Annotated in this window: 51 protein-coding genes and 3 pseudogenes (1 of these 54 only partly in view); 20 read left to right on the forward strand and 34 right to left on the reverse strand. The window is 61.1% G+C overall.

Going from position 1 to position 57,534, the window contains the following annotated elements; translation table 11 throughout:
- Positions 1-276 precede the first annotated feature (276 nt).
- The 8 genes from EOA19_RS21030 to EOA19_RS21065 all read right to left on the reverse strand — a co-directional run bounded on the left by EOA19_RS21030 (position 277) and on the right by EOA19_RS21065 (position 8,838).
- Positions 277-1,695, reverse strand: a complete 1,419-nt coding sequence (locus tag EOA19_RS21030) for an FAD-binding oxidoreductase (RefSeq protein ID WP_128304702.1) — start codon at positions 1,693-1,695, stop codon at positions 277-279.
- Positions 1,692-2,558: a PfkB family carbohydrate kinase gene (locus EOA19_RS21035; RefSeq protein WP_128304703.1), complete on the reverse strand. Its 867-nt coding sequence runs from the start codon at positions 2,556-2,558 to the stop codon at positions 1,692-1,694. The genes EOA19_RS21030 and EOA19_RS21035 overlap by 4 nt, the downstream gene beginning before the upstream one ends.
- On the reverse strand, positions 2,555-3,409 hold the full coding sequence (locus EOA19_RS21040) for a sugar phosphate isomerase/epimerase family protein (RefSeq protein WP_127297609.1): 855 nt from the start codon (positions 3,407-3,409) through the stop codon (positions 2,555-2,557). The genes EOA19_RS21035 and EOA19_RS21040 overlap by 4 nt, the downstream gene beginning before the upstream one ends.
- Before the next feature lie 21 nt (positions 3,410-3,430).
- Complete coding sequence (locus tag EOA19_RS21045; RefSeq protein ID WP_245486240.1) at positions 3,431-4,249, reverse strand: carbohydrate ABC transporter permease; 819 nt, start codon at positions 4,247-4,249, stop codon at positions 3,431-3,433.
- A 38-nt stretch (positions 4,250-4,287) separates the two neighbouring features.
- Complete coding sequence (locus EOA19_RS21050; protein WP_128304704.1) at positions 4,288-5,250, reverse strand: sugar ABC transporter permease; 963 nt, start codon at positions 5,248-5,250, stop codon at positions 4,288-4,290.
- Positions 5,251-5,258: 8 nt separating this feature from the next.
- Entirely contained in the window at positions 5,259-6,581 is a 1,323-nt protein-coding gene (locus tag EOA19_RS21055) for an extracellular solute-binding protein (protein ID WP_127297606.1), read from the reverse strand.
- Between the two features lie 28 nt (positions 6,582-6,609).
- On the reverse strand, positions 6,610-7,623 hold the full coding sequence (locus EOA19_RS21060; RefSeq protein WP_128304705.1) for an SIS domain-containing protein: 1,014 nt from the start codon (positions 7,621-7,623) through the stop codon (positions 6,610-6,612).
- 192 nt (positions 7,624-7,815) lie between these two features.
- Positions 7,816-8,838, reverse strand: a complete 1,023-nt coding sequence (locus tag EOA19_RS21065) for a LacI family DNA-binding transcriptional regulator (RefSeq protein WP_127297618.1) — start codon at positions 8,836-8,838, stop codon at positions 7,816-7,818.
- Positions 8,839-9,247: 409 nt separating this feature from the next.
- On the opposite strand from EOA19_RS21065, the gene EOA19_RS21070 reads away from it, so the two are divergent.
- Complete coding sequence (locus EOA19_RS21070; protein ID WP_206638070.1) at positions 9,248-9,715, forward strand: MucR family transcriptional regulator; 468 nt, start codon at positions 9,248-9,250, stop codon at positions 9,713-9,715.
- A 102-nt stretch (positions 9,716-9,817) separates the two neighbouring features.
- On the opposite strand, the gene EOA19_RS36535 is transcribed toward EOA19_RS21070, so the two are convergent.
- The 8 genes and pseudogenes from EOA19_RS36535 to EOA19_RS21110 all read right to left on the reverse strand — a co-directional run bounded on the left by EOA19_RS36535 (position 9,818) and on the right by EOA19_RS21110 (position 17,606).
- Complete coding sequence (locus tag EOA19_RS36535) at positions 9,818-10,150, reverse strand: hypothetical protein (RefSeq protein ID WP_348629848.1); 333 nt, start codon at positions 10,148-10,150, stop codon at positions 9,818-9,820.
- Positions 10,047-10,334 (reverse strand): DUF309 domain-containing protein, encoded by a 288-nt coding sequence (locus EOA19_RS35920; RefSeq protein ID WP_348629847.1) that lies wholly within the window; start codon positions 10,332-10,334, stop codon positions 10,047-10,049. The genes EOA19_RS36535 and EOA19_RS35920 overlap by 104 nt, the downstream gene beginning before the upstream one ends.
- Positions 10,250-10,510, reverse strand: a pseudogene (locus tag EOA19_RS21080) (nucleotidyl transferase AbiEii/AbiGii toxin family protein); the annotation flags it as partial. The pseudogene EOA19_RS21080 and the gene EOA19_RS35920, both read right to left, overlap by 85 nt.
- Complete coding sequence (locus EOA19_RS21085; RefSeq protein ID WP_245486244.1) at positions 10,483-11,301, reverse strand: DUF6088 family protein; 819 nt, start codon at positions 11,299-11,301, stop codon at positions 10,483-10,485. The pseudogene EOA19_RS21080 and the gene EOA19_RS21085, both read right to left, overlap by 28 nt.
- A 39-nt stretch (positions 11,302-11,340) precedes the next feature.
- Positions 11,341-14,811 (reverse strand): AAA family ATPase, encoded by a 3,471-nt coding sequence (locus EOA19_RS21090; protein WP_128304707.1) that lies wholly within the window; start codon positions 14,809-14,811, stop codon positions 11,341-11,343.
- A complete protein-coding gene (locus EOA19_RS21095; RefSeq protein WP_128304708.1) occupies positions 14,808-16,067 on the reverse strand; it encodes a DNA repair exonuclease in 1,260 nt (419 codons plus the stop codon). Before EOA19_RS21095 ends, EOA19_RS21090 begins: the two co-directional genes overlap by 4 nt.
- A 235-nt stretch (positions 16,068-16,302) precedes the next feature.
- On the reverse strand, positions 16,303-16,680 hold the full coding sequence (locus tag EOA19_RS21105) for an extracellular solute-binding protein (RefSeq protein WP_164892984.1): 378 nt from the start codon (positions 16,678-16,680) through the stop codon (positions 16,303-16,305).
- Positions 16,681-17,024: 344 nt separating this feature from the next.
- A complete protein-coding gene (locus EOA19_RS21110) occupies positions 17,025-17,606 on the reverse strand; it encodes an amino acid synthesis family protein (protein WP_127297124.1) in 582 nt (193 codons plus the stop codon).
- A 164-nt stretch (positions 17,607-17,770) separates the two neighbouring features.
- Here EOA19_RS21110 and EOA19_RS21115 point away from each other — a divergent pair, with 164 nt between their 5' ends.
- From EOA19_RS21115 to EOA19_RS21150, 8 genes are all read left to right on the forward strand, one after another.
- Positions 17,771-19,570 carry a helix-turn-helix domain-containing protein gene (locus tag EOA19_RS21115; protein ID WP_128304710.1) on the forward strand — a complete coding sequence of 600 codons (1,800 nt, stop codon included), beginning with the start codon at positions 17,771-17,773 and terminating at the stop codon, positions 19,568-19,570.
- Between the two features lie 175 nt (positions 19,571-19,745).
- A complete protein-coding gene (locus EOA19_RS21120; RefSeq protein ID WP_128304711.1) occupies positions 19,746-20,729 on the forward strand; it encodes a flavin reductase family protein in 984 nt (327 codons plus the stop codon).
- Positions 20,730-20,751: 22 nt separating this feature from the next.
- Positions 20,752-22,263 carry an aldehyde dehydrogenase gene (locus tag EOA19_RS21125; protein WP_128304712.1) on the forward strand — a complete coding sequence of 504 codons (1,512 nt, stop codon included), beginning with the start codon at positions 20,752-20,754 and terminating at the stop codon, positions 22,261-22,263.
- 27 nt (positions 22,264-22,290) lie between these two features.
- Positions 22,291-23,367 carry an LLM class flavin-dependent oxidoreductase gene (locus EOA19_RS21130; RefSeq protein ID WP_128304713.1) on the forward strand — a complete coding sequence of 359 codons (1,077 nt, stop codon included), beginning with the start codon at positions 22,291-22,293 and terminating at the stop codon, positions 23,365-23,367.
- 2 nt (positions 23,368-23,369) lie between these two features.
- Positions 23,370-24,197 (forward strand): alpha/beta hydrolase, encoded by an 828-nt coding sequence (locus tag EOA19_RS21135; protein WP_128304760.1) that lies wholly within the window; start codon positions 23,370-23,372, stop codon positions 24,195-24,197.
- 266 nt (positions 24,198-24,463) lie between these two features.
- Positions 24,464-25,297, forward strand: a complete 834-nt coding sequence (locus tag EOA19_RS21140) for a transporter substrate-binding domain-containing protein (RefSeq protein ID WP_127297129.1) — start codon at positions 24,464-24,466, stop codon at positions 25,295-25,297.
- A gap of 54 nt (positions 25,298-25,351) precedes the next feature.
- Entirely contained in the window at positions 25,352-26,326 is a 975-nt protein-coding gene (locus EOA19_RS21145) for an amino acid ABC transporter permease (RefSeq protein WP_127297130.1), read from the forward strand.
- Positions 26,323-27,066: an amino acid ABC transporter ATP-binding protein gene (locus EOA19_RS21150; protein WP_128304714.1), complete on the forward strand. Its 744-nt coding sequence runs from the start codon at positions 26,323-26,325 to the stop codon at positions 27,064-27,066. Before EOA19_RS21145 ends, EOA19_RS21150 begins: the two co-directional genes overlap by 4 nt.
- A gap of 210 nt (positions 27,067-27,276) precedes the next feature.
- Here the strand turns inward: EOA19_RS21150 and EOA19_RS21155 are convergent, their stop codons facing one another.
- Positions 27,277-27,600, reverse strand: coding sequence for a DUF1127 domain-containing protein (locus EOA19_RS21155; protein WP_128304715.1), 324 nt, complete (start codon positions 27,598-27,600; stop codon positions 27,277-27,279).
- 152 nt (positions 27,601-27,752) lie between these two features.
- Between EOA19_RS21155 and EOA19_RS21160 the strand changes: the two genes are divergently transcribed.
- Complete coding sequence (locus EOA19_RS21160; protein ID WP_128304716.1) at positions 27,753-28,001, forward strand: helix-turn-helix domain-containing protein; 249 nt, start codon at positions 27,753-27,755, stop codon at positions 27,999-28,001.
- A 307-nt stretch (positions 28,002-28,308) separates the two neighbouring features.
- Here EOA19_RS21160 and EOA19_RS35925 read toward each other — a convergent pair whose 3' ends face one another.
- The 4 genes from EOA19_RS35925 to EOA19_RS21185 all read right to left on the reverse strand — a co-directional run bounded on the left by EOA19_RS35925 (position 28,309) and on the right by EOA19_RS21185 (position 31,189).
- Entirely contained in the window at positions 28,309-28,926 is a 618-nt protein-coding gene (locus EOA19_RS35925; protein ID WP_128304761.1) for an XRE family transcriptional regulator, read from the reverse strand.
- Between the two features lie 162 nt (positions 28,927-29,088).
- On the reverse strand, positions 29,089-30,234 hold the full coding sequence (locus tag EOA19_RS21175) for an RHE_PE00001 family protein (protein WP_164892986.1): 1,146 nt from the start codon (positions 30,232-30,234) through the stop codon (positions 29,089-29,091).
- A gap of 214 nt (positions 30,235-30,448) precedes the next feature.
- The gene (locus tag EOA19_RS21180) at positions 30,449-30,880 is read right to left on the reverse strand and encodes a plasmid maintenance toxin (PemK-like) (protein WP_128304717.1); all 432 of its coding nucleotides are present in this window, start codon (positions 30,878-30,880) and stop codon (positions 30,449-30,451) included.
- A gap of 9 nt (positions 30,881-30,889) precedes the next feature.
- Positions 30,890-31,189 (reverse strand): type II toxin-antitoxin system Phd/YefM family antitoxin, encoded by a 300-nt coding sequence (locus EOA19_RS21185; protein WP_128304718.1) that lies wholly within the window; start codon positions 31,187-31,189, stop codon positions 30,890-30,892.
- A gap of 83 nt (positions 31,190-31,272) precedes the next feature.
- Between EOA19_RS21185 and EOA19_RS21190 the strand changes: the two genes are divergently transcribed.
- Entirely contained in the window at positions 31,273-32,445 is a 1,173-nt protein-coding gene (locus EOA19_RS21190) for a tyrosine-type recombinase/integrase (RefSeq protein ID WP_128304719.1), read from the forward strand.
- 151 nt (positions 32,446-32,596) lie between these two features.
- On the opposite strand, the pseudogene EOA19_RS21195 reads toward EOA19_RS21190, so the two are convergent.
- The 7 genes and pseudogenes from EOA19_RS21195 to EOA19_RS21230 form a co-directional block, all read right to left on the reverse strand.
- Positions 32,597-33,059, reverse strand: a pseudogene (locus tag EOA19_RS21195) (RES family NAD+ phosphorylase); the annotation flags it as partial.
- A pseudogene (locus EOA19_RS21200) lies at positions 33,056-33,486 on the reverse strand (DUF2384 domain-containing protein). The pseudogenes EOA19_RS21200 and EOA19_RS21195, both read right to left, overlap by 4 nt.
- An 88-nt stretch (positions 33,487-33,574) precedes the next feature.
- Positions 33,575-34,780, reverse strand: a complete 1,206-nt coding sequence (gene repC / locus EOA19_RS21205) for a plasmid replication protein RepC (protein WP_128304720.1) — start codon at positions 34,778-34,780, stop codon at positions 33,575-33,577.
- 155 nt (positions 34,781-34,935) lie between these two features.
- Complete coding sequence (gene repB / locus EOA19_RS21210; RefSeq protein ID WP_127296707.1) at positions 34,936-35,901, reverse strand: plasmid partitioning protein RepB; 966 nt, start codon at positions 35,899-35,901, stop codon at positions 34,936-34,938.
- Positions 35,902-35,978: 77 nt separating this feature from the next.
- Entirely contained in the window at positions 35,979-37,181 is a 1,203-nt protein-coding gene (gene repA / locus EOA19_RS21215; protein ID WP_128304721.1) for a plasmid partitioning protein RepA, read from the reverse strand.
- Between the two features lie 1,217 nt (positions 37,182-38,398).
- Positions 38,399-38,578: a hypothetical protein gene (locus tag EOA19_RS21225; RefSeq protein ID WP_245486246.1), complete on the reverse strand. Its 180-nt coding sequence runs from the start codon at positions 38,576-38,578 to the stop codon at positions 38,399-38,401.
- Positions 38,579-38,687: 109 nt separating this feature from the next.
- The gene (locus EOA19_RS21230; RefSeq protein ID WP_128304722.1) at positions 38,688-39,896 is read right to left on the reverse strand and encodes a site-specific integrase; all 1,209 of its coding nucleotides are present in this window, start codon (positions 39,894-39,896) and stop codon (positions 38,688-38,690) included.
- 124 nt (positions 39,897-40,020) lie between these two features.
- On the opposite strand from EOA19_RS21230, the gene EOA19_RS21235 reads away from it, so the two are divergent.
- The 8 genes from EOA19_RS21235 to EOA19_RS21270 all read left to right on the forward strand — a co-directional run bounded on the left by EOA19_RS21235 (position 40,021) and on the right by EOA19_RS21270 (position 46,765).
- On the forward strand, positions 40,021-40,974 hold the full coding sequence (locus tag EOA19_RS21235) for a DUF1403 family protein (protein ID WP_128304723.1): 954 nt from the start codon (positions 40,021-40,023) through the stop codon (positions 40,972-40,974).
- 2 nt (positions 40,975-40,976) lie between these two features.
- Positions 40,977-41,672, forward strand: a complete 696-nt coding sequence (locus EOA19_RS21240; RefSeq protein ID WP_128304724.1) for an SMC-Scp complex subunit ScpB — start codon at positions 40,977-40,979, stop codon at positions 41,670-41,672.
- Complete coding sequence (locus EOA19_RS21245) at positions 41,669-42,589, forward strand: hypothetical protein (protein WP_128304725.1); 921 nt, start codon at positions 41,669-41,671, stop codon at positions 42,587-42,589. The genes EOA19_RS21240 and EOA19_RS21245 overlap by 4 nt, the downstream gene beginning before the upstream one ends.
- Positions 42,573-43,484 carry a toll/interleukin-1 receptor domain-containing protein gene (locus EOA19_RS21250; RefSeq protein WP_128304726.1) on the forward strand — a complete coding sequence of 304 codons (912 nt, stop codon included), beginning with the start codon at positions 42,573-42,575 and terminating at the stop codon, positions 43,482-43,484. The genes EOA19_RS21245 and EOA19_RS21250 overlap by 17 nt, the downstream gene beginning before the upstream one ends.
- A gap of 64 nt (positions 43,485-43,548) precedes the next feature.
- Positions 43,549-43,902, forward strand: a complete 354-nt coding sequence (locus tag EOA19_RS21255; protein ID WP_164892987.1) for an antibiotic biosynthesis monooxygenase — start codon at positions 43,549-43,551, stop codon at positions 43,900-43,902.
- Positions 43,902-44,726, forward strand: coding sequence for a hypothetical protein (locus EOA19_RS21260; RefSeq protein WP_128304728.1), 825 nt, complete (start codon positions 43,902-43,904; stop codon positions 44,724-44,726). The genes EOA19_RS21255 and EOA19_RS21260 overlap by 1 nt, the downstream gene beginning before the upstream one ends.
- Positions 44,727-45,002: 276 nt before the next feature.
- On the forward strand, positions 45,003-45,506 hold the full coding sequence (locus EOA19_RS21265; RefSeq protein ID WP_128304729.1) for a hypothetical protein: 504 nt from the start codon (positions 45,003-45,005) through the stop codon (positions 45,504-45,506).
- Positions 45,507-45,535: 29 nt separating this feature from the next.
- Positions 45,536-46,765: a DGQHR domain-containing protein gene (locus EOA19_RS21270; RefSeq protein ID WP_281040486.1), complete on the forward strand. Its 1,230-nt coding sequence runs from the start codon at positions 45,536-45,538 to the stop codon at positions 46,763-46,765.
- Between the two features lie 280 nt (positions 46,766-47,045).
- On the opposite strand, the gene EOA19_RS21275 is transcribed toward EOA19_RS21270, so the two are convergent.
- The 5 genes from EOA19_RS21275 to EOA19_RS21295 all read right to left on the reverse strand — a co-directional run bounded on the left by EOA19_RS21275 (position 47,046) and on the right by EOA19_RS21295 (position 54,951).
- Positions 47,046-48,524, reverse strand: a complete 1,479-nt coding sequence (locus tag EOA19_RS21275) for a hypothetical protein (RefSeq protein ID WP_128304731.1) — start codon at positions 48,522-48,524, stop codon at positions 47,046-47,048.
- Between the two features lie 134 nt (positions 48,525-48,658).
- A complete protein-coding gene (locus tag EOA19_RS21280; RefSeq protein WP_206638072.1) occupies positions 48,659-49,507 on the reverse strand; it encodes a phosphoadenosine phosphosulfate reductase family protein in 849 nt (282 codons plus the stop codon).
- On the reverse strand, positions 49,504-52,845 hold the full coding sequence (locus EOA19_RS21285; RefSeq protein WP_128304732.1) for an ATP-binding protein: 3,342 nt from the start codon (positions 52,843-52,845) through the stop codon (positions 49,504-49,506). Before EOA19_RS21285 ends, EOA19_RS21280 begins: the two co-directional genes overlap by 4 nt.
- Complete coding sequence (locus EOA19_RS21290) at positions 52,842-53,777, reverse strand: DUF4007 family protein (RefSeq protein WP_128304733.1); 936 nt, start codon at positions 53,775-53,777, stop codon at positions 52,842-52,844. The genes EOA19_RS21285 and EOA19_RS21290 overlap by 4 nt, the downstream gene beginning before the upstream one ends.
- Before the next feature lie 40 nt (positions 53,778-53,817).
- Positions 53,818-54,951: a cysteine desulfurase family protein gene (locus EOA19_RS21295; RefSeq protein ID WP_128304734.1), complete on the reverse strand. Its 1,134-nt coding sequence runs from the start codon at positions 54,949-54,951 to the stop codon at positions 53,818-53,820.
- A 131-nt stretch (positions 54,952-55,082) separates the two neighbouring features.
- Here EOA19_RS21295 and EOA19_RS21300 point away from each other — a divergent pair, with 131 nt between their 5' ends.
- The gene (locus tag EOA19_RS21300; RefSeq protein WP_128304735.1) at positions 55,083-55,547 is read left to right on the forward strand and encodes a hypothetical protein; all 465 of its coding nucleotides are present in this window, start codon (positions 55,083-55,085) and stop codon (positions 55,545-55,547) included.
- Here EOA19_RS21300 and EOA19_RS21305 read toward each other — a convergent pair.
- Positions 55,535-57,534: the end of an FtsK/SpoIIIE domain-containing protein gene (locus tag EOA19_RS21305; RefSeq protein ID WP_128304736.1), read on the reverse strand. 3,331 nt of this gene lie beyond the right edge of the window; the window shows 2,000 of its 5,331 coding nt (coding positions 3,332-5,331); the start codon falls outside the window, past its right edge; its stop codon occupies positions 55,535-55,537. The two genes, EOA19_RS21300 and EOA19_RS21305, sit on opposite strands and share 13 nt — an antisense overlap.

Below are 57,534 nucleotides of genomic sequence, written 5' to 3' on the forward strand. Positions count from 1 at the left end.
CTTCAGACATATGCTCCCCAAAAGCGCCTCCCCCGTAGAGAAAGGATAATTTGAGAGCGCGACATGAGATCGATCTCATATCAGATTAGGCACACATATCGACAAGGGCATCAAGCCTTTTTTCAGCGATTGGACAGAAAACCCGGCCGGCTTTTATTTTGCCGGCAACGCGCCGACAATCGGCGACTACAGCGACGCATCGGCGGCACTGTCGTGAAGTTTTCGTGACGTCGTATCCACCTTGTGGCGTGACGGACAAGATGCTCTGCACGTTGCTTATGTCTTGCGGCGGCCCGGCTTGAGCCCAGCCAGCAGAGTGGTGATCCTGTCCGCCTTCCGGTTGCGGATCTCGGCCTCATTCTTGCGGCGCACCGCGCCGCGGACGAGCTTGGCGCCGAGATAGCGGAACGGCTCGGGCGGCAGCGACATCCGACGCTCGATGCCGACCAGCCCGCTGGCGCTCCAGCGATCGCTGCGCTCCAGCACCAAGCTGGCCAGTATCCGCCCGCCAATCGGCGTTTGCGCGATGCCGGTTCCATTGAAGCCCATGCCGTAGAAAATATTGGGATGGCCGCGCAGGTGATCGAAGACCGGAACGTGTTCGGGTACACAGTCGATGGGACCTGACCAGTCATACTCGACCCGCACGCCACGCAGCGCCGGATAGACTCTGTGCAGTTCCCGCACATTGTCACGGCCATGCTCGGAGCTGCGGTTGAAGCTGGCGCCGAAGTTTCCGGCGAACGCCAAATTGCCGCTGCCGCGGCCGAAGATCACCCTGCCCATGCTGGTGCGCTGGTAGTAGAGGACCTGTGCCTGTGAATCGCAGATCGAGGCACCATCGCGCCAACCAATGCTGTCGAGCAGTTCGGGCACGGCGGCGGTCGCGACCACTTCGCTGTCGACGACGTAGAGATGGCGGCGCAGTTCCGGCAGCGCTGAGAGCCATGCGTTGGCGGCAAGCACAACTTTCTCTGCCCGCACCCGGCCTTCCGCCGTGCGCACCGTGCATGTCCTGCCGGTTTCGATGTCGAGGACCGGGCTGCGCTCGTGGATGATGACGCCGCAGGCCAATGCCAGCTTGCGCAATCCGATGGCAAGCTTGGCGGGATGGACCGTGCCGGCATTGGTCTCGGCGACTCCGACATAGGATGCCGATGAACCGGTGCGGCGTTGAATGTCGTCGGCCGTCAGCGGCTTGAAACGGTTTTCTCCAACAGCCGCAGTCGTGGCAACCGCGTTCTCCCAGGCGCCTTCCTGCGCAATTGAGCTCGCGGTCCACAGCCATCCGTCCAGCCTCAGATCCATGTCTATGGTGCCGTTTTGCTGCAGCGCCTTCAGCCCCGCGATCGATGCCACCGTGTCGGCGCAGAGCTGTCGCGCTTCTTCGAGGCCGACGACGGCACCGATCTGGTCGATTTCGGCGAACCAGGAATGAACTTGGCCGCCATTGCGCCCCGAAGCTCCTGAACCGCATAGATCGGCCTCAAGCACGATGACCCGTGTTTCCGGCGCCAATTCACGGATGCGCAGCGCCGTCCACAGGCCGGTATAGCCCCCACCGACGATCACCACGTCGGCGCGCACGTCGCCTCTCAACGGTTCGGTCGCGGTGTCGGCGCCGATGTCCTGCAGCCAGAAGGAGCGGTCGGATGGAAGCGCCACCTTCGGCTGTCGCAAACGCAGTGTCGTCACGGCCGGGCTCCCTGGGCGTCGGCAATGAAGCTGGCATATTTGGCCGGCAGCCAATCTGGTATGGGACGCGGTCTCTGGGGAAACCCGCCGAGATGTGTGCAGGTCTGCGCCGCGGCGATTGAAGCCTCGCGCAATGCCTCCGAGGCGCTAAGGCCGCCGAAACGGAAGCCGGTGAGGAAGGTGGCGATAAAGCTGTCGCCGGCGCCACACGTATCCACGACATCGACAAGCGTCGCCGGTGCATGCACCACGTCATTCATGCCATCGTCAAAGTAGGATCCGCGACGGCCGCAGGTCAAAGCCACCTGGCTCGCGCCGGCGGCCCTGAGCGCGGACAGCAATGGCTCGATGGGGACATCGACATCGTCCGGGCCGGAGGCAAACAGCATCGGCACGCCGCCGAGCGGCAGTGCCAGATGCGCCGTCGATACATCAATGCTGAACGGCACACGATTTGCGACCATCCGGCGGACAAGGTCTCTGTTGGCATTGGTGCCGAGATGCACCCACTCGGCTGTGGCGATGATCGCATAGTGCTCCGGCGACGGCATGTAATTCTCGCCAACCCCGAAGGATTCGTGCAGGAACCTGCGCTCCCCGGATTCGTCGCGAAGCAAGGTGACCGCGGTGTCGCCGGGGCGACGTTCGACGTCATCCGGCGAAAGGCCGACGCCTGCCAATTCGGAAAGTACCATGTCACCCTCAGCATCCTCGCCGACAGCGCCAAAATACCGTGCCGTCCAGCCGTTGCGCCGCCATTGCGCGGCAACGTTCAGCGCATTGCCACCGACGGTAAGCAGACCGTTGGTCAGGTAAGCGTCGAGGCAATTGTCCCCGACAGCGACAAGCTTCTTTGAGGTCATGCCAGCACCGTTGCGCGATTCAGGTACGGCTCGATAGCGTTGAGGCAGCGCGTCCAGGCCCCTATCGGATCCAGCGCGTAGGATCCATTGCCGAACGGCTCGAAAGTGAACTTTCCGGCATAGCCGAGGCGCGCGAGTTCGCTGACATAATGGCCGAGCGGCAGCGTGCCCTCCCCCCACACCAGATGCCCGCCTGGTGTGCCATCGACCAGATGAACATGCGCCAGCCGCGAGCCGAACAGGTCAACATAGCCGGCCACGGTGTCGCCGGCCGTGGCCATGGCGACAGTGTCGAGCACGACATCGACGTTGCCGGCGCCCACCTCGTCCAGCATTTGGCGCAGACCTGCCGCATCATTGACGATGTTGCTCTCGAACCGCTGCAACGGCTCGAGCAGGCAGCGCACCCCGTTTGCGGCGGCATGCCGGGTGATCTCGCCGATCGCGTCGACGGCGCGGTCCCATGCCGGTTGACGGGGTTGGCTCTCGTAGCCCCGGCCAGGCGTCAGGAAGAGGTAGCGGGCGCCAAGCGCCGCGCAGATGTCGGCTGCACGGCAAAACCGCTCGATGCTGTCTTGACGCAGTGCCGCTTCGCCGGAGGCGATGTTGATTGGGTACAACACCTGCTCTGGGGTGAAGCACCAGGCCGACAGCTCGTTGTCAGCAAGCACCCGGCGAACGGATTCGACACGCCCGTCCGTAGCATGGAACAGGTCCAGATGCTGGGCAATCCCCCACAGCTCGATCTCGCGCATGCCAAAGTCGCGGATCGTCCTGGCGACCTCATCGAAGGGGATGTGCTGAAAGCTGAAATTGGCTCCGATCAGCTGGTGGGCAGCGAGCTGCGGCATGAAGGCTCCTTTCGGGAATTGTTATTTGCCGATGCCTTCGGCCAGACCACGGATGAAGTAGCGTTGCGCAGCAAAGAACACGATCACGATAGGCAGGGCCGAGATCGTCATGGCCGCGAACACCACGGCGTAATTGGTCCCGTGGGTTGCCATGATCGACGTCAGTCCAACCGGCAGTGTCTGCACATCCGAGCCGCTCGTGAAGATCATGGCGAAGAGATATTCGTTCCAGGCGAACAGGACGTGCAGGATGACGCAGGAGATGATGATCGGCCGGCACAGCGGCAAGGTGATGCGCCAGAAGATCTGACCCTCGCTGGCGCCATCCATCGTCGCCGCCTCGTCGATGTCTTCAGGCAGATCCAGCATGTAGGCGCGGATGAGGAAGGTGGTGAACGGCACCCGGAACGACGTGTAGAGAATGATCAGCGCCCAGTAGGTGTTGTAGAGACCGAGCGCCTGCAACATCTTCACCAGTGGAATGATCGCCACCGTGGGGCTCAGCATCAGCCCGCCAAGCACGATGGCGATAACCAGCGGCTTTGCCGGCATCTTCGTGCGGGTGAGGCCGAAGGCCGTCCAGGCGCTGATCAGCACGGTGCATATGGCCGAAGCGACGGTCACCAGCACCGAGACTGTCACATACCCACGCACCCCTTGGTTCCACGCCTGCACATAATTGTTCCACGACCAATGGGTAGGCAGAGCGAAGGGATCGCCGAAGATCTGCGCATTGTCCTTGAAGCCGCTCAGCGCCATCCAGATCAGCGGATAGATCACGACGACACCGAGGCAGACCAGGAACGAATAGAGGAAAGTCCGGGCGAAGACGGACCACACGTTAACATGCCGGATCCGCCCGACCGCAACCGTCGCGCTCACAGCTGCACCCGGCGGCGCTTCGTGTACCAGAGCTGTGCCGCGCCGGTCAGCATAGTCAATACGAAGATGACGGCGGCAATCGCGGCGCCATAGCCAAAATTGTCTTCAATAAAGGCCTTCTGGTAGAGCCATGTGCCCAGCACCTGGCTGCTGTTGTTTGGCCCGCCCGCGGTCATGACCATGACCTCGTTGAACACCTGGAACGCGCCGGTGATCGTGACAATGATCATCAGCCCCGTCATTTCCCGGGTCAGCGGAAAGGTGATGCTCCACAGACGGCGCAGCGGACCGGCACCATCGATCGTTGCGGCATCGTAAAGGTCGCGCGGGATCTTCTGGATAGCGATGGCAAACAATAGCGTCGAATAGCCAAATCCCTGCCATTGGCTCATGGTGATGATGGCGTAGATGGCGGTGTGCTCGTTCCCGAGCCAGGGCATGACGAACTGGCTGAGACCAACGCGGCTGAGCGCGGCATCCAGCAAGCCGATCTGCGGCTGGTAGATGAAATAAAACAGCAGTCCGGTCACGGTGATCGAGATGGCCGACGGCACGAAATAGACGGCACGCCACAGGCGGCGCCAGCGTTCGCTCCTCAGGTCCTCGATGATGGCCGCCAGCAGGAACGCGCCGAAGACCTGGAAGATAACGGAAATGATGGCGTAGAGGCAGTTGTTCCACAACGCCAGCAGCACGACCGGGTCATGCAGCAGCCGGTCGTAATTGGCAAGGCCGACATTGGTGACCTCGCCGGTATAGATGTCCTGGTCGGTGGTGCTGACGATGAAATTGTCGACGATCGGATAGTAGACGAACCAGCCGATGAGGATCAGTGCAATCGCCGCCCATCGCAACGACAACAGATTGGCGAAGCGGGCCCGCGGCCTCTTTGGCCGTTGCGGCCTGGCGACGCCGCGAAGCAGGGCGCCGCTCTCCATTGTGTCCGAGGCCCTTGCCATGGTCTGCTTTATTTGGCTGCGGATGCGGCCTTGCGCACCTCGTCCATCACTTGTTCGGGCGTCATCGAGCCACCTGCCAGCGCCTGCAGGCTGGAGAGCCAGACGGCGGCGACGCGTGGCGGGTTGGCCGTGTCCAACCAGGGCATGAGGTAGGAGGCCGCGTTGATGTCCTTGAGACCATCAACGACAGCAGCGCTCATGTTCTTTTCCGACGCGCCGCCGATGGTGGCGCTCGGCTGGCCGTAGGGTGGCGCTGACAGGACCTGCGCGTTTTCCTTGGAGGTCGCGAACTTCATGAAATCGATCGCTAGCGGGATGTTCTTCGATGCCGCATTGATCATGTAGCCTTCCGGCGCGCCCTCAATCGACTTGGGATCACCCTTGGCGCCGGCGGGCACCGGCAGTCTGAAGAACCCGAAATCGGCGGGTTTCAGGGCCGAATCCGGCGTGGCGGCCTGATCGAACTCGATGATCTCCTGATAGTACATGGCGGACTGCGCGTTGGTGAAGGCCTGGAGAGCCGAGGCATAAGACGTGCCGTTGACGCCGGCTCCATCAGTGCAACGCTCGACAAGCTGGCTGAACTGCTTGAGCGCCGCGACATAGCCTGGATCGCCGTAATCGGCAGCGGCTGGATCGAAGTCGCGTTCCAAGGTCGCCTGCGGCACGTTGTAGGCGAGCAACTGGCCGGCGAAGTGGATTGCCGGCCAGGCCTCCTTGTTGCCGAACGAAATCGGTGTCGCGCCGGATTTGCGAATGGCGTCGCAGCTGGTCAACAGTTCATCGAAAGTGGCTGGCGCCTTGAGGCCGAGCTTGGCGAAGACCTGCTTGTTGTAGCCCATGAACTTGGCATCCTGGTAAAGCGGAATGCCATAGAACTTGCCATTGTATTCGAATGCCTTGACAGCGGCCGGAGAGAGCGTCTTGCCCCAGTCCGTGTCGGGGCCGATGACGGCGCTCAGGTCGACTGCGCGATTGCCGCGCACGAAGTTGCCGCCCCAGCTTCCTGTCCAGGAGAAGTAGATATCGGGCAGCGAATTCGAAGCCACCAAGGTCTTCGTCTTGCCTTTCACGCTGTCGTCGCTCTCCTGGATGAGTTCGACCTTCACGCCCGGATGGAGCTTTTCATAGTCCTGCGCCAGATTGACGAAATAGGGCGACAGCTGCTGCAGTCCGAACTTAGTCAGGATCGACAGCGTGCCGCTGTATTCCACCTTGGCGTTGGGATCGGCCGCAACCGGCACCGAAGCGGCGAAACTGCCGACCATCGACAGCCCCAATGATGATACCGCGGCCACTGTGACCGCCACGACTTGCAGCGAACGTTCCATTAGCAGCTCCTTCAGAGGTGAGAGTGGGTCAGTATTCAACGCGTTTGTAGTAGCGACGTGTCGTCAGCGGGTGATTGCGCAGCACCTCGAGATGCGCGCTCAGCCGCTCGAGCAAGGTGGCAAGCAGGACCGGCGAGATCATGCTCCGCACCTGGGCGGAAATGCCCGGCAATTTGACCGAGGCGGCGTCGAGCGTACGAACACGGTCCGTGTAGCGTGTGGCAAAATTCTCGACCCGGTCGGCCAACGGGCGAAGCGCATCCTCGCCCTTGAACACGAAGACGCTAACGCCGGGTTCGATCAGTTCGAGCGTGCCATGAAAGAAGTCCGCGGCGTGCACAGGGCGGGTGCGGATCCACTGCATCTCTTCGAGGATGCACATGCCGTAGTAGTTGGCTTCGGGCCAAACCGATCCCGCGCCGGTGAAGATGTGATAGGTTTCGTCCTTGATCGTCCCCGCCAGTTCGGCGGCCTTGCCCTCGAACGCGGCCTTGGCATCGGCGAGCAGGCCCGGCAACAGCTTGAGCTCGGCGACAGTCGCGTCGAAGCCGTCATATTCGCCGCGTTCGGCCAGAAGCGCCAAGACGATCAGCAACGTCTGCAGGTAGAACGATTCCGATGATGTGTCGTCTTCGGCGAAATTCGTGAAGTTGTGGTCAGCTTCCCGCGCTATCGGCGAGTCCGAATGGCCCGTGAGCGAGATCGTGCGGACGCCCCGCTTCTTTAGGAAAACCATGAGTTCGACGCCTTCCTTGGTCGTACCCGACAAAGACGGGATGACAACCACAGCCTTGCTGTCGAGACCGGCCGGCGGGTCGAGCACGACCTGTGCCGGATATGCCGCGCAGACCGGGAAGGTGGAGTAACGCTGCGCCAGTTCGATCGCCGGGAGCGTCAGGAGCTGCACGCCGCCGGTACCCATGAAAAACAGTCGCTCGACGCCCTCCGAAATCAGCGTGCGCATGAGCGAGCGCGCCTCGCCCGCGATGGCAACGGCCCCGCTCTGAATCCTTATGAAGCGATCTTTGTCGAAGTTCAGCATGTAGTTCTTCCTTGTACTCGGATGCGGTAGAGCCTCTATCCGGGCGCAAGGATCGATGCGCCCGTCTCACCAGACTTTGATCAGTCTCGATCAATGTGAGATCGATCTCACATTTGGATAATGGCCATGCAATTCCGCGATTGGCAAGCCCTTGCCGACAAAGTTATTGAAAACGGAGGAATCCGGCCGTTGTCAGCGCCTGCTGAACCGCGCAACCGAACCGCGCACGATCAGGCGCGTCGGGAACCGGATATGGCGAGGCGCGATCTTCTTGCCGGACAACCGTTCGAGCAGAAGCTTGGCAGCCAGCGGGCCGATCTCCGAGATCGGCTGGGCTACCACGGTGATCTGGGGGTCGGTGAAGGTGGCGAGATTGAAGTCGTCGAAGCCCACCAACGACACGTCGTGGGGGATCGACAGGCCCATCGAGCGCAGACCGAGAAGCGCGCCCTGGGTCATCAGGCTATCCACGGTGAACAGCGCCGTCGGGCGGTTGCGGCGGCTGAACAGGCGGATGGTCGCGTCGACGGCATGTTCGACGGTCGAGCGCGACACGCTGATCAGCGATTCGTCGAGCGCAATGCCATGGGACTGCAATGAATTCTGGTATCCGGCAAGACGTTCCTGCGCGGTGAAGATGCGCGACTCGTCGCGCAGCAGTCCGATCCGTTGATGGCCATTGGCGACGAGGTAGTCCACGGCCTCGCCCGCCCCGCCCTCATTGTCGACGACGACGCTGTCGCAATGCACCTCTTTGACGACGCGGTCGATCAGCACGACCGGCGCGCCTTCACGCACCAGCTGGACGATATGCTCGCTGTCGGTTGCGGAGGTCGGCGCCAGGATGAAGCCGCGGATGCTCAGCGACCGCAGGCTTTCCAACAGCTCCTTTTCCTGTTCGACATTTTCCTCGCTGCTGGCGATCAGCAGGTTGTGGCGATGCTTGCGCAGCTCAACCTCGATGTCGTGAGCGATGCGTGCGAAGAACGGATTCTGGATGTCGCCGGGCACGAAGCCGACGATCGGCAACTGACCGCTGCGCAGGGCCTGCGCCACGAGATTGGCCCGGTAGCCCAGTTTTTCGGCGGCTTCCAGAACCCGCAGCGCGGTCTCGTCGCCGACGTAGCCGTAGCTGTTGAGCGCACGCGCCGCCGTGGCGCGCGACACATTGGCCGCGGCGGCAACGTCCTTCAAGGTGATCCCTTTCTGCGTCACGGTTACTTTTCCTCCTGCGATCCTGACCTGGTCGCATCGTGCTTCCGGCTCTGCGTTGCATTTATCTTGTGCGGCATATCCTCGAATTCTCAAACTTCCAACGCCGCTTGTGCACGCTCTTTCCTCAAGCGTCCTATCATCGATTTTGGAAGAAGTGCCGGAAGCATCTCTGCCCGATGCCGAATAGGTCGGCATGGAGCCAACAGAAAACGATTGGTAATCTGGACCGGCTTGCTCAGACGAACAGGGGGACGGACCAACCCGCGCACGACGCGGGCTGCATTGCCATGACCGCTGTGCAGAAACAGCCATCGCAATAATGCCCAATGCGCTCGTTGCGTTTGGCGCCAACCGCCACTATGAAACGGACAATTTCGCCGACCGTCTTTCAAGCCGCCAGGAGAGTTTCGTGACAGAAGAAGCTGAAAGCAATGCCGGTAACCTGATCGAACTCACTGCCGACGTCGTCTCGGCCTATGTCTCGAACAATCCGGTTCCGGTCGGTGACTTGCCGGCCCTCATCAGTCAAATCCACGCCGCATTGAAGGGCACCGCCGGCGGCGGTGCTGCGCCGGATAAGTCCGGGGCTCTCAAGCCTGCCGTGCCGATCAAGAAATCGGTCACTCCGGACTACATTGTCAGTCTTGAGGACGGGAAGAAGTTCAAGTCGTTGAAACGCCATCTCGCGACCCACCACAACCTGACGCCCGACGAATATCGCACCAGATGGGGCCTGCCAGCGGACTATCCGATGGTCGCGCCGAACTATGCCGCAGCGCGCTCGGCATTGGCCAAGACGATGGGGCTCGGCCGAAAGCCGAAAGAACCGGAAAAGCCGGCGCCGGTGAAGCGGACGCGCACGAAGACCGCGGCCTGATTGCTGCAGATCCATCGGCCTATGTAGCCCGGACACAAAATAGGCGGGAGTAACCAGCCTTCCACAGGCGGAGCTGGGTTGAACGCTACCAAGGGTTGCCGATCAGACACTCTCAAGTCTTGGTGCGAGAATAAAATCGAAAACGGGCTCGGGCTGGTCAGGCTTTGGTTCTGGCAAAATCCGGGAAGGTACGGCTGCTTCGGCACATTCTGCAAGCGCGGCAGGTGTCATCCCGAGTGCGGTCTCAAAGAGCCGGCTGGGCATCATCACCACCTGACGAAAAAGCCGGGCAGCTTTTGTCGCATGGCGCACGGCAGCGACCCGCTTTCCCTCACGGATTTTCACCCCGGCTGCCGCCAGCAGGATCAGCCTTTGAAGAACAGGCGGTGCTGCGTGCTTCGTTCGCAGCGTGCCAAAGAGGCTCCCAAGCCTCATGGGCTTCCCAGTAGTAATAGCCGTGGTTGAAAAGGTCGATTCCCCATCGAAAGACATCCGAGCCCAGTGCTTCCGCAAGGGCTATGGTCACGGGCTGGCATCGCGGAACACAGTCACGTCGATGTCTTCCGAAAACCGGCCGATCAGGCCGAACCCCTCGGAAAGGAAGGTGCCGCCTTTGAATAGCAGCCGTGGACTGTCGTCGGGCATGCCGTTGAACAGCGCGTCCAAGGTCCAGCACACCCAGAAGTCCTTTTCGATATTCTGCGGCGTGGAGCTATGACGCTGAGCTGTTGTCGTAAACAGGCCCGCCCTTGTCTCGGCGTCGGCGCTCAAAACTTGGTCATAGGCAGAATTGATTGGCTCGGCATTCTCGGTGGCGTAGTCCCGTTCGGCTGGAGCTGGGCTTGGGATATCTCGGCCGCGTCCTTCAGCAGGGACTTCAAAAGAACTTGCATCCAAGCGGGAAGGGTTGGCAGGCCTTCGGCCAGATCGGCCCGGAGGCGCTCACCTTGGTCGGAATCGTTCAGCAGTCGGCGCAGACGCCGCAACAGTTTCTGGTTTCCGTCATCCTGGCCCAGCATATCGCGCATCCAATGCAGCGCCTGGACGACGCGCATTGCCGGACGCCCTGCCCAATAGAGTTTGCTGGCCGACGTGGGCCGGAAGGTGATGTCGAGGTTGCCAAGGCGAATCGGCCGCAACCGCGCGTCGGCGTGAACGACGATGCGAGCCGGCACCGCGTTAGTCAGACCGAGGTCATTTGCTGCGGTCATGCCGTCGACGAGGACCCGGATCTGATCGCGCCGTGCTACGGCATCAATGACGCGACGGGGGTCTGGTGGGCTTTTCTGCTGGGTCAGGGTGTTGAATGTCGGTCGATCGTACAGTCCGCGATCAATCCGCCGCAGCTCAGCGGCCTTGACCGTCCGCTGCAGCACCTTGTCCACCGCATCGCGATTGCCAAGGTCAAGAAAATCCGCAGGCGTCCAGGCCGTGCGTGGTGGACTTGCCACCATGCGATCTTCGATGAGAGCCTTCAGGTCGGATCGAATCTCGCTCTTGTCCGAAAAATGTCCACATATTTCGGACTGGCAACCTGGCTTACTTGCTACTAGCTCGACGTCCTCATCAAATGATTGGTAGCGCAAAACGCCCTCATCGAGCGGTTACGACACAATCACCCATTACTATCCAAGTTCGTGAATCGCTACGCTCGGCACAACAGCCTTGGCAATCTCACATAGGTGCTGGTGATGCGTAAGATAGATCACCTGACCGGCACTTGCCATTTCGCCAAACAACCTGAAGACCTCCTCGGAACGGACATGGTCGAAGGTTTCCATGATGTCGTCTGCGATGAAGGGTACGGAGGGCCGAAACTGCGCAAACTCGTAGTACCCCGCAAGCCTCAGGGCCAGATAGAGCTGAAAGCGCGCGCCCTTTGACAACGCATCGGCGACCTTGGATTGCCCATCGCGCTGCAACGCGATGAGCACTTCCCCACCCTTCACAGGTTGAGTTGTCAGGCCAGAGTACTGGCCGCGCGTCATAAGGGCGAACGCGTCTGATGCGCGCTCCATCATCCCGGAGCGGTGACGCTCGCGATAGAGACGCAGAGCATTTCCAGCCGACATTATTCCCAATTTGAGCTCGATATAGCGGACGGCCTTTTCCTCGATTTCCAGAAGGACCGTACGCCGTTCGGCATCTATGCGAGCAACAGCGCTGTCGCCGCCAATGGCGTCCAGCTTGTCGGTCGCGCGCGTCTGCCGAATGAGCTGTTGCTGCAACACCTCGTCAAGGTCGCGAAGCCGTTGCTCCGCTTCGGCCTTCTCGATTGCGAGACTGTCGAGATTGACGGCCTCCAATATCGAACGCGCCTGCTCGAACCCTTCTACCCCGAGCTCGGACGACACCTGCTCCTCGAGTTCGGCCACGGCTGTGCGCAGGCGATCCCTGTCGCGCAGCAGTTCGTCGCGTTGCACGACTTCGGATAGCGTGGCCACGCCAAAGACGCTCAGGACCTCGTTCTTGCGCCGCTCATGTGCCGAAATCTCGGCATCGAGGATCTCACGCCCATCCTCCAAGCGCTGCAGGTCAATGACGAGGCTTGCCTTGGCCTCGCGCGTGCGCTCGGCGCGCTCCAGGCGCTCGGCAAGTCGAATCGCGAGCTGTTCCGGTTCGTCGTCGTCGGCCGCCTCGTCCGCTTCGGCTGCAATGGCGGTAACGTCGACCAGGAAATTGTTCCTGTCGGCCTCCATCTTCTCGATACGGAGTTGCATGGCGCCGCGGTCTTGAAGACATTTGGACAGTTCAGCCAATTGATCGAGGACGCCGCCGACGCCGGGCGCCGAGATGCCGCTCTCGAGCCATGTCCCCTTGAGCGCTTCGGCAACGCCGGTTAGCCATTCCTCCTCTCGCCGCTCAGCGACTTCGATGGCTCGACGTCTGGCGGCCAAGTCATCTTGCCTTGCGCTAACGGTCTTGAGCGCCTCGGTGCGCTCAGCGTCCACTTTGAATTGCCTTTCAAGGAACAGCTCTGCCACCGCCATGACCGTCTCCAGGCTGTCACCAAGATCTGAACCGACGCCGACACTCGCCAGCGCACCGCTCAGCTCCAGGCGTATTCGCCCTTCCTCATCAACCGAGCGCTCGGTCTTCTTGCGGGAAAGCTCGATCTCCTCCCAAGCCGCGAGCGCATCGATCCGGGCAGCAATGCGATCCCCGATCATTTCGATCAGCTGCTCGGGGGATGTTTCCTCGCACGGGCCGAGCAAGTCTCTTGCCGCTGCGCGAATTTCCAAGAACACTGCCTCCAGATCCGAGCCAATGCGTGCAAGTTGGTCGCGCGCATGCGCGATGTTGGCCGCGGCTTCAGCGAGGTTGCGGTTTGTGCTGCGAATCTCAACGAGCTCCCGGGCGTTAGCCAGACGGCCTGCCGCGACGCTGTCGTCTCGGGCCAGTGCTGCCGCGAAATCATCCGCAGTTTCGCCGGTCAGGTCATCGCGATGCCTTGCCCAAGCCTCGTCCCGGGCGCGCCGAATGGCGCCTGCCACATCATCGTTGGTGACATCGACCGAGGCACGAAGGGCATCCAGCCGCGCCGAAAGCAAATCGTGATTGCCCTGGTGCTCGGCAAGACGTTCGGAAAGTACGCCCCTGCTCTTACCGAGCTCTGAGGCCAGCGCCTTCCATGCGCCAAGCCGCCCAGCATTCGGAATAGCGATCCTGGCCAATGCCTGCGCATCTCCCGACCAGGGATGCAAGCGCCCGCTCGCGGCCTGCCATCGAATTGCACCTGCATCTGCGGCCTCACGTGCCGCCTTGGTCTCCTTCATGTGCCCGCTGGCCCTTGCCGTAGACAAAGCCGAAACCAGCCTCGCCCTGGCAGGCTCGGGCACGGCCCGTTCTTCGCTGACCCGCTCGCGTGCCCCCTGGAGCGCATCAGCGGCGGCCGCAGCCTCCTCGCGCGCGACGCGCACGCTGGTAACGATCCCGGATCGCTGCTCGACCATGGTGCGCACCGCGCCAATGGTTGCAGCAGGCAAGAGCAGGTTGGCAGGGTGTGGCTCGGAGGACCTGCCAAGAGCGGCAAGGCAGGTCGCCACGGCATTGTCGAGGATTTGCAGCTCCGTCCTGCGACTTGGCAGGTCGAGGCCGGCCGAGACGTGCCGCACCTTGCGGTCGGCCAGGCCGCGAACCCGTTCGGAGATCGCAAGGATCACCGCGTCCACATCGACCGAGGCGATTTTCGTCGTTACCCGCTCAAGCTCGTCCGCACTCGCGGATAGCCGCGTTCTCAGACTGGCGTCGCTCTCGATCATGTCGGCGACACTGCCCGTCCAGGTCCGTGGCGGTGATGCGATCTCAGGCACGTCGGCCAGTTGGGCTTCCTTACGCCAAATATCGGCAAGGATCGGGATCGCGCGAAGATACTTCGCGATCGTATCGAGCCGAGCCGACAGCACCGACCGTTCGGCGATGCTGCGGTCGTATTTTTCTGTCGCGTCGAGACGCTCGGCTTCAAGGCTCTCATAAGTCGACGCCAAGGTGTCGATCGCGTCCCTGCCGGACTTCAGTTCCGCAAGCCGCTTCTTGAGCAGCGCAAGCTCGGTTCCGTGTGCCTGCTTGCGATAGAGCCTGTCCGCTTCGGTCTCGAGTACGCTCAATGTATCACTTGCGTGCCCGAGGCCGGCGCTCGCCGTAAACAGCAACTTGCCCAGGTCGCCGCGCGATTCCAGGATTGATTTTCCACCTGCTTCCAGCGTTTCGTCGTCCAACGAAAACATGGTCTCGTATGCGTCGCGAGACAGCCCCGCGAGATGTGCGGATATCGCCATTTCGCTAACCGGTTGGCCAGTCGCGTTCAACAATGAGTTGGTGCGCTGCTTCGTGCGTGTGAACGTGTGCTCCGCGCCGCCGAGTTCGAGCACCCCGCCGATGCGCATCGCGCTGTACTCGTGCAGGAAATTGTAGCGGCTGCGTTCCTCGATTCCAAACAGCAGGTCGAGATAGCCAGAAAGCGCAGTCGACTTGCCGGCCTCGTTCAGGCCGAAGACGATATGCAGGTCGGGACCGGATTCCGGTTTCGACCCGAAGTCGATCGTCCTGTCGGTGAACTTGCCATAACGAATGAGATCAAGTCGCCGGAGCCTCATTGTGACCCACCAGCCTTAAGGCGGGCGGTGACCAGGTCGGCGCCATTGGCAAGCACCCTGTCGAGAAACAACTCCATCTCAGCCTCGTTCTTACCGGCGAAATCGCGCCCGTCAGGCGGAAGATCCCCGATCATCTTCTGGACTAACGCCTTCGCCTCGGCACGGAAGGCTTCCGAGCTGGCAGCGGCGCGCATGGATTGAGCGAGTTCGAAAATTGGATCAGCGACACCCTCGGATGTTTCGGCTGCGGATGGAGCAACGTTAAGCTCCAGCTTCTCCACCCAGGTGTCCCCCGTCTGTTCGGCGATCTGCTCAGCTTCTGCGAGCAGCAGGTCGCGGTCGCGTATCAGCGTCCAGGATAAAGGTGACGCTCCGCCCAGTCCGAGACGGACCACAACATGACGGGAGCTGACAGAGGCGCGCGCACCTTCGAGCGCGGAGCGGACTCGCCCGACGACTTCGGACCATTCCACCGTTTCGGTCACGTCGACGTTCACCCGCTCGAATTGTGCGATACTGGTCAGCCTCTCCTCGATCTCGACGGTGCGGTCGTCTCGAACCGTCACCAGGGTGACGGATTTCTCGCCGGCCTCGTTGATGTCCCTGCCCTGCGGAATTCCTGGCATCACCACGGTGCTCGCCCCGGCATGGACTTGGCGGACATGGATGTGCCCAAGCGCCCAGTAGTCGAAGCCGTGGCTGTGCAGGTCAGCGACGCTGCAGGGGGCATAGACGTCGTGGCCGGGCGATCCGGCTAGGCTCGTATGCATGATGCCGACATTGACCGCACCTTCACGCGGAGCTGAATACTTGGGGAGCAGACTTTCCGGCGCCTTGGGGCTGGCAAAGCTCAAGCCATGGAACATGACGTCGAGCCCGCCCGCTGTCTGCAGCACTGACTGGGGACGGCCGCCGAAGATCGTTACCGCGTCCGGGAATACTAGCTGTTTCGATATCCGCGACATTGCGTCATGATTGCCACGGATCTTGAAAACTTTGATGCCGGCTTGGTGAAGTCGTGTCATTTGCGATGCCAGAAACCGCGCCGTTTTCATGGATGTTTGGTCGCCATCATAGAGATCGCCGGCAATGACCAGTGCATCGACACGTTCCGTAAGGCAGAGGTCAACTGTGGAAATGAATGCCTGGCGGCTGGCGTCTCCGACAAGTTCGGCAAGGTCGGGGTTTCGCATCGCCAGCGAACGCAGTGGCGAGTCGAGATGGATGTCGGCCGTGTGTATGAATCGAAATGCCATTGAGCGGTCTCCGGCTGCGAACATACCGGTGTTCGACCGAGGCTCGATAGAAGAATTTCACGACACGCGGTGTTGGGTGTCCAGACCACACGGGATCCCGTCCTTATCGCGGTCGGCCTTCCCGCCCCACGAACAATTCTTAAGATATCATTGAGCTTCGTCAGGGCGCCAGCGCGGACGCCTTGATGGTCAAGCACGGCCAGGCGCTCGACTGGCCCCCTTTCAGCCACGGCGCCTATGCGGGGCAGCAGGCAAACGCCAAGGCGGCGAAGATCGGCGTGTGGGTCGGAACGTACCATGCCGCTTCCTTGTTCTTGGAGTATTGCGACAGCGAGATCGTCGAACCACCCTGGTGGCCGACGGCCGGGATCTCGTTGAAGCCGCAATCGGCGACGGCGCGACGGCCTGGGACCTCCTTGGGTGCGGGCAAGGCCTCGAACAGGCCTTTGACCTTGGAATCGTTGGCATCGAAGCCGGGAAAATCCTCGCCCCAGGTGATTGCCATGGCGGCTTGCCCCTGTGTCAGGGCCTGCCCCTGACCATCCCAGGTCCATGTCGTCGCGGAGGGCGGCGAGTTCTTGACCAGCTCCTGGTAGAATTGCAGCCCGGCCACGCCGCGCTCGTCAAGCGAGGACGAGCCATCGGCCCAGCAAGCATGAAAGCGCGTTGATGGCAATTCATGTCACATGGAGCTGACGGCATAGGCTTCTTCTGTCAGAGCTGAGGCCGTGGATGGGGCTGAGTTCCGGTTCTGGAGTTCCCTCCCAATTGCAGACTGCCAAGACTGCCAATTATGCGACTTCGAAGCACAAATCATGAACATGGGATGACGGGTATTCGGTTCAAATTCGCCGCTGGCGTCAGCTTTGCGCCCTCATGTTGACCGTTGAGGTCCGATGCGCCAATTCTCAAAAGCGGACATTGTCAGCGGCGCGACAAGAGATGCTGCGCAAGGCACTACATGGCGGCTTCCTGTTCCATCTCCTTCATGTCCTGAAAACGGTCCGCGATCCGCGGGTGGAGTCGTCCGCCGTCCGCCGCGCCAATGGCAACCACGATCTCGTCCGCGGCTGGGCCATCGGCAATTTGGAAGTTTGCTGTGATGAAGTGCGAGCGGCGGCCGTTTTCGCTCTTGTGCATCATTGGTAGCGACAGCAGCGCGCCCGGCGCGTTGCGTGTATTGCAGAACTCGAGATAGGTCGTGCCGCCGACGGCATCGCGGAAGACATTGCCGAAGCGCAGCGTGTGGATCATGGCGGAGGCGTGCTCGATCTCGCCGGCGGTCCCGACGGCCGCGGCCTTGCCGTAGCTTTCGATGCGTTCCGCCGGCATCAGCGCAATCAAGCGGCGCGTGAGCTCCTCCCCGAGCCGGGGTGCGATCGCGACGATCTCCGGCCGCAAATCCTCGACAAAGCCGCGCCCGGCCCATGGATTGCCCAGGACGGCGGCGACGACGATCGATGTCACCGGCCTGGCGGCCGCCCTGCCGCCCTCAAGGTGCATTTCCTCGATGAAGGTGCAGATCTTCCGCAATTCCATGATTTGGCCTCTCTATGTGAAAGCTCAAATCTAATGCGCGCCACTCGATGGGTATTCCTCCGGTTCGTAGGAAGAATCCGCGTGCACCCCGCTTGGAAGCGGTGTAGCGTTCATATATCCGCGACGGCTTAAATTCGCCCTTCGCGAGTGGCGGAAGATCAGGCGTGGACCACGAGTCGCAAATTCTCTCCTTGCGGGACGCCGCCAGCCTCATCAATTCGGGTGGTGATCTCCAGTCCGTGCTGCGCGATCTCGTGCTGGCAGCCTGCCGCCATGCGAAATGGACCTTGGGCTCGATCATGAGCATCGACGCCCCGCATGGCCACGCCCATGTCATCGTGCGCCATGATCCGACGCTCATTCACCGCACGCTGCCGGATCGCTGGGAACTGGCTACCAGTCCCTCGATCGTCGCGCTCAATCGCAATGAGCCGGTCTTTATCAGGGACGCGCGGGCGTCGGAGGAGTTTCCGGGCTATCGCCGCGAGGCGTTCGAGCGCGACTACCGCAGCGTGCTGGTCATGCCGATGAACTGCGTCGACGAGGACAGCCGGCCGATGGTGCTGACCGTCGTCTCGCGCGAGATCACCGAAGTGACGGCGGAGGATATCGCCTTCATCGGCATGATCGTGCACCTGGGTGAGATCGCGGTCGAGAAGCAGCATCGGCTGCGCCAGGAGAAGCAGGCCGGCGAACGCCTGCAACGCGCCCTTTCGGCACACACCTCGCTGCTGCAGCAGGCCTTGTCGGACGGGTCCGTGGTCTCGCTCGCCGAAAAGGTCAGCGAGCTTCTGCCCAATCCGGTGGTGGTGATCGATTTCCATGCCAATCTGGTCGTGGCCGGCCGTTCCCCGAGCGAGGCGCATTTCGACGTCGCCTCCTGGCAGCAGGCGGTGAGCGGAACGCTGAGCCGGCAGATCTTCAAGATAGCTCGCGGCGCGTCCGACGGACGCCGCTCCGAGACGCTGTTCGTCGACGACGGCAAGCGCCAGCTCAAGCTTTCGGTGCGCGTCGAGCCGCTTACTATCGATGCCGAAGTGGTTGGCGCGCTGATGATTTTTCCGACGCCTCACGAGTCTGGCCAACTCGACCAGATGCTGCTCGACAGCACCAAATTCGCGCTCAGCGTCCAGATGATGCGCAGCTTCGTGCGCTTCCGCTTCGAGACGCGTTCGCTGACCGAGCTTTTCCTGGAGGTCGCGGAACGCCGCTGGCGCGATGAGGCCGATATCGTCAATCGCGCGCGCCGCCTGGGGCTGGACTTGACCGTTGCGCACAAGATGATCGTCGTCGATCTCGCCGAACAGGCGAAGGATGGTGCCATCGGCCTTGCCCATCCGCATCATGCGCTCGTGCGTCTCTTGCAGCAGGCAGGCATTGCTGGCACGGCAATCGCGGTGGAAGACGGCCTTGTCTGTCTCGTTCCGGCCGATGCCGGACAGGACGGCGCGCGCTTCGCGAAATTGCCGCATAGGATCGCAGCCGAGCTTGGCCGCTACTTCGAGCGCGAACCGGTGGTGGTGCTTTCCGAAGCCTGTGCCGCGCTGGCCGATTATCCCATTGCCTGGGAGCGGTGTCGCCGCATGATCCGGATCGGCCGCTCCTTCGGGCGCACCGGTGTCTTCGCCGGCCAGGATTTCGGCCCGCTGCCGATATTGGTCGCCGCCGCCGACGCGCCTGATGTGCGCGGCTTCGTCGAGGACAGTGTCGGCGCGCTGATCGCGCATGACCGCGAGCACGGCACGCCCTATCTGGACACGCTGTTTGCCTATCTGCGCGAGGGCTGCCGCAGCCAAGCCTGCGCCGACGCCATCGGCCTGCACGTCACCACCTTGCGCTATCGCCTGTCGCGCATGGAGGATCTGTTCGGGATCCGTCTCGACACGCCCGAACAGCGCTTTGCAGTTGAACTGGCGATCCGTCTCAGCGGCATCATCGACAGCCGTGTGCCGGCAGCCCGCTAGACTCCCTTGACCTCGCCATCACTGTTGCGATGCGGCAGCCGCCGCAAGCACGGGCTTGTCGCGCTCGTGCTTGCTCGGGATAACAGCAGCACGCCGCGCCATCTTTCCTCCAGACCAGAGGAAGAACACCGGCCGGCTCTTGCCTAGCTTTCGCCCGACAACGCGGAGGAGAGCAATGACGGACGCAACGGCCGTGGCACAAAGGACGATCGACCCGATCGCCTTGCGTCGTGCTTTTGGCACCTTCGTCACCGGTGTCACCGTCATCACCACACGCGACAACGACGGCAGTCCTCGCGGCATGACCGCCAACTCCTTCACCTCGGTCTCGCTTGACCCGCCATTGCTCCTGGTCTGCGTCGGCAAGGCGGCGGCGAGCTTTCCCGCATTCAACGAGACGCGGTCCTTCGCGGTCAATTTCCTGCATGAAGGCCAGGTCGATATTTCTTCGGTATTCGCGTCCAAAGCGGCGGACAAATTCCAGTCAGTCAACCATGACCTCGCACACACCGGCGCGCCGATCCTCACCGACAGCCTGACATGGTTCGACTGCACCGTTCACAACCGCATCGAGGCCGGCGACCACATCATCCTGATCGGCCGGGTTCAGGCTTTCGGCACCAGCCCATCGGCACCGCTCGGATTTTGCCGTGGCCGTTACGCCAGCGTGAAAGATCCGCTGCCCACCGGCTGGCTGGCCTCGCAGGACATGATCATCGGCTATCTGGTCGAAGCGGGGAACCGCATCCTGTTGTGCAGCGATGGCAAGGGAAGCTGGGTGCTGCCGACGGCGCGGCGCCGCAAGGCCGATAGCCAGCTCGTCCTCGATGGCGGCGACGCGCTGAGCCTCGTTCCTGAAAACACCTTCCTCTATTCCGTGTTCGACGTCGCCGACAGCGACCCGGGCTATCTCATCTACCGCGCCGAACTGAGCCGTGAGAGCGCTGAGGCCGCACTTCCGGATGGCCACGCCTTCTTTTCCGTCGACGCGCTGCCCTATGAGCGGATCGCCACGCATGAATTGCGCGCCATGCTGCGCCGCTATGCCCGCGAACGCCAGGACAAGCGCTTCGGCATCTACATCGACACACGCGACGGCGGCCGCGTCGCCATGATCGACGGCCAGTCGCAATCGTGGACGCAGGCCGCGTCCGAATGATGTTCCACGCAGGACAGACAGCATGAAAACGACGGTCAGATCGCTCAAAGGCTCACGCCAGAACCTGTTCATCAATGGCGCGTTCGTGGCACCCAGGAGCGGGCAATACATCGACAGTTTCGACCCGACCACCGGCCAGCCCTGGTACCAGTTCGCCGAGGCCGGCGCCGAGGATGTTGGCGCGGCTGTCGAGGCAGCGCGCGCCGCCTTCGCCGCTCCGGCATGGCGGCGCATGACCCAGACCGATCGCGGCAGGCTGGTGCGCCGGCTGGCGGAACTGGTGCTGGAGCACGCCGACGAGCTGGCGCTCATCGAGACGCGCGACAATGGCAAGCTGCTCAAGGAAATGCGGGCGCAGATGCGCGCCATGCCCGACAGCTACACCTATTTCTCCGGCATGGCCGACAAGCTGCTCGGCGACACCATCCCCGTCAACAAGCTCGACATGCTGAACTTCAACCTCCGCGAGCCGATCGGCGTCGTCGGCATGATCACGCCATGGAACTCGCCGCTGATGCTGCTCACCGGCACGCTGGCGCCATGCCTCGCGCTTGGCAACACGGTCGTCGTCAAGCCGTCCGAGCATACCAGTGCTTCCACGCTCGCTCTGGCCGAGCTGATCATGGAGGCCGGCTTTCCGGCCGGCGTCGTCAATGTCGTCACTGGCACCGGCGCCGTGGCCGGGGACGCACTGACCCGGCACCCCGGCATTGCCAAACTCGTCTTCACCGGATCGACCGCAACGGGCCGGCGGATTGCGGCCAATGCGGCGGAGAATCTCATCCCCTGCTCGATGGAGCTCGGCGGCAAGTCGCCACATGTCGTCTTCGGCGACGTCGACATCGACCATGCCGTCAACGGCGTCGTGTCCGGTGTGTTCGCGGCGGCGGGGCAGACCTGCGTCGCCGGTTCGCGCTGTTTCGTCGAGGCAAGCGTCTACGATCGCTTCGTCGAGGCGCTGGTCGAACGCACGCGGCGCGTGCGGGTCGGGCTGCCGATGCTGGAGGAAACCGACGTCGGACCGCTGGCGCTGTCGGCGCAACTCGCCAAGGTGGAAGGCTACGTCGCCTCGGGCGTGCGCCAGGGCGCGCGGATTGCGGCCGGCGGTAAGCGGCCGCAGGCGGATGAGCTTGCAGGCGGCTGGTACTTCGAGCCGACCGTGATGACCGATGCCGACAACGGCATGGACTTCATGCAGGAGGAGCTGTTCGGTCCTGTCGTCGGCATCATGCCGTTCTCGTCGGAAGACCAGATGATCCGTCTCGCCAACGACACCCGCTATGGCCTCGCCTCCGGCATCTGGACCCGGGACATCAACCGCGCGCTGCGTTTCGCCAGGAATGTCGAAGCCGGCACCGTCTGGATCAACACCTACCGCGCCTCCTCCTTCATGTCCGCCAATGGCGGCTTCAAGGAGAGCGGCTACGGGCGGCGGGGCGGCTTCGACGCCATGGAGGAGTTCTCGCGCCTGAAGAACGTCGTCATCGACTACTCGGGCGCCATGCAGGACCCCTTCATTATCCGCCTTCGCTGACCAACCCGACGCACTGGGGAGACCGACATGAAATTCGCCGTTTCGCTGACCATGGAACGCTTCTCGCCCGATATGCCGATGTCGAAGGTGAAGAGCAATCTCCTCGAGCTGGCGCGCCTGGCCGACGAGGGTGGCTTCGAGACGCTGTGGACGGCGGAGCATCACACGATCGAATGCACGATCTCGCCCAACCCCCTGATGACGCTGACCTGGCTTGCCCAGCATACCGAGCAGATCCGCCTCGGCACCTCGACGCTGGTCGCGCCCTACTGGAGCCCGATCCGGTTGGCAGGGGAGGCGGCACTTTGTGATCACCTGACCGGCGGGCGGCTGGAGTTCGGCATCGCGCGCGGTTCGTACCAATATGAGTTCGACCGCATGGCCGGCGGCATGCCGCAGCAGGAAGGCGTTGCCTATCTGAAGGAGCTGGTGCCGGCGGTGAAGAAGCTGTGGGCACAGGATTATGCCCATGACGGCGATTACTGGAAGTTCCCACTCGCCGCCGGCGTGCCGAAGCCGCTGCAGAAGCCGCATCCGCCGATCTGGGTGGCCGCGCGAGACCCGGGAACCTTCGACTGGGCGGTCGGCATCGGCGCTTCGATCCTGTCGACGCCCTTGTCGGCACCGGCGGCCGAGATCGCCGTGCTCAGCGAGAAATTCCGCAAGGCCGTCGCCGATCATCCAGAGGTGCCGCGCCCGCGCCTGATGATGCAGCGGCGCACCTGCGTCTACGAACGAGCGCAGGACTGGGAGATCGCGGTCGGGCATGCCATTGACTATGGCCGCGCGTTCGAGAACCTGTTCCAGAACATCGGCACCGTGCAAAACGGCTTTCCCGAAGCCGTCCCCTACGAGAGTGTCAAGGGCAAGGACAACTACAGTCCCGAGAACATCCGCCGCAACCTGATGTTCGGCACGCCCGACGAGGTGATCGAGAAGCTGCTCGACTATGAAGCGGCGGGCGTCGACCAATATTGCCTCGGCCTGACGTTCAACCTGCCGTTCGAGCTGCAGAAGAAGACGATCAAGCTGTGGGTCGACGAGGTGATGCCGGTTTTTGCGGCCCGGGAGCGCGACAGGGCGCGCCAGGCGGCGAGGGCGTGACCATGGCGCGCTCCGGCCATCTCGATGTCGAGGGCGTGCTGCTCAACTGGCGCCTTGAGGGTGAGGGCGGCGTGCCGCTGGTCTGCATCCATGGTGTCGGCTCCTATCTCGAAGCCTGGAATGGCGTGTCGGGCCAACTGAAAGATCGCTTCGCGGTCCTCACCTTCGACCTGCGCGGTCATGGCCGTTCCAGCCGGGTAAAGGGCCGCTACGAGATCGACGATTTCGTCACTGAGACGCTGGCGCTGGCCGACCATGTCGGGTTTGCCACCTTCAATCTGGCCGGCTTCTCGCTAGGTGGCCTCATCGCGCAGCGCCTGGCGCTGACGCATGCCGAGCGCCTGCAAAAACTGGTGCTGCTGTCGACGGTTGCCGGCCGCACGCCCGAGGAACGGCAAGCGGTGCGTGGCCGGTTGGCGGCACTGATGGCGAACGACGCCTCGGCGCATCATGCCGCCTCGCTGTCACGCTGGCTGACGGAAGACTTTCAGGACAAGAACCCGGAGGTCATCGCCGAGCTGCGCCGGCGGGATGCCGAGAACGATCGCGACTGCTATGCGGCGGCCTATCGTGTTCTGGCCGAGACCGATTTCGGCGGCATCCTCGACCGTATCACCTGTCCGACGCTGATCGTCACCGGCGAGGACGACCAAGGCTCCAGCCCGCGCATGGCACGGCTGATGCACGAGCAGGTGCAAGGGTCGCAACTCGCCATCCTGCCCGGATTCCGCCATTCGATCCTGGTCGAGGCGCCGGCACGGGTTGCCGCCGTAATGGGCGATTTCCTGCTGGACGCGGGCCGCGAAAAAGGGGCCGGCGCCGATGAATAACAGCCTTCGCAATGCGAAAGAGAACACCGGACACCAGGCACTGCACGACACGTCGCGGGCAACAGGCCGGCACCTTCCCTGTGATCGCGGGAATGGTGACGGCAAACATCCTCTGCGACATCGGAAGACCGTAATGGCCGCGACGTCGCTAAATCCGAGGGCCTTTGGGAGAGGACGCCGACCTGACCGGCACGAAATTGCGAAGTCACGACCGGCTGAACCATCGTGACCGCAAGGGAACTGAACAACAACAGGGGAATACGCACATGACAATCTGGAACAGACGACAAGTGACGATGGCCGCGGTGGCGCTTACGCTCAGCGCATATCCTGCTCACGCAGGCGCGGTGCTCGACCGCGTGCTGGCGGCCGGCACGCTCAAGGTGGCGACCGATGCCAACTGGGCGCCGCAGTCCTTCGTGAATGCCAGCAACGAGCTGGACGGCTTCGATGTCGACGTCGCCAAGGCGATCGGCAAGCACCTCGGCGTCAAGGTCGAGTTCATCACGCCCGGCTGGGACATCATCACCGCCGGCCATTGGGCAGGGCGCTGGGACATACATGCCGGCTCGATGACGCCGACCAAGAAGCGCGCCGAAATTTTCGATTTTCCGGCGGTCTACTATTACACACCGGCGGCCGTTGCCGTGCACAAGGACAGCAAGGCCAAGACGCTGGCGGACCTCGACGGCAAGGTGGTCGGCGCCACCAGCACCTCCACCTTCGAGGCCTATGCCAAGAAGGATCTGACACTCGATGCCGCCGGCGCGCCGTCATTCGAGTACAAGCTCAACCCGAAGGAGGTCCACTCTTACGAGAATTCGACGACCGCCTTTGACGACCTTCGCCTCGGCGACGGCGTGCGCTTGGATGCGGTGGTCTCTTCGCTGCCGTCGATCCTCGATGCCGAGAAGGCCGGTTACCCGATCAAGCAGCTGGGCGATCCGGTCTTCTACGAGCCGCTGGCGATCGCCATCGAACGCGGCGATCCCGAACTCTCGGCCAAGATCGCCGACGCCGTGAAAGCGATGAAGGAGGACGGCACGCTGAGCAAGCTTTCCGAAAAATGGTACGGGCAGGATTATTCGAAGACGAACTAGCCCCTTCAAAGGCGGCCTGCCCCCGGCAGGCCGCCGAACACCCGGTGCTTAAAGATGCTCTATCCCGATACCGTCGAAGCTGAAATCCTCGTCCACAAACCCTGGTTCGTGGCGACGATGTTCGGTGTCGTTCTGCTGCTCTTCATGGCTTTCAACATGTCGGCCACCAGCTTCGCCGAACTGATGCGTCCGGTGATCGGCGAACCGTCGGTGAGTGGCCTCTACGGTCGCTTTGCCATTGCCTTCGCCATAGCGATGATCTTCACCTTGAACGTAGTGCTGATCGGTTTCGCGCCGCTCAAGTTCCAGATCGGCATCGTCTGGCTCGAATTGCTGCTGCTGTTCATTGCCTTCTTCGAGACCTTCCATCTCAGCCTGCCCTTCATCAGCGAGAAGCTGCCGTTTCTAATCAGCCAAGGCGTTGTCACCACCCTCTACGTTTCGGCGATCTCGATTGTCATCGCTTCCGTCATCGCGGTCGCCGGCGCGGTCGCCAAGCTTTCCAGCAATGGCTTCGCCTACGCCATCGCCAGCTTCTACACCTCCTTCTTCCGTGGCCTTCCGCTGCTCATGCAGGTCTACCTGATCTATCTCGGCTTGCCGCAACTTGGCTTCGTCATCAATGCCGTGCCTGCTGGCATCCTGGCGCTTTCGCTCTGCTACGGCGCCTACATGACCGAGATCTTCCGCTCCGGCATACAGAGCATCGATCGCGGCCAATGGGAGGCGTCGCGCTCCATGGGCTTCGGCTTCGCGCTGACCATGCGCCGCATCATCCTGCCGCAGGCGCTGCCGGTCATCATTCCGCCGACGGGCAACCAGTTTATCTCGATGCTGAAGGATTCCTCGCTGGTCTCGGTCATTGGTGTTTGGGAGCTGATGTTCCTGGCGCGCACCCTCGGCCAGAAGACCTTCCAGCACATGGAGATGCTGATTTCGGCCGCCATGATCTATTGGATGCTGTCGATCTGCCTCGAACTGATCCAGGCGCGGATCGAGCGGCATTACCATAGGAGCAAGGTCAGATGAGCGCTCATGCCATCATCGAAGCGCGCAACCTATCGAAGTGGTACGGCGCCTTTCACGTCTTGAAGGACATCAATCTGACCGTCCAAAAGGGTGAGCGAATCGTCATCTGCGGGCCCTCAGGTTCCGGCAAATCGACGCTCATCCGCTGCTTCAATCGCCTGGAGGCGCATCAGGAGGGCGATATCACCGTCAATGGCATTGCGCTGCATGGCAAGATGGGCAACGTCGCCGACGTCCGCTCCAACGTCGGCATGGTGTTCCAGCATTTCAACCTGTTTCCGCACATGACGGTGCTGATGAACTGCATGGCCGGCCCAATGTGGGTTAAGGGCGTGCCGGAAAAGGAGGCGCGCAAGACCGCGCTGAAATTCCTCGAGCGGGTTCGTATTCCCGAGCAGGCGAACAAGTTTCCTATCCAGCTGTCCGGCGGTCAACAGCAGCGTGTGGCGATAGCCCGCAGCCTGTGTATGGAACCGGCTGTGATGCTGTTCGACGAACCGACCTCCGCCCTCGATCCGGAAATGGTCTCGGAGGTGCTGGACACCATGACGGAACTTGCCCGCGACGGCATGACCATGGTGTGCGTGACGCATGAGATGGGCTTTGCCCGCGCGGTCGCCGACCGCGTCATCTTCATGGACGCCGGACAGATCGTCGAGGAGGGCACGCCTGACGCGTTTTTCGGCAACCCGCGCCATGATCGAACGAAATTGTTCCTCAGCCAGATCTTGAAGCATTAGGTCCCAGGAAAGGCTGCTTTTCCGGTCGAATTTCGGGAACCGGAAAGTCGGCTCTCGGCACCAAAAAATCTACCGGTCAGCAATGTGCCTTAACTCGACCAGAGAGTTCAATTTTGCGGTAGTGCGAATGGAGACATCGCCGGCGACCACGCCGGACGCCGCGGTTGCGCCTCAAAATCGTTGTTAAAGAATGCCCCCGAATTCGGCTGATCAATTGCCGCCCTCAAGCGGCTTCCGCCCCCGGGGCTTTCCCTTCTCACCAATTTCCCGTCTGGTTCTGCGCTGCACTCTTAAGCGCGCAAGAGCGGATCTATCGAAGCTGTCGGCGCAGGCCGACTCGACGTCTGCTTTGGTCAAGCCAACGTCGCGCAGAAGGAAGTTGGACAGGTGACCAAGCCCACGCTTTATGTTGCGGCGGGTCCGCCACTCACGGACAAGGGCCAGCAGCCGATCGAGGGGAGGATCAAGAAAAGTGCGCGGCACGCGCCGTGCGGTCTGGCCTAGTGTCGTTTGCGTAATGTTACGCCAGGTCATGGTAGCCTCCTTTGGGGGATGCACGAATGACGACCACCATCATGGCAGAGCACGGGAAGGCGCCAGCGCATCTTCGGAAGCGCACCGCTTCAGATTGTGAACTGGTCTTAGAGCTCCGCAAGGCCTAACCTGCGGCAAAGGAGCGGTCAGCCATGACGAGACGGCCTTACGGACTGGTCTGCCGGATCTCGCACGCCTGCGAGTTCCTGGAGCCCCGCTGGACGATCCAAATCCTGACCGAACTCTGGAACGGCTCGACCCGCTTCAATGACATTCGCAAGGGGGTGGGCAACGTCTCGTCCGCCCTCTTGTCGAGGCGGCTCAAGGACATGGAAGCGTTGGGCCTGGTCGAGCGTGTCGAGGACGGGGCGACGGGCGCCATCTGCTATTTCCGTACCTAGAAGTCGATAAACCTCGAGCGGCGATGACGCGTTAGCGGAATGGGCGCAATGCAACATCGAGGCGGAGATCGCGCTCGGCGACGTGGATCTTTCGACCCTCATGTGGGCTGTGCGGCGAAAGATTGACTTCGCTGAGCTGCCGCGGCGGCGGGCCGTCATCCGCTTTCATTTCCGCGACGATCCCCCACCGAAGTGTCCCCCCGGGATAGGTGCTCCAGTAGATCCGGCCGAATGTCCGCCCCGCTGATATGGTCTCGATTTCGAGCTTTGCGGCCGCGAAATCGGCTGGAGGTGGAACGCCGGGCATTCAGTCGAAATCGCCCCTGGCCATGCCTTCCGCCGCGGCCAACACCGAGGCGTCATCGCCTTGCTGAAGGGCTCGAAGGCCGGTCCGCCCATCGAGGGCGCCATGGCGCGACACCAGAAACCGATAGACAGCCCAGGCACTGTTGCCGAGCGTCTCATGGAGCGCAGGCAATGTCCCGAAGGGACGACCGTCCCTGTCGAGTTGCCAGACAGGAAAACGGAATCCGCGTTTGGCGCCATCGATCCCGAGCACCTGCCCGCTTTGCCGCCTGGCGTTGACCGTCACCCGCGACGTGCCAAGCAGCTTGGCGAAGGCTTCAGCACTCAGCATGTCCTCGCCGGCGACAATTTCGGCAACACGCTTGCGGCCACGCGCGCGCGCTCCGGCAAGAGCCGCCTCGAGCTCGGCATCGGGCTTGCCCGTGTCGTCGACGGGAAAGGTATCGACCGGTTGCTCCTCGACCGGCGTGATCGTCTGCGCATCGGCGGCCGGGTCGACTTCGACCCGGAACGATACGCGGTGGCCGATCTTGCGGCTGCGTGCGATCGCTTCCTGATAACGTTCAAGCAGAACCTTCTTGAAGTCTGCCTGTGCCGGCAGTTTTGTGGTGAAGCTCAGGGCGGCGACTCCCGTATGCGAGCGGTCCCGCTATGATTGTTGCGTTTTGAAGTGGCCATGACGACAACCTCCTGCTGTCACCAATATGGTTACAGATCGAAAATTCGTCAAGTTGGATAAGTTCGTAAGCCCTATAGAATCTTACGGCGAATGGCTGCGGACCTAAACAATTCCCCACGCCCGAAACCTTCCCCTGCCCGTCATCTCGCGCAGACCAAGCTCGCCGATCAGGTTGAGCGCCCCCTGCTTTGTCACCTTTAGCCGCTCCTGGATCATTCCCGTCGAGACGAGCGGCCGGGACAGCACCAGCTCGACCAGGTCGGGCAGTTTCGAGCTGGCGCGCCGTTGTTTGAGCCGCCGCTCCATCTGGCTTTTGGCCAGCACCAGCCGATCGTGTTCCTTCAGGCCAGCCACTGCTGCGTCGTGGATGGCATCGAGCAAGGCGAGCAGCCGATCGCCGCGACTGCGCGCCCGCCTCCGCTCGCGCGGAATGTTTTTCGCGCCGAGATGCAGGCAAGCGAGATGGTGGGCGGCGAGTCCTTCCTGTCGCAGCAGTGCAGCCACGAGCAGCGGCCCGAGCCACGTGGCATGCTGCAGCACCTCGATGTCCGACCAGGCTTCGAGCAAGATTGCGGCCTGCAGCACCGACGGCCACTCCCGCGTTTCCGCGAGCACGGCCTGCCATTCGGCCAGCCGTTCTTCTTCATTCCAGTCGAGATCGTAGATCAGGCCGTTTTGCGGCTCCGGCCGGTCATGTCGTGACATTTCCTCCTTTCGACCAGGCACGTCGGAGCCGCTGAGGATCTTCGACGAGCGAGCTAAAACAGCATCGATCTCGGCAAATTCTTCGGCCAGCCGGTCGGCCTCGGCGTCATCGCGATCGTCGGCTTCAAAGGAGCTGGCTCCAGCCCCCTCCCCGTCCCGGCTTTTTTGGCCCGCCGCCGGCATGGCGCCGCCGCGACCGGTCAGCGCCAAAAAACCGTCGCGGCTGAGCGCCCAATCCGGTTTTTGCGCAAAAATCCGCCGGCGGGTTCGCAGCACCGCGTGCGCCCGGGTGAGTTCGTGGGTCGGGGTGCGGATGTCCATGTGGGCGTCGTGCAGCACGAGGTCCTCGAGGTGGACGAGTTCGCCCTCGAGCCAGAGCGCGGAAACCGCGTCGGCAAAGTGCTGGCGCTCGACAAAGCCGTCGCGCACCGGCGAACGGGCGACCCGCTCGTCGAGTCGCACCAAAACCTCGGTCGCGCGGGCAACCGGCCCTATCAGGGTTTCCAGGGGCAGTTTGTCGAGCGTGTAAGCCATTGTTTTCATGATGGCTGATTCGCGTTGGTCAAGCTAGTGGGCGTCTACCTGGACTTACGTCGTATTTCTTCAGGGAGAAATAACACTACCGATAATCACCTCTTATCGATAGTGATGGCCTTGGCAGCCCAAAGGCGCTAGATTCGGCGCGAGCACCGGCCGCGAGGGCGGCAGAAACCCGCTTGGAAGACGCCTTATGGAGACTGCCCCTGCCCTGCCGACGTCACGCCGTACGCGACGTGCTGGTGTGCGCCTGGCCTGTCGCGATGGCGACAAACCGGCGCTTGACCGCGGCAAACAACGCGGGCGGCAGCGGCCCGTAATAGCCGCTCTCCGTCTCCAGCGGCCGGGTGTCGGGGCCTGGCCAGGCGAACCGGTTGCTTTCCGTCAAAACGATCCACGACCGCTCGCCGTCAAGCCGCAAGCGCAGCTTGACTGCGGTCGGGATCTCGATGGCATCAACGGGAACGGACGGCGGCGTGTGGGTGATCGGCAGGACGCGGACGACCGGAGTGCCGTCCTCCTGCATGGCGACCAGCGCCAGCACCAGGCAGGGCCGATCCTTGTCGCCTTCTTCGCGGCCCTCGCGGTGTTGCCAATGCCAGAGATAGGAATAACGGAAGACATGGCCGACCTTGATTTCAGCCGGCAGCATTTTTTTCCGTCAGGCTTTTTGCCCCGGAGGATTTTGACCCAGAGAGTTTTGCCCAGAGAGCTCGTCGTTAAGATGGTCAAAACCCGGCTCCATTTCGGAGGCTTCGACCGCAGCGATTTCGTCCGCGCTGAGCTCCGCTGTCGGTTCGACCCGCCGGTCGCGCTTCGACAGCCGGACAAAATCCTCGTAGGCCAGCAGCACGGTGCGCGGGCGGCCATTCTTGGTGATGATGACCGGATCGCGGACCGCAGCATCCTGATAGGCGCCAAAGTTTTTCGAGACGGCGGCGGCGGTGACGGTGGTGGTCATGGCCAAAACTCCTTTGTTCCGGAATATACGGGCTTTACGGGCTTTTCGCAAATATCGGGCGGTAACCAGATGGAACCAAGCCAATGACAGGGCAGCTTGCCAACGCCAAGACCGCTGAAATCGTCGCGAGACGGGCCGAAGCCCTCGACGCGCTCGATTCCGTGCTGCCCTTCGACCGTCGCGATTTTCTCGCCGGGCTTTTGACCGATGACGACGTCGCCACCCTGCGCCATCTGGCTAAAGAAGGCATCGGCGCAAATTCTCTGCGGGCGCTGGCCTCCGACCTCGGCTATCTTGAGGCCTGGGCGCTCGCCGCGACCGGGCAGCCGCTGCCCTGGCCAGCGCCGGAGGCGTTTTTGATAAAATTCGTCGCCCACCATTTGTGGGATTTCGCGAAACGCGAGACCGATCCAGCGCACGGCATGCCCGAAGACGTTGCGGCGACGCTGAAATCCCAAGGGCTTTTGCGCAGCGACGGACCGCACGCGCCCGCCACCGTGCGCCGGCGTCTGTCGAGCTGGTCGACGCTGACCAAATGGCGCGGTATTAGGGGAAAATTCAATGGGCCGGGGCTGCAGAGCGCCGTAAAACTGGCGGTGCGCGCCAGCGCCCGTCCCCGCGGCCGCAAGAGCAAAAAGGCGGTGACCGCCGATATTCTGGCCGTCATGCTTAAAGCCTGCGCCGGCGATCGCCTCGTGGACGTGCGCGACCGCGCCCTTCTCATCACCGCCTTCGCGTCGGGCGGCCGCCGCCGCAGCGAAATGGCTTCGCTCAGGTTCGAGCAGATCGTCGAAGAAGAGCCCGTGCCGGCCAATCCGAAGAATCCCGACGGCGATAAGCTGCCGTGCCTGTCGATCCGACTTGGCCGCACCAAGACTACACAAGCCGAAAGCGACGCGTTCGTTCTGCTCGTCGGCCGTCCGGTGTTGGTTTTGAAGGACTGGCTCGAGCGCGCCGGCGTCACCGAAGGCGCTGTGTTTCGCGGCATCGACCGTTGGGGCAATCTTGAAAAACGCGCGCTGACGCCGCAGGCGGTCAATCTAATCCTGAAACGCCGCGTCGCCGAGGCCGGGCTCGACCCAACGGCGTTTTCCGCCCACGGCCTTCGCTCCGGCTATCTCACCGAAACCGCCCGCCGCGGCATTCCGCTGCCCGAAGCCATGCAGCAGTCGCAGCATCGCTCGGTGCAACAGGCGTCGAACTACTACAACGATGCCGAACGCACGCTCGGGCGAGCGGCGCGGATAATCGTCTGAGTCGCAGATCGATCCGACACATCAAAGCTTACGGCTTCAGCTCCAGGACTATTGGTTCCGAGACAGCCGCGCTTGTCGCGGCGAGCGCGCGGCCTCGGGTTGCAGCCGACAGAAAGCCTCTCCTGTTCTCCGTTACGCGCCAAACAGCCAGCCTGTCCCAGTAGACGGGCTGGTGCAAACCTGTCTGGATCCTCGAAAACTCCGGATGCGCCGGATTGATCAGCACATTGCAATCGAGACGCGCCACGACACTCGGCACCAGCAGGATGACGCTGCGCCGTTCTAAACACCAGGTTTCGCCAAATGCCTTGCTCAACGGTCGCCGGCATGGTGTCCCAGCCGGGCAGTGACGGCTGCAAAAAGACCTTGTAGCTGAGTTCGCGCGGGATCGTGATTTCGATGTCGTGCTGGTTGGGCGGCAGGCGGCCACTGCCATGTACCAGCTTTTCCAACAGGACCGTCGAATAGTGCTCGCTCGTGTAGATGATAGGACATCCGCGGGTGTTCCATCGCCCTGGCGATTGTCGAACCGGTCGCATCCAAGATCGGTAGGTGCCGGCCGGACCACCGATACGAAAGGACGATAGCCTGCGATCGAGAGTCTGCGCCGTCACGCAGCCCTGCCGTACTTCAGACCTGCGAGGATATCGACCATGATGTCGGCGCCAAACTCGCTCAGGATAACGATGTCGATCGGTCGCTTGTCCTCAATCATCGGGTGCGGCCGAAACAAGAAATCCGCGCTTCCTCTTCGTTCTGCCAGACATCGACAGCAAGACTCCAGACGCGGGCCACGCGGGCCAATCGTGTGCTCTCGTCCGACGAGAGACGATGTGCCGCCTTGCGCCGCTCGTAGGTCGCCTTGGAGATCAGTCGGTATTTGAACTGAGAATCGCCAGGCGCCAGAAGATGCGCAACGCGCTCGAGCGCCCCGATGGGAAGTCCATTCTCGATCCGGGAGATCAGCCCGAAAGGCGACAGCGACGCCACCTCCTCAATGGGCAGCCCCAACACGTCGGCGACATCTCCAAACGCCAGCATCTCACGCTCCATTCCATGTGAGGGAAAACATCGTCTCACATGATGCGCTATGCAAGCCCCGCATCAGCGCGGACCGATCCGCCAACGGCTACCCGGCCATTTTTGCTGTCACAGCGTTCGCCTTCAACGCCGCCATCAGCATAGGCCCGACCGAAAACTCCCCTGCCCTTGCCTTTTCGGTTAGAACCCGCAGGTAGCCGCCCGCCGAGTTGATGTGCTGCGCCCTTTGCAAGATACAGGCAATCACGATGGCGGCGGTCTCCTGGCCCATCACATGGCAAGCCTCCTCGTATGCTGAGGGCGAAATACCAAGGTAGCCTCGTACCTGGACGGCGGTAATCATCAAATCGCGCCAATTTCCGATGTCTTGCACGGCATAGTCTGAAATTTCCGGGCAGGCTTTCAGCACCAGTCCGATCGGATAGCTCTTCGGTTTCTCGGCGGCTGCCTGGCTTGGCTCGACCGCCGCCCTGCTTTTCTCCAAAGCCGGTTCAAAGACAAAAATGGAGTCTGTGTTTGAATCAGATTGCTGCCGCTCATTTTGGGACTCATTGGCGCTAGGATTCATGGAATTCATGAAGTTTTCCAGCATCATATCCACTTCGTCATGAAGTCTGGTCAGTTCGGCAACGATTGCCTCCAGTTCGGACAGCCCTGCCCGTCGCGGGATTGCATCTACAATGGCTCTGAACCGTCTCCAGACGGCCTCCCAGTTGCCAGGAACGCCCTCCTCGATCGCGGCCTCGACAAGTTTGTGAATGTCGCGACGATGGAGGGTTATCCGCTCCCTCATTAGCCTGAGCGCCTGGCTGTCGGCGCGCACCTGTTCGGCAGCACGCTGAAACTCAGCGGCCCGTGTCAGCAGCGGCGCCAGTGAGAATCCGAACGCCTCCTCAATGGCGCCACCCTTCCCTTTCCGGGCGAACCTTTTGCCATTTGGACTGTCGCGGCGGATGATCAGGCCGCAACTCACCAGCTCGGCCAGTTGTCGCCGCAATGTGGAACTGGGCATACCGTGTGTGCGCAGTGACAACTGTGCGTTCGAGGGGAAGACCATCAGGCCGTTTTCCTCGCTGATCTGGTCGTCCGGATAGAAGGACAAGAGCCCGCTCAGCACGGCCAGAGCGCGATCTCCCACACCTACGACAGCCTTGCCTTCGCACAACCAACGATAGACCTGCCACTTCTCGACGAGGGCTCCATCAGGAATCTCTCGTGATGCCGCGTTCGCTTGCACCAGCGCAAGCGTCATCGGCCGCCGCCCAAAGGGCGTCGTTCCATACCCACTCTCCATTTCCCTCACCTTTCAATCAGGCAAAAGAAATCTGCTCGCCGAAACGGCACCACGACTCTTGACAGTGATTCGGGGAAGTGCGATTCTCAGCTTGCTACAGACTTGAGAAGGGCTTCCGCGACGGTGACGTTCGGGGGCCTTTTTCTTTTGCGGTCTTAGTCTCCTGTTTTCTTCGCCATTTCCGACTCCCGAAAAGCTTCGAAAAGCTCATCGAGCTTGCCGGCAATGAATGCGCCGAAGGGCGACGCTTCCTTGGATTTCAAGGCAAGCGTGAACACTTTTCCCGTGTCGGTGATCTTGGCTCGAACTGATTTATCCTGGGGTACCCAAGCCCGCTCCTGGGGCTTCGATGCCGCCTGCGGGCGCTTCACCGGGGCGCTCACAAAGTCGAACAGACGGGCAAAACGGGCCTCACCGCCTGACTGCGCGAAATCCGCGATTGCCACGCACTCGGCTGCCCTCGCCGCAGCACCAGGATGCTCCATGAGCTTGGCAAGCTGCCACCAGCGGTCTCGGCCAATGCCCTTGGCCGCACCCACCGCAACAATCACCTGCTCTGGAATGGTGCTGATCACAGAACGCATCTTCGAGAAAGTCGTGTCGTCGAGCGAAAGAGCTGATTTCACTGTATCCGGGGAATGGCCTCGCTTGAGAATGCGGTCTGCAAAAAGCGTTCGCTCAATGAAGGACAAATCGGCTCTGGCGGCGTTCTCCTGGCCTTGGGCGATGACATGGTCCCTATCGTCCATCTTCTTGACGACGGCGCGGACCGGTCGGTCCAACTGGCGCGCGACCCTGACACGCCTGTGGCCAAAGACGGTTTGGAAGCGGCCCGAAACCTCGGGGTGAGGCCTGACCAGAACCGGCGAATCCTGCCCTCTCTCACGAATAGCTGCCAGCAGTTCCTGGAAAGCCTCATCGTCATCGTCCATGCGGTCGGAAACGAATGACGTATCGACCAATGCCGGATCGAGATCGACGACCGAACTCTTCGAGAGTTCCTCGAACGACTGCATAATCGAGCGGGAAGCGCCGCGAGCGGCATAGGCTGAGACGTCCTTGACGTTCGCGACCGACGCCGCGGGGCCCATAACGCTGCCAAATATGTCCTTGCGTGCCATTCAATCGCTCCGATTCTCGGTTAGTCGACTGATTTCACGACTGAAATTCCCATTATTTACTGCCGTAAAACCCGCCGTCATGACCGCCCCCATGCGCGATGGATGAGCGTCGCGATCTCGGAGTTCACCGCATCCAGTGATTCCAGTGCGCGGTCGTAGGTAGAGCGGGTAAAGGACGACTTCTCGACCTCGTAGAGTGTCTGTTTCGTCAGCCCCGCATCCGAAATGGCCGTCGACTTGAGCATCGGATTTTCGAGAATCTGGCCAGCCAGCATTGACTGCATGAAGCCAACCATCTGCGCCTGCGGGATGTCTGTCGGTTCGTAGCGCGTGATCAGGTAGCGAAACCAATCCAGCTCTATTGCTGCACCGGCTGCCTTGATGGTCTTCAAGATGCCGCCGAGCATCAGCAGGAACTGGCTCATGGACATCAGGTCGAGCATTTGAGGGTGAACCGTGATGAGGACAGATGTCGCCGCCGACATCGCCGTCAAAGTCAGATAGCCGAGTTGCGGAGGGCAATCGACAATCACGACGTCATAGCGGTCGTCCACCTCCGATAACGCCCCTGCAAGCCTGGTGAAGAACTGGCGACCTACGTTCGACGTTCTGTCCTGCATGGCGAGCGGCGTATCGTACTCATACTCCTGCAGTTCAAGACTGGCTGGAATGATATCCAGACCGGGAAAATTCGTCGGCACGATCACGTCGGAGATCGACTTGCGCTCGTCGTCATAACGGATCGCCTCATACACAGAGAGGTTCCGATCAAGTTCCGGCTGGAAGCCATGCAAGGCGGACAGCGAGGCTTGCGGGTCGAGATCGACGGCAAGGACGCGATGGCCCGTCAGAGCTAGATGCTGGGCGAGGTGGGCGGCGGTGGTTGTCTTGCCGCTGCCACCCTTGAAGTTGACGACAGCGACAACCTGGAGCTTGTCGCCAGGCTTGCGGTGCGGGACGTATTTCTTGACCTCGGTCCTGCCGTGTCGGTCCAGGAAATGACGCAGCTCAAGCATCTGCTCGGCGGTATAGGATCGGCGTCCCGACGGTATCTGCTCGGGCAGGGGGCCCTTGCGTTCCAGATGGAGGCGCTTCAGATTGTTCTGCGATACTCCGAGATAGTGGGCTACCTCCGCCATCGAAAAGGACCGGAGGGTCTTGGTCGCATTGGGCGGGAACTTCTCCATACGAAGCTGATTCAGTCGCCGCGATATCTCTTCGCCCTGCTCGATGATCGTGTTATCGAACTCGAAGCGTGGCAGCCGCATGGCAATGTTCATTTCTCGTCAAAACCTGAATTGGCGCTTTTTGTAAGCAATCCACTCAACAAGCGCCATTAAGCTCCGATTCGGCCAACCGCGGCAAGAAGTTTTAGGTTAACAAAAGGTCAACGAGCCCGAGGCGCTTTTTACTGCCGGTTGCAGCTGAGGTCATGAAGCCAATGCTCATGTGCGGAAGCCCATATTTGTCCCGCTCTCCTGAGCTAAACACATGTTTTCTCTGCAACAAAGGCCATTTTTTACGGCAGTAAAGTCATACTTGTCGGGCAGGGACTGCAAGCGGCCGCACGCGGAACACGGCCGCCTAGATCTCAGTCGAGGTCGGGGCAGGACCGCTGGGCGCGCCAATGGCCGCCCGGAGTTCAGATCACCGTGGACGTGGTCTGGACGCTCGCTCGCGAGAATACACCGGGTTGGGGAGGGGATGCCGGCTCGAGCCGACATTTCTGGACTCGCCGGACTGACTGACGCATTCCCTTGGTGTAGGGCGATAGCGGTGTAGTGCCGGCAGGCACGTCGGGGCGGGCACGTGCGCAAGATCACTTTCAGACTGCTCGCATCTTCATGTTTAGGGCCCGCCTATGTGTGAATTGCCAAAGAACATCGATGCTGACGTGGTGATCGAGATCAGTAAGTTGCTCGATGAGCATCCTCACATGGTTCCGGTCAAGTGCATAAGCTCGCCGGGCTGGTTCGCCAAAGGGTCAAGACCGGTTTACCCGATCAATCCATTGAAGAGTTGGTCGTCGAATGGCCACGACACGCCAATTGGCAATGGTTTTCGATCTGCCAAGCCACGAGAATGTCGTGCCGCTCCCAGTGAGACGATAGGATGAAGACAGCGGGCATCCTCGCCGCTGATCGCGGTCCCTCAAGAAACTCAGTTGCTGGCCGAAAAGCCGTGGGCGGCAGTTCGCTGTCAAATCGATGCTGTGGCGGCGCTCACGCCCCAACCATGCTGGCAGGGTGACCGGATGCAAATGTGGGAATGGCTGGTGTCGGCATGCCAACTCTTGCAGGAGCGCCCCCGAAAAGAGGAACCGGCCGGCCATTGGCCAACGGTGACCTCGGATGAACAATTTTGGCGGCAAATGTAGCGGACGACAAAGTCCAGGCACGAATCAGACATGCCGGAACCAGGGCAATCAAACGGTCCTCTTCGGATGAGGGCGAGATGCACGGCCGGGCGGTTTAGTGCCGGTCGGAAGGTGAGGGCTTCACCGGCCGCCTTGCGCCGGCTCGCGCTCGGTAAGAAGCGCCAGCAAGGCCGGATTGATATAGAGGTTCTCGCGACCAGCCTTGACTTCTTGCAACAGGCCATTGTCGACGAGGGCCTTCAGATAGACCGATGCCGCCTGTCGTTTAGCTATGCCGGATTGCCGTTGGCATCGACACATCGCCAAATCATGTCGATAGAACCGCAATCTGTCGACATATTGTGATTGCAGCAAGGCGATCGCGCGAACGGAGGTTATTGGTAGGGGCGGGCTCCCTCTAAAGGGGCGTTTACAGCCCGCTTGCCTTGGTGAGGTTGATCCGAAACCGGTCGCGCCGGCACTGATAGCGACGGGTCATCTCCGCGGAGGCATGGCCAAGCTGTTTTTGCACATATCGCTCGTCGACCTCGGCCGAGGAAGCGAGGCCGGCGCGCAGCGAATGCCCAGAGAATTTGGTCCCGCGCTCGCCTTCCGACAGATCGCCACGAACACCGGCAGCCAGCGCGGTGCGCTTGACCAGCCGCGCCACTTCCTGGGAGTTGAGCCGCTCGGCACCCATGGCCTTGCCTTGGCCAGTGACACGGCGGAACAGCGGTCCGTGCGCGATACGAGCGTGTTTCAACCAGGTCTGCAGGTTGACCACCGGGCAGGTGGCGTCGGAGGAGCCGCGGCCGATCTCGACCTCGCGCCAGCCGGTTTTTCCCCGCAGCGTCACCAGCATGCCTTTGTCAAAACTCTCGATCCAGCCCGAAGAATCTTCGGTCTGATCGCGGCCAACATCGAGGCCGACGATTTCCGAGCGACGCAGGCCACCAGCGAAGCCAAGCAGCAACATGGCGCGATCACGAAGGCCACGCAGGGTGCCGCGGTCGAGGGTTTCCAGCATGGCCATTAAATCCTCGGACAGAATGGCTTCCTTCTGCAGGGGAGGGGAGGCGTGGGTGTTGCGGATACCGGCCAGCACGGTGGCGATGTGGCGGTGTTTCCTGTCCAGTGGTTGGCCACGCTGACTATAATTCCAAGACAGCGAAGAAAGGCGGCGCTCGATCGTCGCCACCGATTTTTTCTCCCGACCAGATCCCGAGGCTTGCGCGGTGATGTAAAGGCCTACGGTCTGAGGATCGGGCGGCAACACCTCGATGTTCTGGCGGCGCGCCCAGGCGCAAAAATGCTTCCAGTCGGCGGCGTAGGCGCGCCGGGTGTTGGCGGAGCTAGCCGCCTCAACGTAGTCGCGGGCGCGATCGGCGAGTTTTCCCAGATGCGCCGGCAGGCCAAACGTTGGCTCCGAACCGGACGCCGGCAGCGGGGCAGAGGACTTTTCGCCATTCTCGGGATCGTGCGCGGTCTGGCTCACAGCGAGCACGACACCGACAATATCAAGCAGGTCGTCGGCCGACGTCTGCGCCGCGAGTTGATCGACATCGGCCCCCGTGCTGTGGGACAATGCGGAGCCCTGCTGAGGGTGATTTCTTGGCTTCTGCTCGATGAAAACAGCCATTTCTCACTTAGAGAGCAAAACGAACGATAATGCAACATTATCATTCGTTTTGGATGGCCGACAGGTGGGGCGGTTACGCATGGATTTGATAGCGTAAACCGCCGTCGTCTGCTAGCGTTCGACGATGAAGTCTCGTCTTGATTTGCCACCCGACCATCGCTCCGTAGTGCCGAAAGTACCGGCATGGGCGCGGCCGCGTGGCGACGTTCAGCGCGACGTCGATGCCGGCTATCTCGCTGGTGCGGCAGTGAATTCGCTCGACAATCTGGTCCGCAGTTCCCCTGACTGGGCTGGAGTGTGGCGCCAGCGGCTCGCCCTTAAATCGGCCAGCGCCGCAATTCGGCTGCTCGGTCGCAGGGAGGAAGAAGGCGCTCTGCGCGACGCCCATTTTTTCCGGGCTGGAGGGGACAATCCTGGACCAGCAGGGAATATCTTGCTGGCTTGGCGCCGCTTGGCCAGTCGGTCAACCGGGCTGGACGAGGCATCGGTGCGGCCGGTCGCCGAGCATCTGGATGTAAAATGGGATGACGCGCTCGCCGAGGTTCTCAGCAACGCCGAGGATCTGGCGGCTTCGTCACGGCCCGCGCCCCTATTAGGGGCAGAGCTCGCCGCTGAACTCTATAGGGCCCGCCCAGACGCTGAGCTTCTGGCCTTCTGGCTTGCTGACGCATTGGTGGCGAAGAAGCACCGTTGGCCCGTCGCGGTTCCCTTGTTGATGGGTCAGGTGAATTCCGTCGCTTTCAGGATCGGCGAGGGCCGTCGGCGTGTGCGTCCGGGCGGCGAAGGATGGGGTAGGGCAGTACTGGTCGCCTACTGTATGGCTGCGGCTGAAGCCTGCGATGTCGGTGCCGACTTGGCTGGTCGCGCCGCGCACCTGGTCGAGGTCTCGCCGAAGCTGCGGGCCAAAGGCGCCGGCGAAGTGGTGAAGCTGTTGTTGGACGACGACGCCGTACCGCCGTCCCGATCGGGCGCCGGTCTTACCGACCGCAGCGCTCGTCGGCTCTTTGAGCGACTAGGCGAACTCGGGGCGGTGCGCGAGCTCAGTGGCCGCTCGACCTTTCGGCTCTATGGATTGTGACCATGGCCAGGCGCGCAAAGCAGTACGAGACCTTAGAATTTGATCCCGAGCTGTCCGAGCTTCCTCCGGAGGCTCGGTGGCGGGAATGGATGAACCGCGTGGAAGCCGTGATCTTTTCCGCGCCTCAACCCGTCGAGCGCCCGGAGCTCACGCGGATCGTTGGCCGCGACGCCAACATCGACCTCTTGATCGAGGACATCAGAGCAGACCTGCAGCGCAAACCCTATGACGTCGTCAATGTTGCGGGCGGCTGGCAAATGAGGACGCGGCCGGCCTATGCGTCAGTCATCGCGGCGTCGGCAGCATTACCGGATCGGCGGCTCGATCTCACCGAAACCGAGGCCATGGTGCTGGTGTCGATCGCCTATCATCAACCGGTTACGCGCGGCGGGGTTGCCGACATCTTGGGCCGCGACGTGTCGCGCGACGTCATCGGCGCCCTGCGCGACAAGGACATGATCACCGCTGGCCCGCGCAGTCCAACACCAGGCGCCCCGTTCACCTACGTGACGACCAAATCCTTTTTGAAGCACTTCGGGCTCGACACCCTCCGCGACCTGCCCGACTTGGAGGCACTCGAGGACGCGGGCTTACTGAACGCGAATAGCAGTGCGGCCTCGTTCGCCTCGATCGTTGACACGGCTGAAGACGATCCCGACGATCAGAACGAGTTTGACGATCAGGGGCCCGCCACATGACTGACACCCCGGACACGGCGTCATCGACAAGCCAATTCACCGCGATCAAGCACGACATCGTCAAGGAGCTGTTCCTTAAAACTGCCGATCAAACATATGTGGTGGCCCGGTGGTGCTTCTTGAACGGCCTCTACCTGGACTTCTACTGGAACGCCCTTCACGCCTTAGAGAAGTACCTCAAGGCCGTGTTACTCGTGAACGGCCGGTCAGCCAAATCGGCGGCCGACGGCGCTGCCTATAGCCATGACCTCGTGAAGCTTTATGAGACGGTGCGGGCGATTGGCTCGGACCTCCTTCCGAGCATCCTCATCCGGCCGGACGAACTGCAAATGCGCTATTGGCGGGACGAGTCGGTCGACGACTTTTTGGAGCGTTTGAACGACCTGGGCCGAGCGGAAAACCGCTACAACATCTTTGGGTTCTCCCAGCGGCCCGAGGACCTGCATAAACTCGACATGGTGGTTTTTGCGGTTAGGCAACTCTGTGTGCCCTTGGACGCTCCGTTCTGGGGTCGCCGGCAAGACGCCCCGAACGACAAGACGTTCCGCCAGATGCTCCTTGACCATCCAAAGGCGGTGCTGCGCAGAGTGGGTACCAAGTTCTACGATCTTATCGGACGCAAGGGCACCGTCGCGGTCCGGGATGCTGCGCTTACCCATAATCTGCCATTCGCACCGGCCGATTTTGACCATGGCGGCCTGCGTAGCGGTTCGTCGGCCGACAACCCAGTCCTCTATCGACGCCTGATCGTCTATGCGGAGAATGGTACCCAAAGCGCGCATGACGCGGTGGGCCTGGCGGGGGTCTGCGACTGGCTAATCGAAAACGTTCAACTATCGCCGGCCGTCAAGGCAGAGATCCACACGGCCAAGACCAAGCTTTTGGCTCAAGCGAGAAGGCATGCTCAACGTGACTGAAAAGCCGGACGTGTTCATAAGCCATGCCTCGCCGGACAAGGCCACCTTTGTGCGACCGTTGGCCGAGGCGTTGCGCAAACTTGGTGTCGCCGTCTGGTACGACGAGTTCTCGCTCGAGCTCGGCGACAGCATCTCACAGCAGATCGATCGCGGCATCGCGAACTCTCGCTTCGGCATCGTCGTCGTGAGTCCGGCGTTTATTTCGAGAAACTGGACCCAGCATGAGCTCCACGCGCTCGTAAACCGCGATGTCGATCAGGATATCCGCATCCTGCCCGTCTGGCACGGAGTGACAAAAAAGGAAGTCTCTGACTTCAGCCCATCTCTCGCTGACAAGGTGGCGATCGACACCAGCCACGTCGACGCGATGGAGGCGGCAATACGCATTTTGCGCACCATTCGGCCCGACCTCTATTCCGCCCATCCGAGAGCCGAGCTCGAGCGATTGGCGAGCGGTGCCGCCATTGCCGAACTGCAGGCAGAGATCGAGGGCCTTCACGCCGAACTCGAGGAGTATCGGTGCCCCTATTGCGGCGTAGGCCTTTCAACGCGGGCAGATGCCCCCATGGACGACGAGCAGAAGAATTGGGATGTCGTTGAGGTCTTCGACTGTGGCTTTCGACACTTTGGCGGGTCGGTTGATCGCCCCTGTCCTCAGGATCCGCGATTTCCTAAGTTTGACGACTACGAAGTGGTCATTTTGTCGAAACAGTTGAGCGGAGCCGAAGGCGTTACGGCAATGGCCCGTCCCAAGACCGACATGGCGAGAAAGCTTCGCCTCAACGCTGGTGTCGGCGCCACCGAACAAGAAGCTCGGGCTAGACTACTAGCTCAGTATCGTTATGCGGCAGGTGAGATTTCGAACGCCGAATGGTTCAAAGCGACCGTGGGCTAGCAATCTGCGATCTATGATGTGGCAACGCCGCAACGCGGCGGCACGGTGTTCTTGGAGTTCAGTTATGACAGTCATCGCTCTCATCAGGCGGGTCGCCAAGGCTGGCCATGTCGATCAGTTCCTTGCCGCTTACGAAAAGGAGCGACCACGCGGGCAGCCAGGCTTCATCACCGAGTATCTTACGCGGGTGGAGGGTGCAGACCTTCCCGGCCTACGGGAGCTCGGACTGCTGCATCCCAGTGCCGACGGCGTGGCGTTCCTCAACGTTGCGTTCTGGGAAACAGAGGAAGCCTTTATCGCAGCTTTCAATCCCCAGCCCGGCTTCTTTGACCCGACAACTGAATGCGAGCCACGCAAACGCGCGATCCTCCAAATCGAGACCATGGCCGGCGCCCTGCCACCGAAGGCTAACGGCTGATGACCGCCCCAGACGAGGAATCAATTCCGGAGAACGGGCTCGGCTACGATGACCTCATGGAGGATCGGGACTATCTGTTCCGGCTCATCAACACCATCGACTGGGAAGCCCAGCTCCGCGCGATTAAAGGCGTGCTCGGCCGCAACCGGGCGGCTTCGCAAGCTGTCTCCAAAGCCATCGACGATCTGCAGCACGAAAGCGAGACCTACCGCGGACCTCATCATGAGCAGATCGTTGACGAGTGGGTCGATGCCGTCTCGAGCGCGTCCTATAGCGAGGCGGCAAACAGCATGTCCGCGATTGGGATGATTGTGCCGATGCTGGAAAGCATCCACTCGCAGGCGTTCTACTCGCTTGGCGAACTCTATGCAGCCAAAGGCATGGGGCCGCCGGCCCATAAGCGATGGGACCGGGCGGTCGCTCATCCCCAACGCTGGAACTGCCAGGTCTACTTCGATGCCGATGGCACCGCGGGAACCGACATCATCAGAGGCATTCGGCAGATATCGGCAGCAACCGGTCTAGCGCCGTTCCTCGCCAGCGATACGGCGGATTGGATCGATGCCATGCTCACATATCGAAACAAGATGTTTCATGGTGGTTTCGAATGGTCACTCGAGCAGCGAACACGATTTGCCCGCCAGATTGAGGCGCGGCATTGGGAGCATTTCTTCAGCGCCGCTACGACGGACGAAGAGCCATGGATTTTCTATGTCCGCAAGGAAGTGATCGCGGAGATGCCGTCGCGCATTGAGGCTATCCTCGACAGCTGGGGCGCCTTTGTAAAAGGGCTTCCCTTCGAATTGGTGGCCATCAATAACTAGCATATCCAGCTGCCGTTGAAGGGACTTTGACCGTTCCCGAGGTGCAGGAGATAGATGGGGGCGTCTTCTGGGTGGTCAAACGGCCCATTCAACTATTTGGAGACGCTGGCTAAAAGAGTGTATTAGTAGACACGTCGGGTCCCCGAGATATTGAACAACGACTGCGATCCCGGCCTTACCGAGGGGTCTCACGACGTGGTCAAGCGGGCTGATTGGAAATTTGAGCAGGAAGCTGCTTGAAGAACGTCTTTGCAATAAGCGCTATGGGGAAGCGGCTTGGGAATTCACTCGGATCTGGTCAACCAAACCAAGAAATACAAGGGCGAGCTGCACGAGTTCTCGTTGAGCATGACCCAGTGGCGAAAGTTCAAAACAAAGTACAAGCTCACTTGGCAGAAGACTCGTTTCGACGAGGCGAACCACGTCCACATCCCAAAAGAGCGGGGCATATACGCTTTCACAGTCGAGCTCTCGCCCAGCAAGCTGCCCCAGCATGGCTACATACTGTACGTCGGCATTACAGGTGACACTTCGGCGGCAACCTTGCACAGCCGCTACCGGCAGTATGTGGCTAACCTGAAGAAGGAGGACGGGAGGCCAGCCGTCTTCTTCATGCTGAAGAACTGGTCAGGCGATCTGTTCTTCAACTACGTTCCTTTGGCCGGAAGCAGCGTCGATCTCAGCAAGATGGAAAAGTCGCTCCTGTCAGCAGTCATCCCGCCGGTCAACAAACGGGACATTGAGGCAACCATAACGGCGGCGAAGGCGGCGGCATTCTGATGGCACCAGCACCCAAGACTCCATTGACCATGCCAGCTCTCCGGGGAACGTTTGGGGACTGGACCTACTACTCCTGCCTGATGCCAATGCGCGATCTGGCGACGAGAGTGAACTACGCTGACGACATTCATGAGTCCAAGGCATTGTCGGAGCTGATCCAGCGCACTTTGGAGGGCAAGCGAGCCGATCACATAGCGGCGTACCTGAACACGCCCGAGCGGTTCTTCAACGCTCTCGTGCTCGCCACATACGGTGGCAACCCTGAATGGTACGAGGTGGGCAATTTCAAATCCTCCACCCAAGCTGACATTCTCGCTGAAGTCGCGGAGGAGGCGATGGACGCGCTCGGCTTTCTCCGCTTGGGGGCCAAAGCAAAAATCTTCGCGGTTGACGGACAGCACCGGCTGGCGGGGATTCGCGCTGCAATTGCCTCGGGGAGTGAAGCGGAGAACGACGTCGTCTCGGTGCTCCTAGTTGGTCACAAGACAAACAAGACAGGACTTCAGCGTACACGGCGCCTCTTCACCACCTTGAACAAGACAGCCGTGCCCGTCCGTAAGAAAGATATCATCGCTTTGGACGAGGACGACGTGATGGCTATCACTGCTCGTCGGCTCGTCGAATCCAACGATGATTTTCGAGACCCTCGTATTGCCGTTATCGGGAGCCCCAACATCCCGGTGGGCAACAAGACATGCCTCACGACGATCACGAACCTTTATGACGTTCTCAAAGTCCTGTTCTTGCACAAGAGCGGAAATCGTAGCGATCGGAACCTCCGATTCAATAGGCCAAGCGACGATCGCCTCGATGAGTATTACCTCTTCGCGACAGGGTTTTTCGAAGCCCTCGGCAAGGCCTTCCCCCCCGTCAAAGGCGTCATGAAAAATCAGGATCCCGAAGCCGTCACGTCCACCCAGCGCGGACCCCACGGCGGGCACCTGCTCTTCCGCCCGATAGGGCTTGAGCTATTCGCTAGATTGGCCACCAGTCTTGCCAAGGCTCGCGCTATCGAACTAGACCAGGCCGTCGCATTGCTCAAGGGCACGCCGGTAGATCTGGCTGGGGCGCCGTATGCTGGCGTTATATGGGACACCGGCCGGAACACAATCAAGACGACGGGCAAATCGCTTGCACTTGATCTCCTGCGTCACATGGCTGGTTTGGGGGCAAGGGCCGACCTGCTCGCCGAGTATCGCCGGACGTTGGGGAGCCCCAACGATCAGACGATTCAGTTGCCTGCGACACTCGGGATCTGAACACCCGACTTACGTGTGGCAGAAGACGCAGTTAGCCCAAGACTCATCAATCGCCTCGGGGCATGTCCAAGTCGTTGCCCGCCTCCATGAGGTGCATGCTTTGGAGCTGTAGCAATGGCTGCTGGCCCGCTTCATAACTTTGTGGGCTGGCGACGTCGAAGTTGGAGACAGAGGTCAATGGGACACAGCACGAGCTGCTCCCAGGCTCTGGAGTCAGCAAGCTAAGTGATAACGCCTAGCATTCCGATCTGTTGATCGCCGTTGATGATAGTAACGACACTCAACGAATGTGCATGAGCGCTTTCAACATCTCCAGCACCGCTGCAACGTTCTGAGCGAAAGCTACATAAGTCGCAGTCCCAAGGGTGACCGACGTGCCCAATAGGTTATAAGCTCTCTCCAAGAAGCCGATTGCCGTCCCAATAAGCCTCTGTTTCGGTGTGGGGAAGGTGACGCTCCTGCCTCGGATATCGATCTCCGGAACAACAACATCGTGGGGCAGGGTAGCTAGAACTTCAGCACCCTGCTTCAACTCCTGCATAAATTGTACTACGTCACTTGTTGCGACGCCCGCGCTTTTTGCTGCCGTCGCCATCTCGAGGGCAACTCGGAACGGCTTAATCAGCCTTTCCCCCGTTGCCTTAGTCTCATCGACATCGATCCGAGAAATAACGTCCTCCCGCTCCGAAATGAAGGGAAAGTGCGCGGTAAGAAGTTGATGACATCTAAAGAAATCAGAAAATGCCACCCTCAAGCCTGGAGGTAGCCAGTCAATGGCATCGGAGCTGTTATACTCGGCATCGATTATAGCAACTTGATTAGAAAGAATGCCTAGAATTGGGCGTGTGGCACGTTTTTCCAACTCGGATTTATACGCGGCTAAGGCGAAGACGAGCCCTTTCGGTGAGTTACCTGGCAACGACTGTAGAATCACACGAATTTGCACTATCTGAGTGTCTGGGGTCTCTAATAGCTCGGCTGAAGCAGGTGACCCGGGCGTATCCACGCGAGGGTTGGCAGCAAGGTCGATTTCACTAACATTGTTGAGGCTTGCAGTGGGACTTGCAACTGCTTCAATTTCTTCCAGCGTAGGTGGGGGAGCATATATTTCGGGTCCAGCGGAATGATTTAGATCGGTAGGCGCCCGTTCCACTTCGGCGGCTAAATGCTCCCCAGCCGCTGCATTCCCACCAAATAGATCCAGCTGTTCTCGTGACCGTCGGAGTGCGTCCGCGACCTCAGTTTCTGATGGCCAGCGCTGCGGTTGCAGCGCAAGGTCGACATGGAAGAGCTGGCGAGCAAATTGACGGCAACTCTCGTCGTCGCTCACGAGGATGTCTAACATCGCCTGCCGCAACGCCAGCCTTTCAGCCTTTTCTTCCCATGCTTTACGATAGCGTGGAGAGATCGCTAGTTTTTCGAAGTAATCAAATAGTATCGCCTTAGTCCCCGGCGGCTTTTCTGCGCTGAACCGTTTGGAACTGCTCTCTGGTTCCTGGAACTGAAATCGCCACAGCCCATCATTTGACAAATGCCACAGCGGTTTCCACCCCATCTCGGCCCGGGCCTCAAATAGAACGGCAACGTAAGCTCTGAAGCGGGAAAGAATCGCCTCGGTGTCGAGATTTTCGGGGTTCAGAAGATTTTCGTCAGCTAGGTCGATAGCTGCAATTAAGCACACGGGCTTAAAGAATTTAGCATCTGGAGCCCGTCTGTGACGAATCGAGGAGACTAGTGACGTCCAGGTGCTATTTGACATGCGCGCTTTCCAGCTCGAACAAGTGCTTTACGGTCGCTAGACCCAACAGCCAACCAGGATAACTTCTAGCGGCATCTTACGGTTAGCGACTTCTCAAATCAAAGCGATCCCGAGCCGGTTAAAACGACGCCAACTTATTTATGGCAAACGACGCACCCTGCGGAGGCCTCGTCGATTCCATAGACGTCATCTATCGTTGGCGTTTGGTTGCCCGCCAGAGGGTTAGCGCGGCGACGGGCAAGCAGCCGTGCGCGACGCTGTTCGAATTCGCGCTCGATCTCGGCTACCCGAGCCGGCGCGCTGAGTTCATCAAGCCCCTCACCCTGGCTCCATGTGAAGGGCGAGCCGTGATCGCGGGCGGTCTTCTCATATCCCTTGGCTTCGTCGAACGCGTCGGGGTGCTCGCGCATCAATCGCACCCACTCGATTTTTTGCTGGAAGAAACAGAAGGTGCAGCCTGATCGAGTCCGCCAACGATAGTATTCGGGTTCGCCCAAGCCCGCACTCTCGAGCGTCTCGATCACGCCAGCCCGATTGATGCCGTCCTCCCGCAAGGGGAAGTGGACCTGCATGTTGCCATGCGTGGCCTGATAGCCCTCCCGGCTAGGTTCGTCGGCTCGGATGGCCACGTACGAGTGTACTGTCACCCCGGCGTCGAGGTCGTGTCGCAGCCAGTGCTCTAGCGGGCGGAGCTTCAACTGCCGTGTGCACCATCGGGTCTTAGGGGAGGGCAGAAAGTGATTGTATTCCTTAAGCCAGAAGTCGAAATCCCTGTCGGGATTGAGCCTGGTGATCGGTTTGCCCAGGAACCCCTCGAGCTTGTCGAGAAACGAATAGACCTCGGCGAGCTCCTTGCCAGTGTCGGTGAAGAAGTACTCGAGATCGAGCTCAGGTCGCGTCTGCCGCATATGGACGGCAAGAGCAGCGCTATCGCGCCCACCGGAAATTCCAAGGATATGACGCTCACGCACCGCCGTGGTCATGCTGGCTCCAATCCCTTGCCTTCGGAAAGGCGTTCTACGATGCGTGCGAGAGCGGCAAGCTCCACGGCCGGCCTCATGCCCCTTTGGCGAAGCTGCGCCATCAGGTCGGCTGCCGCCATGTCTGCAGCCGCAAGCTCCTGCTCTGACACTTGGAAAGCATGAAAGAGAGGTTTTTCCTTCGGGTCCAAGCCGACCATAACCGAAATGGCCTGGGAGGTTGGGGAGCGGTCACGAACTGCGGCGAATGTCTCTGCCTCGCGAAAGCGCAGGCAGAGTTTGGCCATTTCGAACATGGCTTGTTCTTGCTCGCGGTCGGACCAATTCCGCGGCGGCTTATGAACGAGCAGACTTGCCAATCCTTCGATGTCGCCGCCATCTCCCTCGAAAGCACCGGCACGCATTATGAAGGCATCGACACGCAACTCGGCCGACACTCCCGAGGCCGTAGAAGACCGCGGCCCGATTCCCTCAAATGTCTTCGGATCCACACCAAGATGCACGGACAGGCTCGTGCGGAGCGTTTCCAGCATTTTTGGATAGGCCTGCTCGGCCTTGTTCAGTGCCGCCACCACGCTGACCCCGGGATCGGGCTCTCCGTCAAGGGCGGACGCGAGGTCAGAGAAAAGCAGCGCTTCGGGGTCGCTGGCCTTCAACACAATGTCCCTAACCCTACGAACATTTTCGGCCAGCGTCTGGGTGCGCTGCGCCCACAGCGGTAGAGCATGAAAGCGCTGATAGAGCGCCGATGCGACCGGAAGGGCCTTCGCTTCGACGGGGCTTGCCTCGGTCGAAAGAAGTGCGGCGAGCTGCTGGACGAACGCGTCATCCCGCTTGGATCGCGAAATTCGGCGGAACTCGATGGCCGCAGCGTCCTGCAGAATACGGTCGGCGACGATATCGTCGATGGCGGGCTGGAAAGCCCCGTCGACATAGACCGCGACAGCATTTCTATGCGCCAGCAGATAAGACAATACCAGCACGGGCATGACGCCGCGCTTTATGCCATATGGCCGCGCTGCCCAGGTGTCGAAGAGTTCGGCTAGGTTGACCCGCTTCTCACCCAACACCGTCCAGGCAGGCTTCAATGTCTTGCCCGCCCCGTCATCGGCTGGATCGGCGAAGCGCCACACGCCCTTATCGTCCTGCCGATGGAGCCCCAACGGGCGAACAATCGTCAGATAGAGCCCGCGCTCGACCGGGAAGTTCTCGATCCCGAGGTCTGCCACATCCGACTTCGAAACCATGGCATGCATCAAGGTCCGCAGGCCTGCCATGGCGGCAGTCGAGGGTTTATCCCGATAGAGCAACTCCGATTGTATGTCGGGTGCGCTACTGAAAGCAGCGGTCGCAAGCGCCGACGCCAGGACGGTCAGTTCCCTGCCATCAAGTTTCTTGCCGGCTGCATCCTTTGCGCTGTCACCGAATGCCCACCAGCGGGCCGAAGAGAAGGCCTTCAGCAAGTCGCTGCGCACGATTTCGGCGATCAACGATTTGCGCGCCGACAATTCCCGGCGGGCGATCCGATCACCCTCGAGCTGCGGATGCGTCTGTTCGATGCGATCCAGGGCATAGAGGTCGCTCGCATGATCCCTTAGCAGATAGACCCGCTCGCTCGCGGCCACGCCGGCCAAGACGCCCAGGTTTTCCAATTCGACGCTGAGCTGCTTGGCTGCGACCTTGACCGGCGCTTCAAAGCTTCGCGCATCGGGCAGCAGCATAATGAGAAGACCGGCCGACCGCCGCTTCGTCTTGGCCAAGGCCGCAGCGGTCCTCTTGGCCCACGCAGCGGGACTTTGCGGGCTCTCGTCGGCAAACTGAATGACGACATCGAATGTGCGCAATGCGCCTGTCGCGAAGTAATGACTCTTGGCTGCGATCGGTCCCACTCCAAGCCGTGACGGCAAATCAGCCAAGACATCGGCGTCGAGCTTCAGCGCGACCTTGGAGATGGCCTCGTCCAGGTCGAAATCGCTGCCGGCGAAGAGGGCATAGCCCCCAAGCCGCGGCTGCCGAATGAGGATCGCCCTGTTGACCAGTTCGTCGATGGCCGCCCCTACGTCGGCCTTTCTCGCTTCTGGCGCACAAAGAGAGAGGATGTCGTCGGCAACAGCCAGTCCAGAGCCGTTCCTGAACAGCTCGATGACCGCGGCAGCCTTGGCAAGCTTGGCAACCAGCGGGCCGTACAGTGCAGCTTTCTCCACGGCCTCCATAGCCAGCGTCATCCGATTGCTTTCAGGACCCACAGAAAGGGCGCTGCCGAAATTGGCGACCAGGTAGTCCCAAAGTTGATCCGGACCATACCAGGCGTTTCCGTCGACATAGGTCCGCGCCAAGTGGGCCTGAAATCCGTTCGGTTCCGACGATGACAGAAAACCGAAAACGCTCCGCTCATTTTGTGCGAAACGCTGCCGAGATACCGGTCCAAGCAACAGGGCCGAAACCGGGTGCAATGGCCATGTTTGGGTTAGGATTTCCGTCAACGCCGCGACATCGACCGGCCGACGGTGCGAAATCGCTGTCGCCGTGAGGCCAGCGATCGCTTTGGCGCTTGCCGGAGCTTGGTCGCTGCCAATGGCGCGAGCGATAAGCGCAGCGACCTCGTCGGCCTGCGCAACGAAGGGTACGTTCTGGTATCGACCCTGAACTTTTGCCCATTCGTTCCGACCAGTCCGGCTCAGCCGGTTGGCATACTGCTCAAACGACTGATGCAGGATGCCGACAACCACCAGCCTTCCGTCAGAGCGTGCTGCCCGCTCGGCGAGATCCTGCAAAATATGCACGTCGCCTGCGGAACTCGTCGCATGCTCGAGGAACTTGCCGAGCTCGTCGATGACGATCAGCAAGCCGCCCTTTTGACGAGCACGCGCTTCCAGTTGGTCGATAAGTGCTCGTTCGTCGTGCGCTGCTTCCCGCGTCGCTTCAGGCCATTCAAATTGCTCTGCGGCCGCGTCCGCCAAGGCGCCCGCCAGGCTCGTGCGCCGGCCGGTCAGTGCCAGTACATCCCACGAGCGGCCTCGCCCAGGAAACGCAGAGGAAAATTGCTCCGCCAAATCTTCCCCAACGATCCCTTCGGCGAGAGCGCGCTGCTTCTTGTTGCCGGCGACCAGATTGGCAACCAGCAGCGCCGCACAGGATTTGCCGCCGCCGTAGGGGCCGGTCCAGGTGAACGCAAACTGCGACCCTTCCGCGATCCCCGCTAGCATGGCCACCAGCGACTTGCGCACGCTCGCCTGCAACACGTATCCCGTGAGCGGCGGCGTGCCGTTGAGATCGGTGTCGACCCGAGCGGACAGCGCGAACCGGCGTTCGACCTTGACGATGTCGGCGAGCTTGGTCATGCCGCTCTCCGCCCGCGGTAACCGGCTTTGACGAGGTCCATCTCGTCGATTTCCTCGAGACGGCCAGCCAGAGCGACCTGACGGAGGCCCGCCGTATCGGTCCACACCATTTTCCCGCCGGTGGCGTCCCCGATGCTCATCAGGCGTGCGACCAGGCTATCCTCGTCTAGCTTGAAGACACGCCCGGGGGAGCCGGGGTCATACTGCACCTGCTCCACCGAGAGGGTGGGGGACAGCGAGTGATGACGCTCCCAGAACTGCTTCAGCACGAGCGCAAATATGCTGTCTTCCAGGGAGGGCTTCTGCCCGCGGACGAATTCGAGTTGCCCGGTCGAACGCTGCTCGCGCAGGAGGCCGAGTTCGACGAGCAGCGGTTCTACCGCGTCTTCCCCTGCATCGGAGTGACGCGGCGCATAGCTGCGAACGAACACTTCCACGTCGCGCTTGAGGGTCTCGGCGGTTGCTCTTGCGGTTGCGCGCGCTTCAACGATCGCCGCCATGGCCCTCACGAGGTCGTCCCTGGTGAAGGCAATCTGATTGAGCAGGTTGAAGGCGTAGTAGAACGTCGTTGCGGCGTGCGGCTCACTCACAAGGTGGGCATGCATCAACCACAGCGTCGATGGATGTTCGAGATATGGATCGAGCCCAATGCCGTCCGAGAAGATCAGGCGCCCTAGGGGCGTGGCGTGAAGGTGAGTGGGGCCGTCCGCCAGGATCTTCGTCGCCAAGGCCCAATGACGCATCGAGAGCGCCATATTCTTGCCGACGCCGAAGGTGGCGATTGCGTTTTGTTCCTGAAATGTTCTACGATCGATCCCATCCGGGCCGGACGCATGATCGAACGCTTTCTTGAGCCACAAGAGCCGAAGAGAGAAGGTCTCGTGGCCCGAAACGCGAATCGCGGTGGCCGGATCATAGAGGTCGTTCAACATTGGAGCGGATGCTACTGGAGACATCCGCCAGCAGCAATCCCTAGCGGCCGACTATTTCCGATAGCACGACCGCCGCGTCCGTGGCGTCCGGTTCGGTATTGTAGCGGGAGAAGTACAAACGGACAGTTTCCGCAGCTTCATGGTGAGTAAATCCCATTTCAAGGAGGACGTGCGATGCAGTGATCTGCCCACTCGTGCAGGCTGATCCTTCGGAAATCGAGATACGATCGCCGGCCCTGGCTATTATCGACATGGCATCATTGCCCGGAAATCTCAGACTCAAGCTTCCGGATACGCGTTGCGGCACAGAAACATTTTCGATGAATTGCACTTGCCTGCTACGCAATTCTTCCAGGAACAGGGCCGATAAGCCCGCTGAATGGGCGGCGTCCGCTTTGAGCCGCTCCCTGGAGATCTTGGCGGCGGCGCCAAACCCGACCACGAGCGGCGTCGGTACGGTCCCAGGACGGATGCCAGCCTCCTGACCGCCGCCGAAAAACACCGGCAAGGGGCGGAGAGGAGCGGCAGATGATATGAACAGCGCACCGATGCCCATTGGACCGTACATTTTGTGCGACGACAGGCTCGCTAAATCGACCTCCGCAAGGTCCAGAGGCAGCTTGCCGGCCCCCTGTGCAGCATCGACATGCACGAGCGCCCCGGCCGCACGAGCCATGCGAACGACTTGGTCGAGGGGTTGGATGGATCCCACCTCGTTGTTGACCGCCATCACCGACACCAAGAGGGTCTCGGTGCTGACCAACCGTTCAAGAGCTGAAATATCGACGATGCCGTTCACATCAACCGGCGCTTCGATGATGCGGAAGCCGGCGCTACGCAGCGACCGCGCGGACGACAGCACGCTCTTGTGCTCGATGGCTGATACAACGATGTCACGCCGGCCGACGCCGCTTTCGAGGGCGGCGAGCGCAATGCCCCTTATCGCGATGTTGTTCGCTTCGGTCGCCCCCGAGGTGAAGACGAGTTCCTGTGGATCAGAGCCGATGAGCGACGCGAGTTCCGCGCGCGCAGTCTCAACGGCTTGGGACGCCAACATGCCACTCAGGTGAGGTGAGTGCGGATTGCCGACCTGAGCATGCCACCAAGGTGCCATCGCTTCCATCGCCTCTGGCGCCAGCGGTGTTGTCGAGTGGCCATCAAGGTAGATCGGCATTAGCGCATGTGACTCTGTCTTCGGATCAAGCTCTACCTAATCCGGAACGGGGAAAATTCGAAGTCTGCCCCATGGTCGAGGCACGGGCGGTTTACTGATAGCATAGGAGGCGAACAGGAGATGCGCATTCCATGCTCGACGACAACGACGTCAGCGTCAAAGATATCTACAAAGAGCAATACGCCCACTTCCGGGCGATGAACGACATCCTCTACAAAATTCCCCCACTGTTCTCGGTGGCGATCGGCGGCTTGTGGTACTTCGCGGCATCCCAACTCAAAACCGATCGTGTCATCGCGGTCGGCATTTTCTTTTTTGCGGCCGTCGTAAGTGTCGCCAGCGTTTTCATTATGGGCCGCTTCAGTAAGGCCTTCAGTCTCTACATCACCAACCTGAACGAGCTCGACGGCGAATATGCGGTCTCGCTTAAGGACAAAGACAAGGACAAGGACAAGAAATGGCCGCCCTCAACGGTAAAGATCATTCAGTTCCTATTGTGGGTCGCGGCGGTGATGTCCTGCGCTGGGGTCATCTACGCCATTATCCTCATGTTCTGTCCTCCCGCGCTTCCGGTGTTGCCAGCTCAGCCGTCCTGAGCAGCGATCGCCGAAACGACGTCTTCTATATCCTCGTCGGACAGGAATGGTGCCTGTGCGAAGACGGTCGAGGCCTCGCCGCTCAGCCGCGCGGCCAGGTGCCCGAGGCCGAGCAGGTTTTCGGCGCCCTTCGTCCCGAGGGCGATCTCTGAGGTTCCGACGCTCGCGACCTTGAGGATCAGCCGATTACCGAGATTGTCACGCAGCTGAACAGGCATGACCCCGGCATCCGGCCGTTGTGCTGCAAAGACGAGATGGATGCCGGCGGCTCGCGCCTTCACGCCGAGCCTGGAAACAATCGAGGTGACGGCACCCTTGTAATCCTCCGTCAGCATCCATTCGGCGAACTCGTCATGGATGAGAAACTTCATCGGCAGCCGTGCTTCTGGCGCGGCCTTGATGTTAAACGATCGGATATCGCGAGCCCCGCTCTGCCTGAACAGCTCGTATCGCCGGTCCATCTCGATGACGAGACCTTCCATCATTTCGATCGCAGCCGCTTGGTCAATGATGATCCCACCCTTCACATGCGGCAATCGCTCGATTGCGGAGTAGTCGACGCCCATTTTTGGATCGATCAGATGAATGTGGACTAGGGCGCTAGGATTGGTCGCGGCGATGTCGAGGATCAGCGCCTGGATCAGCACCGATTTACCGCTGCCAGTCGCACCGGCGATGAGCGTATGCGGGTCGTGTTGTGACACGCCAGCGAATGGCCCACCCAAGTTGAGATAGAGAATTTCGCCGTCGAGCTCGCGCAGACCAAGAAGGAAGCTCGTGTTGAGACCGGCGGCATTGCGATTCAGGGCGCGGCGCTGCCAGAGATCCCACATCGAAACAATCTGCCGCTTTGCTCTAGCCACGCCGACCACGATTTCGCCGGGCAGCGGCGAGATCGAGATCACTCGCAGGCCATGCGTGGTCAGAAGGGCGGATTGTTTAGCATCGATGTCTTCGACACGCAGGCGGTCACTGCCAACAAATCGCACCAAGGCAGCGTTTGGCGTCAATCGCATCCCCGCGATCTTGGCCTGTAGATTGTAACCCATAAGCGCCGTACGCAGCCGGCCGGCTGTGGCCTCGAGCCATTGTTCGTCCTCGCCAGCCGCCTCTTGCACCTGCCCTGCTCTCCGGGACACCAAGCCGGCAAAGCTCTCGTTGTCCCCTGAGATCGGTTCGGCTGCTTGCTGCTCCTCCCGATCAGGCGCGGTGGAGCGGGCAGTGGTATGAGGCAGAGCCTCGCCGGCATCAGCAACAGGCGCTGTTCTCGCGCTCACGTTGGGCTCGGGCGGAAGGGGCGTGGGTGTCGTTGGATGAGGGCTTGGCGGAGGCGCGTCCGGCTCTGGGCCGGTACCATTGGCTGGGCCGCTCTTGGTAGTCCACCGAACGCGCGGTGCCGGCGCGCGAAACTCAGACGTTTCCCACGGCCTGCGATCTCCCAGGGCGCTTCTGATCGGCATCAACGGTTCAGAGGCCTCATAGGCCTTGATCAGTTGCCGCAGACCTTCGCGCGTATAGATCTCCTGCAGTCCCCGGACTTCGGTCACTTCGTCCTGATCGCCGGACGAACCACCCGCGTCTGCGGGTCCCGAAACGAAAATATGGGAGTAGCCCTTTAGATCGATCTCCACCGTGCCATTGCGGATGCCATTCCTCACCTCCTCGAGCGAAAAGCTCGCGGTCAGAGCCGACGGTTCATCGAGCAGGATGTCGGCAAGACGCGACAGCCACAGGTCACGGTCAAGCCGCCCCGGATCGCCGAAGAGCGCGTCCTCGATCCGGCGCATTGTCTGTCGCAACTGCTGGCTGGAATGACGTTTGGCTTCCGCCAGACCACTGGCCTCGACATACTTCGCTTCGGTTACGACAGCGCGAAGTCGTGGGCTCCCATCGGGCCCCGGGTCGACGCTCAGCGCAAGGATGTCGGCAATCCCTTCCTCTCGCTGGCCCAGCCACTGCGCGTAGTCGTCAAGAAGGAACCACGATG

It is taken from the genome of Mesorhizobium sp. M7A.F.Ca.US.010.02.1.1, assembly GCF_004023085.1.
Lineage (GTDB): Bacteria > Pseudomonadota > Alphaproteobacteria > Rhizobiales > Rhizobiaceae > Mesorhizobium.

What these genes read in the sequence shown, in the direction of transcription:
- EOA19_RS21160 (WP_128304716.1), top strand. Translation starts at nt 27,753, where the DNA reads ATGACGAGACGGCCTTACGGACTGGTCTGCCGGATCTCGCACGCCTGC.
- repA (WP_128304721.1), bottom strand. Translation starts at nt 37,181, where the DNA reads ATGAACATTGCCATGCGGCTGCCACGCTTCGAGTTCGATAACACGATC.
- EOA19_RS21120 (WP_128304711.1), top strand. Translation starts at nt 19,746, where the DNA reads ATGACGGACGCAACGGCCGTGGCACAAAGGACGATCGACCCGATCGCC.
- EOA19_RS21275 (WP_128304731.1), bottom strand. Translation starts at nt 48,524, where the DNA reads ATGTCAAATAGCACCTGGACGTCACTAGTCTCCTCGATTCGTCACAGA.
- EOA19_RS21175 (WP_164892986.1), bottom strand. Translation starts at nt 30,234, where the DNA reads ATGAAAACAATGGCTTACACGCTCGACAAACTGCCCCTGGAAACCCTG.
- EOA19_RS21260 (WP_128304728.1), top strand. Translation starts at nt 43,902, where the DNA reads ATGACCGCCCCAGACGAGGAATCAATTCCGGAGAACGGGCTCGGCTAC.
- EOA19_RS21255 (WP_164892987.1), top strand. Translation starts at nt 43,549, where the DNA reads ATGACAGTCATCGCTCTCATCAGGCGGGTCGCCAAGGCTGGCCATGTC.
- EOA19_RS21095 (WP_128304708.1), bottom strand. Translation starts at nt 16,067, where the DNA reads ATGGCATTTCGATTCATACACACGGCCGACATCCATCTCGACTCGCCA.
- EOA19_RS21050 (WP_128304704.1), bottom strand. Translation starts at nt 5,250, where the DNA reads ATGGCAAGGGCCTCGGACACAATGGAGAGCGGCGCCCTGCTTCGCGGC.
- EOA19_RS21035 (WP_128304703.1), bottom strand. Translation starts at nt 2,558, where the DNA reads ATGACCTCAAAGAAGCTTGTCGCTGTCGGGGACAATTGCCTCGACGCT.
- EOA19_RS36535 (WP_348629848.1), bottom strand. Translation starts at nt 10,150, where the DNA reads ATGAGGCTTGGGAGCCTCTTTGGCACGCTGCGAACGAAGCACGCAGCA.
- EOA19_RS21270 (WP_281040486.1), top strand. Translation starts at nt 45,536, where the DNA reads ATGCCAGCTCTCCGGGGAACGTTTGGGGACTGGACCTACTACTCCTGC.
- repC (WP_128304720.1), bottom strand. Translation starts at nt 34,780, where the DNA reads ATGGAGAGTGGGTATGGAACGACGCCCTTTGGGCGGCGGCCGATGACG.
- EOA19_RS21090 (WP_128304707.1), bottom strand. Translation starts at nt 14,811, where the DNA reads ATGAGGCTCCGGCGACTTGATCTCATTCGTTATGGCAAGTTCACCGAC.
- EOA19_RS21125 (WP_128304712.1), top strand. Translation starts at nt 20,752, where the DNA reads ATGAAAACGACGGTCAGATCGCTCAAAGGCTCACGCCAGAACCTGTTC.
- EOA19_RS21240 (WP_128304724.1), top strand. Translation starts at nt 40,977, where the DNA reads ATGGCCAGGCGCGCAAAGCAGTACGAGACCTTAGAATTTGATCCCGAG.
- EOA19_RS21280 (WP_206638072.1), bottom strand. Translation starts at nt 49,507, where the DNA reads ATGACCACGGCGGTGCGTGAGCGTCATATCCTTGGAATTTCCGGTGGG.
- EOA19_RS21300 (WP_128304735.1), top strand. Translation starts at nt 55,083, where the DNA reads ATGCTCGACGACAACGACGTCAGCGTCAAAGATATCTACAAAGAGCAA.
- EOA19_RS21190 (WP_128304719.1), top strand. Translation starts at nt 31,273, where the DNA reads ATGACAGGGCAGCTTGCCAACGCCAAGACCGCTGAAATCGTCGCGAGA.
- EOA19_RS21180 (WP_128304717.1), bottom strand. Translation starts at nt 30,880, where the DNA reads ATGCTGCCGGCTGAAATCAAGGTCGGCCATGTCTTCCGTTATTCCTAT.
- EOA19_RS21130 (WP_128304713.1), top strand. Translation starts at nt 22,291, where the DNA reads ATGAAATTCGCCGTTTCGCTGACCATGGAACGCTTCTCGCCCGATATG.
- EOA19_RS21060 (WP_128304705.1), bottom strand. Translation starts at nt 7,623, where the DNA reads ATGCTGAACTTCGACAAAGATCGCTTCATAAGGATTCAGAGCGGGGCC.
- EOA19_RS21055 (WP_127297606.1), bottom strand. Translation starts at nt 6,581, where the DNA reads ATGGAACGTTCGCTGCAAGTCGTGGCGGTCACAGTGGCCGCGGTATCA.
- EOA19_RS21295 (WP_128304734.1), bottom strand. Translation starts at nt 54,951, where the DNA reads ATGCCGATCTACCTTGATGGCCACTCGACAACACCGCTGGCGCCAGAG.
- EOA19_RS21230 (WP_128304722.1), bottom strand. Translation starts at nt 39,896, where the DNA reads ATGGCTGTTTTCATCGAGCAGAAGCCAAGAAATCACCCTCAGCAGGGC.
- EOA19_RS21225 (WP_245486246.1), bottom strand. Translation starts at nt 38,578, where the DNA reads ATGTGTCGATGCCAACGGCAATCCGGCATAGCTAAACGACAGGCGGCA.
- EOA19_RS21140 (WP_127297129.1), top strand. Translation starts at nt 24,464, where the DNA reads ATGACAATCTGGAACAGACGACAAGTGACGATGGCCGCGGTGGCGCTT.
- EOA19_RS21145 (WP_127297130.1), top strand. Translation starts at nt 25,352, where the DNA reads ATGCTCTATCCCGATACCGTCGAAGCTGAAATCCTCGTCCACAAACCC.
- EOA19_RS21250 (WP_128304726.1), top strand. Translation starts at nt 42,573, where the DNA reads ATGCTCAACGTGACTGAAAAGCCGGACGTGTTCATAAGCCATGCCTCG.
- EOA19_RS21135 (WP_128304760.1), top strand. Translation starts at nt 23,370, where the DNA reads ATGGCGCGCTCCGGCCATCTCGATGTCGAGGGCGTGCTGCTCAACTGG.
- EOA19_RS21040 (WP_127297609.1), bottom strand. Translation starts at nt 3,409, where the DNA reads ATGCCGCAGCTCGCTGCCCACCAGCTGATCGGAGCCAATTTCAGCTTT.
- EOA19_RS21155 (WP_128304715.1), bottom strand. Translation starts at nt 27,600, where the DNA reads ATGACCTGGCGTAACATTACGCAAACGACACTAGGCCAGACCGCACGG.
- EOA19_RS21285 (WP_128304732.1), bottom strand. Translation starts at nt 52,845, where the DNA reads ATGACCAAGCTCGCCGACATCGTCAAGGTCGAACGCCGGTTCGCGCTG.
- repB (WP_127296707.1), bottom strand. Translation starts at nt 35,901, where the DNA reads ATGGCACGCAAGGACATATTTGGCAGCGTTATGGGCCCCGCGGCGTCG.
- EOA19_RS21290 (WP_128304733.1), bottom strand. Translation starts at nt 53,777, where the DNA reads ATGTTGAACGACCTCTATGATCCGGCCACCGCGATTCGCGTTTCGGGC.
- EOA19_RS21150 (WP_128304714.1), top strand. Translation starts at nt 26,323, where the DNA reads ATGAGCGCTCATGCCATCATCGAAGCGCGCAACCTATCGAAGTGGTAC.
- EOA19_RS21245 (WP_128304725.1), top strand. Translation starts at nt 41,669, where the DNA reads ATGACTGACACCCCGGACACGGCGTCATCGACAAGCCAATTCACCGCG.
- EOA19_RS21235 (WP_128304723.1), top strand. Translation starts at nt 40,021, where the DNA reads ATGAAGTCTCGTCTTGATTTGCCACCCGACCATCGCTCCGTAGTGCCG.
- EOA19_RS21185 (WP_128304718.1), bottom strand. Translation starts at nt 31,189, where the DNA reads ATGACCACCACCGTCACCGCCGCCGCCGTCTCGAAAAACTTTGGCGCC.
- EOA19_RS21110 (WP_127297124.1), bottom strand. Translation starts at nt 17,606, where the DNA reads ATGGAATTGCGGAAGATCTGCACCTTCATCGAGGAAATGCACCTTGAG.